General features: G+C 62.6%; 62 protein-coding genes and 1 pseudogene (2 of these 63 running past the window's edge). 31 read left to right on the top strand and 32 right to left on the bottom strand.

What is annotated here, in order from left to right; all coding sequences use genetic code 11:
- Positions 1–906, bottom strand: partial view of a sulfur carrier protein ThiS gene (thiS, locus tag ACZ5TB_RS00865; RefSeq protein WP_464791661.1) — the 5' portion only. The gene continues 96 nt to the left of window position 1, outside the view; the window shows 906 of its 1,002 coding nt (coding positions 1–906); its start codon is at positions 904–906; the stop codon falls past the left edge of the window.
- Between the two features lie 124 nt (positions 907–1,030).
- Between thiS and aroQ the strand changes: the two genes are divergently transcribed.
- From aroQ to arsC, 4 genes are all read left to right on the top strand, one after another.
- Positions 1,031–1,471, top strand: a complete 441-nt coding sequence (gene aroQ / locus ACZ5TB_RS00860; protein ID WP_464791660.1) for a type II 3-dehydroquinate dehydratase — start codon at positions 1,031–1,033, stop codon at positions 1,469–1,471.
- 84 nt (positions 1,472–1,555) lie between these two features.
- Complete coding sequence (gene accB, locus ACZ5TB_RS00855; protein WP_464791659.1) at positions 1,556–2,035, top strand: acetyl-CoA carboxylase biotin carboxyl carrier protein; 480 nt, start codon at positions 1,556–1,558, stop codon at positions 2,033–2,035.
- 9 nt (positions 2,036–2,044) lie between these two features.
- The gene (gene accC / locus ACZ5TB_RS00850) at positions 2,045–3,397 is read left to right on the top strand and encodes an acetyl-CoA carboxylase biotin carboxylase subunit (RefSeq protein WP_464791658.1); all 1,353 of its coding nucleotides are present in this window, start codon (positions 2,045–2,047) and stop codon (positions 3,395–3,397) included.
- A complete protein-coding gene (arsC, locus tag ACZ5TB_RS00845) occupies positions 3,394–3,738 on the top strand; it encodes an arsenate reductase (glutaredoxin) (protein ID WP_464791657.1) in 345 nt (114 codons plus the stop codon). Before accC ends, arsC begins: the two co-directional genes overlap by 4 nt.
- A 181-nt stretch (positions 3,739–3,919) precedes the next feature.
- Here arsC and ACZ5TB_RS00840 read toward each other — a convergent pair whose 3' ends face one another.
- Positions 3,920–4,171, bottom strand: coding sequence for a hypothetical protein (locus tag ACZ5TB_RS00840; protein WP_464791656.1), 252 nt, complete (start codon positions 4,169–4,171; stop codon positions 3,920–3,922).
- A gap of 842 nt (positions 4,172–5,013) precedes the next feature.
- Between ACZ5TB_RS00840 and polA the strand changes: the two genes are divergently transcribed.
- The gene (polA, locus tag ACZ5TB_RS00835; protein WP_464791655.1) at positions 5,014–7,800 is read left to right on the top strand and encodes a DNA polymerase I; all 2,787 of its coding nucleotides are present in this window, start codon (positions 5,014–5,016) and stop codon (positions 7,798–7,800) included.
- A gap of 14 nt (positions 7,801–7,814) precedes the next feature.
- Here the strand turns inward: polA and ACZ5TB_RS00830 are convergent, their stop codons facing one another.
- The 3 genes from ACZ5TB_RS00830 to ACZ5TB_RS00820 form a co-directional block, all read right to left on the bottom strand.
- Entirely contained in the window at positions 7,815–9,272 is a 1,458-nt protein-coding gene (locus ACZ5TB_RS00830; protein ID WP_464791654.1) for a mannose-1-phosphate guanylyltransferase/mannose-6-phosphate isomerase, read from the bottom strand.
- 94 nt (positions 9,273–9,366) lie between these two features.
- Positions 9,367–9,648 carry a TFIIB-type zinc ribbon-containing protein gene (locus ACZ5TB_RS00825; protein WP_464779926.1) on the bottom strand — a complete coding sequence of 94 codons (282 nt, stop codon included), beginning with the start codon at positions 9,646–9,648 and terminating at the stop codon, positions 9,367–9,369.
- Between the two features lie 2 nt (positions 9,649–9,650).
- Entirely contained in the window at positions 9,651–10,361 is a 711-nt protein-coding gene (locus ACZ5TB_RS00820) for a Bax inhibitor-1/YccA family protein (protein WP_464778961.1), read from the bottom strand.
- 283 nt (positions 10,362–10,644) lie between these two features.
- Here ACZ5TB_RS00820 and ACZ5TB_RS00815 point away from each other — a divergent pair, with 283 nt between their 5' ends.
- The 4 genes from ACZ5TB_RS00815 (at position 10,645) to ACZ5TB_RS00800 (ending at position 15,135) form a co-directional block, all read left to right on the top strand.
- Positions 10,645–12,243: a cysteine--tRNA ligase gene (locus ACZ5TB_RS00815; protein ID WP_464778960.1), complete on the top strand. Its 1,599-nt coding sequence runs from the start codon at positions 10,645–10,647 to the stop codon at positions 12,241–12,243.
- A gap of 152 nt (positions 12,244–12,395) precedes the next feature.
- Positions 12,396–12,707, top strand: a complete 312-nt coding sequence (locus ACZ5TB_RS00810) for a Rap1a/Tai family immunity protein (RefSeq protein ID WP_464778959.1) — start codon at positions 12,396–12,398, stop codon at positions 12,705–12,707.
- A 165-nt stretch (positions 12,708–12,872) separates the two neighbouring features.
- The gene (locus tag ACZ5TB_RS00805) at positions 12,873–14,243 is read left to right on the top strand and encodes a class II 3-deoxy-7-phosphoheptulonate synthase (RefSeq protein ID WP_464791653.1); all 1,371 of its coding nucleotides are present in this window, start codon (positions 12,873–12,875) and stop codon (positions 14,241–14,243) included.
- A 139-nt stretch (positions 14,244–14,382) separates the two neighbouring features.
- Positions 14,383–15,135 (top strand): ParA family protein, encoded by a 753-nt coding sequence (locus ACZ5TB_RS00800; protein ID WP_464778957.1) that lies wholly within the window; start codon positions 14,383–14,385, stop codon positions 15,133–15,135.
- 256 nt (positions 15,136–15,391) lie between these two features.
- On the opposite strand, the gene ACZ5TB_RS00795 is transcribed toward ACZ5TB_RS00800, so the two are convergent.
- Entirely contained in the window at positions 15,392–17,113 is a 1,722-nt protein-coding gene (locus ACZ5TB_RS00795; RefSeq protein WP_464792452.1) for a fatty acyl-AMP ligase, read from the bottom strand.
- 201 nt (positions 17,114–17,314) lie between these two features.
- Between ACZ5TB_RS00795 and ACZ5TB_RS00790 the strand changes: the two genes are divergently transcribed.
- The 4 genes and pseudogenes from ACZ5TB_RS00790 to ACZ5TB_RS00775 all read left to right on the top strand — a co-directional run.
- On the top strand, positions 17,315–17,839 hold the full coding sequence (locus tag ACZ5TB_RS00790) for a regulatory protein RecX (protein WP_464791652.1): 525 nt from the start codon (positions 17,315–17,317) through the stop codon (positions 17,837–17,839).
- Between the two features lie 55 nt (positions 17,840–17,894).
- Complete coding sequence (locus tag ACZ5TB_RS00785) at positions 17,895–18,422, top strand: DUF192 domain-containing protein (RefSeq protein ID WP_464791651.1); 528 nt, start codon at positions 17,895–17,897, stop codon at positions 18,420–18,422.
- A 51-nt stretch (positions 18,423–18,473) separates the two neighbouring features.
- Positions 18,474–18,872, top strand: coding sequence for an NADH:ubiquinone oxidoreductase subunit NDUFA12 (locus ACZ5TB_RS00780; RefSeq protein WP_464791650.1), 399 nt, complete (start codon positions 18,474–18,476; stop codon positions 18,870–18,872).
- A pseudogene (locus tag ACZ5TB_RS00775) lies at positions 18,869–19,276 on the top strand (DUF2155 domain-containing protein); the annotation flags it as partial. The gene ACZ5TB_RS00780 and the pseudogene ACZ5TB_RS00775, both read left to right, overlap by 4 nt.
- Before the next feature lie 35 nt (positions 19,277–19,311).
- On the opposite strand, the gene aat reads toward ACZ5TB_RS00775, so the two are convergent.
- Positions 19,312–20,067 (bottom strand): leucyl/phenylalanyl-tRNA--protein transferase, encoded by a 756-nt coding sequence (gene aat, locus ACZ5TB_RS00770; protein WP_464791649.1) that lies wholly within the window; start codon positions 20,065–20,067, stop codon positions 19,312–19,314.
- Between the two features lie 159 nt (positions 20,068–20,226).
- Here aat and ACZ5TB_RS00765 point away from each other — a divergent pair, with 159 nt between their 5' ends.
- A complete protein-coding gene (locus ACZ5TB_RS00765) occupies positions 20,227–20,916 on the top strand; it encodes an FMN-binding negative transcriptional regulator (RefSeq protein WP_464791648.1) in 690 nt (229 codons plus the stop codon).
- 27 nt (positions 20,917–20,943) lie between these two features.
- Here ACZ5TB_RS00765 and ACZ5TB_RS00760 read toward each other — a convergent pair whose 3' ends face one another.
- From ACZ5TB_RS00760 to sdhC, 5 genes are all read right to left on the bottom strand, one after another.
- Positions 20,944–21,351, bottom strand: coding sequence for a VOC family protein (locus ACZ5TB_RS00760; RefSeq protein WP_464792451.1), 408 nt, complete (start codon positions 21,349–21,351; stop codon positions 20,944–20,946).
- 43 nt (positions 21,352–21,394) lie between these two features.
- Entirely contained in the window at positions 21,395–21,817 is a 423-nt protein-coding gene (locus ACZ5TB_RS00755; protein ID WP_464791647.1) for a GFA family protein, read from the bottom strand.
- Positions 21,818–21,907: 90 nt separating this feature from the next.
- The gene (gene sdhA, locus ACZ5TB_RS00750; protein ID WP_464791646.1) at positions 21,908–23,722 is read right to left on the bottom strand and encodes a succinate dehydrogenase flavoprotein subunit; all 1,815 of its coding nucleotides are present in this window, start codon (positions 23,720–23,722) and stop codon (positions 21,908–21,910) included.
- Positions 23,722–24,111: a succinate dehydrogenase, hydrophobic membrane anchor protein gene (sdhD, locus tag ACZ5TB_RS00745; RefSeq protein WP_464791645.1), complete on the bottom strand. Its 390-nt coding sequence runs from the start codon at positions 24,109–24,111 to the stop codon at positions 23,722–23,724. Before sdhD ends, sdhA begins: the two co-directional genes overlap by 1 nt.
- A complete protein-coding gene (sdhC, locus tag ACZ5TB_RS00740; protein WP_464791644.1) occupies positions 24,111–24,506 on the bottom strand; it encodes a succinate dehydrogenase, cytochrome b556 subunit in 396 nt (131 codons plus the stop codon). The genes sdhD and sdhC overlap by 1 nt, the downstream gene beginning before the upstream one ends.
- Before the next feature lie 168 nt (positions 24,507–24,674).
- On the opposite strand from sdhC, the gene ACZ5TB_RS00735 reads away from it, so the two are divergent.
- From ACZ5TB_RS00735 to ACZ5TB_RS00720, 4 genes are all read left to right on the top strand, one after another.
- Positions 24,675–26,006 (top strand): methyl-accepting chemotaxis protein, encoded by a 1,332-nt coding sequence (locus tag ACZ5TB_RS00735; protein ID WP_464778947.1) that lies wholly within the window; start codon positions 24,675–24,677, stop codon positions 26,004–26,006.
- 80 nt (positions 26,007–26,086) lie between these two features.
- Positions 26,087–27,085: a 50S ribosomal protein L11 methyltransferase gene (locus tag ACZ5TB_RS00730; RefSeq protein WP_464791643.1), complete on the top strand. Its 999-nt coding sequence runs from the start codon at positions 26,087–26,089 to the stop codon at positions 27,083–27,085.
- A gap of 185 nt (positions 27,086–27,270) precedes the next feature.
- The gene (locus ACZ5TB_RS00725; protein WP_464791642.1) at positions 27,271–27,798 is read left to right on the top strand and encodes a porin family protein; all 528 of its coding nucleotides are present in this window, start codon (positions 27,271–27,273) and stop codon (positions 27,796–27,798) included.
- Positions 27,799–27,944: 146 nt separating this feature from the next.
- Positions 27,945–28,664: a dienelactone hydrolase family protein gene (locus ACZ5TB_RS00720; protein WP_464791641.1), complete on the top strand. Its 720-nt coding sequence runs from the start codon at positions 27,945–27,947 to the stop codon at positions 28,662–28,664.
- A 22-nt stretch (positions 28,665–28,686) separates the two neighbouring features.
- On the opposite strand, the gene ACZ5TB_RS00715 is transcribed toward ACZ5TB_RS00720, so the two are convergent.
- Both ACZ5TB_RS00715 and ACZ5TB_RS00710 read right to left on the bottom strand, forming a co-directional pair.
- Entirely contained in the window at positions 28,687–29,817 is a 1,131-nt protein-coding gene (locus ACZ5TB_RS00715; RefSeq protein ID WP_464791640.1) for a M14 family metallopeptidase, read from the bottom strand.
- A complete protein-coding gene (locus tag ACZ5TB_RS00710; RefSeq protein ID WP_464791639.1) occupies positions 29,814–30,410 on the bottom strand; it encodes a DUF4136 domain-containing protein in 597 nt (198 codons plus the stop codon). The genes ACZ5TB_RS00715 and ACZ5TB_RS00710 overlap by 4 nt, the downstream gene beginning before the upstream one ends.
- 200 nt (positions 30,411–30,610) lie before the next feature.
- Here ACZ5TB_RS00710 and ykgO point away from each other — a divergent pair, with 200 nt between their 5' ends.
- Both ykgO and ACZ5TB_RS00700 read left to right on the top strand, forming a co-directional pair.
- Positions 30,611–30,736 carry a type B 50S ribosomal protein L36 gene (gene ykgO / locus ACZ5TB_RS00705; RefSeq protein WP_004210176.1) on the top strand — a complete coding sequence of 42 codons (126 nt, stop codon included), beginning with the start codon at positions 30,611–30,613 and terminating at the stop codon, positions 30,734–30,736.
- Positions 30,737–31,369 carry an HAD family hydrolase gene (locus ACZ5TB_RS00700; RefSeq protein WP_464791638.1) on the top strand — a complete coding sequence of 211 codons (633 nt, stop codon included), beginning with the start codon at positions 30,737–30,739 and terminating at the stop codon, positions 31,367–31,369.
- Here the strand turns inward: ACZ5TB_RS00700 and pyk are convergent.
- Positions 31,353–32,804 carry a pyruvate kinase gene (gene pyk, locus ACZ5TB_RS00695; protein WP_464791637.1) on the bottom strand — a complete coding sequence of 484 codons (1,452 nt, stop codon included), beginning with the start codon at positions 32,802–32,804 and terminating at the stop codon, positions 31,353–31,355. The two genes, ACZ5TB_RS00700 and pyk, sit on opposite strands and share 17 nt — an antisense overlap.
- Positions 32,805–32,923: 119 nt before the next feature.
- Here pyk and ACZ5TB_RS00690 point away from each other — a divergent pair, with 119 nt between their 5' ends.
- The 5 genes from ACZ5TB_RS00690 (at position 32,924) to ruvC (ending at position 35,396) form a co-directional block, all read left to right on the top strand.
- On the top strand, positions 32,924–33,211 hold the full coding sequence (locus tag ACZ5TB_RS00690; RefSeq protein WP_464792450.1) for a DUF1244 domain-containing protein: 288 nt from the start codon (positions 32,924–32,926) through the stop codon (positions 33,209–33,211).
- A gap of 45 nt (positions 33,212–33,256) precedes the next feature.
- Complete coding sequence (locus tag ACZ5TB_RS00685) at positions 33,257–33,499, top strand: DUF2312 domain-containing protein (protein ID WP_449471166.1); 243 nt, start codon at positions 33,257–33,259, stop codon at positions 33,497–33,499.
- A gap of 89 nt (positions 33,500–33,588) precedes the next feature.
- Positions 33,589–33,915 carry a heavy metal-binding domain-containing protein gene (locus ACZ5TB_RS00680; protein ID WP_174525906.1) on the top strand — a complete coding sequence of 109 codons (327 nt, stop codon included), beginning with the start codon at positions 33,589–33,591 and terminating at the stop codon, positions 33,913–33,915.
- Positions 33,916–33,979: 64 nt separating this feature from the next.
- On the top strand, positions 33,980–34,723 hold the full coding sequence (locus ACZ5TB_RS00675; protein WP_464778939.1) for a YebC/PmpR family DNA-binding transcriptional regulator: 744 nt from the start codon (positions 33,980–33,982) through the stop codon (positions 34,721–34,723).
- Positions 34,724–34,904: 181 nt separating this feature from the next.
- Positions 34,905–35,396: a crossover junction endodeoxyribonuclease RuvC gene (ruvC, locus tag ACZ5TB_RS00670; RefSeq protein ID WP_464778938.1), complete on the top strand. Its 492-nt coding sequence runs from the start codon at positions 34,905–34,907 to the stop codon at positions 35,394–35,396.
- A gap of 88 nt (positions 35,397–35,484) precedes the next feature.
- Here the strand turns inward: ruvC and grpE are convergent, their stop codons facing one another.
- From grpE to ACZ5TB_RS00655, 3 genes are read right to left on the bottom strand one after another with little or no spacing between them, the layout of a single operon-like run.
- Positions 35,485–36,039 carry a nucleotide exchange factor GrpE gene (gene grpE, locus ACZ5TB_RS00665; RefSeq protein WP_464778937.1) on the bottom strand — a complete coding sequence of 185 codons (555 nt, stop codon included), beginning with the start codon at positions 36,037–36,039 and terminating at the stop codon, positions 35,485–35,487.
- On the bottom strand, positions 36,036–37,079 hold the full coding sequence (gene hrcA / locus ACZ5TB_RS00660) for a heat-inducible transcriptional repressor HrcA (protein WP_464791636.1): 1,044 nt from the start codon (positions 37,077–37,079) through the stop codon (positions 36,036–36,038). The genes grpE and hrcA overlap by 4 nt, the downstream gene beginning before the upstream one ends.
- A 42-nt stretch (positions 37,080–37,121) precedes the next feature.
- Positions 37,122–37,631 (bottom strand): DUF6438 domain-containing protein, encoded by a 510-nt coding sequence (locus ACZ5TB_RS00655; protein ID WP_464791635.1) that lies wholly within the window; start codon positions 37,629–37,631, stop codon positions 37,122–37,124.
- Positions 37,632–37,726: 95 nt separating this feature from the next.
- Here ACZ5TB_RS00655 and rph point away from each other — a divergent pair, with 95 nt between their 5' ends.
- Together rph and rdgB are read left to right on the top strand one after the other, a co-directional pair.
- Positions 37,727–38,443: a ribonuclease PH gene (gene rph, locus ACZ5TB_RS00650; protein ID WP_460987463.1), complete on the top strand. Its 717-nt coding sequence runs from the start codon at positions 37,727–37,729 to the stop codon at positions 38,441–38,443.
- 99 nt (positions 38,444–38,542) lie between these two features.
- The gene (rdgB, locus tag ACZ5TB_RS00645; protein ID WP_464791634.1) at positions 38,543–39,172 is read left to right on the top strand and encodes an RdgB/HAM1 family non-canonical purine NTP pyrophosphatase; all 630 of its coding nucleotides are present in this window, start codon (positions 38,543–38,545) and stop codon (positions 39,170–39,172) included.
- A gap of 15 nt (positions 39,173–39,187) precedes the next feature.
- Here rdgB and ACZ5TB_RS00640 read toward each other — a convergent pair whose 3' ends face one another.
- A complete protein-coding gene (locus ACZ5TB_RS00640) occupies positions 39,188–39,796 on the bottom strand; it encodes a CAP domain-containing protein (protein ID WP_464791633.1) in 609 nt (202 codons plus the stop codon).
- Between the two features lie 58 nt (positions 39,797–39,854).
- Between ACZ5TB_RS00640 and hemW the strand changes: the two genes are divergently transcribed.
- Complete coding sequence (hemW, locus tag ACZ5TB_RS00635; RefSeq protein ID WP_464791632.1) at positions 39,855–41,030, top strand: radical SAM family heme chaperone HemW; 1,176 nt, start codon at positions 39,855–39,857, stop codon at positions 41,028–41,030.
- 10 nt (positions 41,031–41,040) lie between these two features.
- On the opposite strand, the gene grxD is transcribed toward hemW, so the two are convergent.
- The 8 genes from grxD to ACZ5TB_RS00595 all read right to left on the bottom strand — a co-directional run bounded on the left by grxD (position 41,041) and on the right by ACZ5TB_RS00595 (position 46,920).
- On the bottom strand, positions 41,041–41,373 hold the full coding sequence (gene grxD / locus ACZ5TB_RS00630) for a Grx4 family monothiol glutaredoxin (RefSeq protein ID WP_196225323.1): 333 nt from the start codon (positions 41,371–41,373) through the stop codon (positions 41,041–41,043).
- A 62-nt stretch (positions 41,374–41,435) separates the two neighbouring features.
- A complete protein-coding gene (locus ACZ5TB_RS00625; protein WP_097090923.1) occupies positions 41,436–41,669 on the bottom strand; it encodes a BolA/IbaG family iron-sulfur metabolism protein in 234 nt (77 codons plus the stop codon).
- A gap of 18 nt (positions 41,670–41,687) precedes the next feature.
- Positions 41,688–42,011, bottom strand: a complete 324-nt coding sequence (locus tag ACZ5TB_RS00620; protein WP_464791631.1) for a DUF1476 domain-containing protein — start codon at positions 42,009–42,011, stop codon at positions 41,688–41,690.
- A 58-nt stretch (positions 42,012–42,069) separates the two neighbouring features.
- Positions 42,070–42,663: a 3-isopropylmalate dehydratase small subunit gene (gene leuD / locus ACZ5TB_RS00615; protein WP_460987457.1), complete on the bottom strand. Its 594-nt coding sequence runs from the start codon at positions 42,661–42,663 to the stop codon at positions 42,070–42,072.
- Between the two features lie 109 nt (positions 42,664–42,772).
- A complete protein-coding gene (leuC, locus tag ACZ5TB_RS00610) occupies positions 42,773–44,227 on the bottom strand; it encodes a 3-isopropylmalate dehydratase large subunit (RefSeq protein WP_464791630.1) in 1,455 nt (484 codons plus the stop codon).
- A gap of 95 nt (positions 44,228–44,322) precedes the next feature.
- On the bottom strand, positions 44,323–45,009 hold the full coding sequence (locus ACZ5TB_RS00605) for a glutathione S-transferase family protein (RefSeq protein WP_464791629.1): 687 nt from the start codon (positions 45,007–45,009) through the stop codon (positions 44,323–44,325).
- Positions 45,010–45,151: 142 nt separating this feature from the next.
- On the bottom strand, positions 45,152–45,304 hold the full coding sequence (locus ACZ5TB_RS00600) for a hypothetical protein (protein ID WP_196225318.1): 153 nt from the start codon (positions 45,302–45,304) through the stop codon (positions 45,152–45,154).
- A gap of 23 nt (positions 45,305–45,327) precedes the next feature.
- Positions 45,328–46,920, bottom strand: coding sequence for an isocitrate lyase (locus ACZ5TB_RS00595; protein WP_464791628.1), 1,593 nt, complete (start codon positions 46,918–46,920; stop codon positions 45,328–45,330).
- Between the two features lie 142 nt (positions 46,921–47,062).
- On the opposite strand from ACZ5TB_RS00595, the gene ACZ5TB_RS00590 reads away from it, so the two are divergent.
- Positions 47,063–48,463: a helix-turn-helix domain-containing protein gene (locus ACZ5TB_RS00590; protein WP_464778927.1), complete on the top strand. Its 1,401-nt coding sequence runs from the start codon at positions 47,063–47,065 to the stop codon at positions 48,461–48,463.
- A gap of 31 nt (positions 48,464–48,494) precedes the next feature.
- On the opposite strand, the gene ACZ5TB_RS00585 is transcribed toward ACZ5TB_RS00590, so the two are convergent.
- Genes ACZ5TB_RS00585 through ACZ5TB_RS00575 form a run of 3 tightly spaced genes read right to left on the bottom strand, consistent with a single transcriptional unit; the run spans position 48,495 to position 50,121 of the window.
- Positions 48,495–48,905, bottom strand: coding sequence for an STAS/SEC14 domain-containing protein (locus tag ACZ5TB_RS00585; protein ID WP_464778926.1), 411 nt, complete (start codon positions 48,903–48,905; stop codon positions 48,495–48,497).
- A gap of 28 nt (positions 48,906–48,933) precedes the next feature.
- Entirely contained in the window at positions 48,934–49,137 is a 204-nt protein-coding gene (locus ACZ5TB_RS00580) for a hypothetical protein (RefSeq protein WP_196225314.1), read from the bottom strand.
- A gap of 45 nt (positions 49,138–49,182) precedes the next feature.
- Positions 49,183–50,121, bottom strand: coding sequence for a right-handed parallel beta-helix repeat-containing protein (locus ACZ5TB_RS00575; protein WP_464791627.1), 939 nt, complete (start codon positions 50,119–50,121; stop codon positions 49,183–49,185).
- Positions 50,122–50,361: 240 nt separating this feature from the next.
- On the opposite strand from ACZ5TB_RS00575, the gene ACZ5TB_RS00570 reads away from it, so the two are divergent.
- Positions 50,362–51,813 (top strand): ABC transporter substrate-binding protein, encoded by a 1,452-nt coding sequence (locus tag ACZ5TB_RS00570; RefSeq protein ID WP_464791626.1) that lies wholly within the window; start codon positions 50,362–50,364, stop codon positions 51,811–51,813.
- A 17-nt stretch (positions 51,814–51,830) separates the two neighbouring features.
- The gene (locus ACZ5TB_RS00565; RefSeq protein WP_464791625.1) at positions 51,831–52,253 is read left to right on the top strand and encodes a DUF4112 domain-containing protein; all 423 of its coding nucleotides are present in this window, start codon (positions 51,831–51,833) and stop codon (positions 52,251–52,253) included.
- 3 nt (positions 52,254–52,256) lie between these two features.
- On the opposite strand, the gene ACZ5TB_RS00560 is transcribed toward ACZ5TB_RS00565, so the two are convergent.
- Positions 52,257–53,054, bottom strand: coding sequence for a ribonuclease T2 family protein (locus ACZ5TB_RS00560; RefSeq protein WP_464791624.1), 798 nt, complete (start codon positions 53,052–53,054; stop codon positions 52,257–52,259).
- Positions 53,047–53,547 carry the 3' portion of a carboxylating nicotinate-nucleotide diphosphorylase gene (gene nadC / locus ACZ5TB_RS00555; RefSeq protein ID WP_464792449.1) on the bottom strand. 348 nt of this gene lie beyond the right edge of the window, so only the last 501 of its 849 coding nucleotides appear in the window; the start codon falls outside the window, past its right edge — the gene reads right to left on this strand; its stop codon occupies positions 53,047–53,049. The genes ACZ5TB_RS00560 and nadC overlap by 8 nt, the downstream gene beginning before the upstream one ends.

The following is a 53,547-nucleotide window of genomic DNA, read 5'->3' as shown; positions in this document are numbered from 1 at the left end:
CTTCATAGCCGCCGCCATCAGCACCGGGTCCTTCGCCTCCGCGATAGCCGTGTTCATCAGCACGCCCGTGCAGCCCAACTCCATCGCTTCCGCCGCCTCCGACGCCGTGCCTACGCCCGCATCCACCAGCACCGGCAGCTTCGTGCCCTCCACGATCAGGCGGATCGTCACCCGGTTCTGGATACCGAGGCCAGACCCGATCGGCGCGCCCAGCGGCATGATCGCCACCGCGCCCGCATCCTCCAGCCGCTTGGCCGCGATCGGATCGTCAACGCAATAAACCATCGGCTTGAAACCTTCCTTGGCCAGCACCTCGGTCGCGCGCAAAGTCTCCACCATGTCGGGATACAGCGTCCGCGCCTCCCCCAGCACCTCCAGCTTGACGAGGTCCCATCCGCCCGCTTCCCGCGCCAGCCGCAGCGTGCGGATCGCCTCTTCGCCGGTAAAGCAGCCCGCCGTGTTGGGCAGATACGTGATCTTCTTGGGATCGATGAAGTCGGTCAGCATCGGCGCCTTGGGGTCCGACACATTGACGCGCCGCACTGCCACGGTGACGATCTCCGCACCCGAAGCCGCAACCGCCGCCGCATTCTGCTCGAAATTCTTATATTTCCCAGTGCCCACGATCAGCCGCGAGCGGAAAGTCTTGCCCGCGACCGTCCAGCTATCGTCATCCACCGCCGACACATCGCCGCCTCCGACAAAATGCACGATCTCCAGATCATCCCCATCCTCGACACCCACCTGCGCCAGCGTCGATCGCGGCACGACCTCCAGGTTGCGCTCCACCGCGACCTTTTCCGGCACGAAGCCCAACTCACTCGCCAGTTCGGCCAGCGTCAGCCCTGCGCGCACGCGGCGATGCTCGCCATTGATGGTGATCGAAACGGTGCCGTCGACGTGCAATGCTCTATCCTGTCTTCAATTACAAAGAACGTGTCTCGACTTGGCGCGACACGAAAGGCTAAGGATCAAGGGCAGCATATAGGGGCCGCGACGCCCCTGCCGCAACATGCTAAGGGGGATTGCCATGGCCGACGCGCGGAAAATCTTTGTGTTGAACGGCCCCAACCTCAACATGCTGGGCACGCGGGAGCCGGAAATCTACGGCTATGACACGCTGGATGACATTGCCGAGCGGATGGAGGATGCCGCCACCCGCGCTCATGTCGAAATCGATTTCCGCCAGTCCAATCATGAAGGCCATCTGATCGACTGGCTTCAGGAAGCGCATGAGGAAGGCGCGCATGCCGTCATCCTCAATCCCGGCGGCCTCACGCATACCTCCATCGCGCTGCACGACGCGATCAAGGGCATCGCCGTCCCGGTGATAGAGGTCCACCTGTCCAACCCGCACAAGCGCGAACCCTTCCGCCACAAAAGCTATGTCGGCATGGCGGCGAAGGGAACGATCGCGGGTTTCGGAGCCATGTCCTACATGCTGGCGCTGGAAGCCGCGCTGGAACTTTAACTCGTCGCTCAAAAGTTGCGCTTTGCCCCAAATGCGCATAGGCGCGGGCATCGCATAAGAGATTTTACGGTCCAGGGACTTCAAATGAACGATAAGGCTGAAAAGGGCGCAATGCAGGTCGACGTGCAGCTGGTGCGGGATCTCGCCGCCCTGCTCGACGACACCAACCTGACGGAAATCGAGGTGGAGGACGGCGACCGCAAGATCCGCGTCGCGCGCAAGGCCGCCAACGCCGTCGCCTATGCGCCCGCTCCTGTGGCAGCCCCGGCCGCTGCCGCGCCGGTGGCCGCGCCCGCAGCGGCCCCTGCCGAAGCAGCCGCACCCGTAGCCGCCAACGCCGTCCGCTCGCCCATCGTAGGCACCGCCTATCTCTCGGCTGAACCGGGCGCAGCGCCCTTCGCCGCCGTCGGTTCGACCGTGAAGGCAGGCGACACCGTGCTGATCGTCGAAGCGATGAAGGTCATGAACGCGATCACCGCGCCCAGCGCGGGCACGGTCAAGGCCGTGCTGGTCGATAACGGCCAGCCGGTCGAATATGACCAGCCGCTGATCGTCATCGAATAAGGCGCGCCCATGGCCATCGAAAAGCTGCTGATCGCGAACCGGGGCGAAATCGCGCTCCGCATCCACCGCGCCTGCCATGAAATGGGCATCAAGACGGTGGCGGTCCACTCCACCGCTGACGCCGATGCCATGCATGTGCGCCTTGCCGACGAAGCGATCTGCATCGGGCCGCCCGCGGCCAAGGACAGCTATCTGAACGTCGCAGCGATCATCTCCGCTGCTGAAATCTCCGGCGCGGACGCCATCCATCCGGGCTATGGCTTCCTGTCGGAAAACGCCCAGTTCGCGGAGATCGTGGAAGCGCATGGATTGGCCTTCGTCGGCCCCAAGCCTGAACATATCCGCATCATGGGCGACAAGGTCGAAGCCAAGCGCACCGCTGGCGCGCTCGGCCTGCCACTGGTCCCCGGTTCCGACGGCGCGCTTTCAAGCGTTGAGGAAGCCAAGGCAGTCGCCGCGAAGATCGGCTATCCGGTCCTCATCAAGGCGGCATCAGGCGGCGGCGGTCGCGGCATGAAGGTCGTGCCGTCCGAAGACCTGCTCGAAACCTCGATGAAGCAAGCTGGCAGCGAGGCCAAGGCCGCGTTCGGCGACGACACCGTCTACATGGAAAAATATCTGGGCAACCCCCGGCATATCGAATTCCAGGTCTTCGGCGACGGCAACGGCAACGCCATCCACTTGGGCGAGCGCGACTGCTCGCTCCAGCGCCGCCACCAGAAGGTGCTGGAAGAAGCCCCCTCCCCCGTCCTCTCCGCCGCCGAGCGCGACCGGATGGGCGAAGTGGTACGCAAGGCGATGGCCGACATGGGCTATCGCGGCGCGGGCACGATCGAATTCCTGTGGGAAGACGGCGAATTCTACTTCATCGAGATGAACACCCGGCTTCAGGTGGAACATCCCGTGACGGAAATGATCACCGGCCTCGACCTCGTCCGCGAACAGATCCGCGTCGCCGAAGGCAAGCCGCTCTCCGTCGAACAAGCGGACATTGAATTCCACGGCCACGCCATCGAATGCCGCATCAATGCCGAGGACCCTCGCACCTTCGCGCCCTCGCCCGGCACCGTCACCAGCTATCATGTTCCGGGCGGCATGCATGTCCGCGTCGATAGCGGCCTGTATCAGGGCTACCGCGTGCCGCCCTATTACGACTCCATGATCGGTAAGCTGATCGTCTACGGCCGCACCCGCGAAGGCTGCATCATGCGCCTGAAGCGCGCGCTGGAGGAATATGTGATCGAGGGCATGAAGACCACGATCCCGCTCCACCAGAAGCTGCTCAAGGACCCCGAGTTCCTGAGCGGCGACTACACGATCAAGTGGTTGGAAGAGTGGTTGGCAAAGGACGAGGCCCAGTGAAGGCGACCATCTGGCACAACCCCCGCTGCTCCAAATCGCGGGCCGCGCTCGCGATTCTTGAGGGTGCGCCGGGGGTTGAGGTCGAGGTCGTCGAATACCTGAAAAGCCCACCCAGCCGCGCCGAGATAGAAACGGTGCTGGCCAAGGCGGGCGTCCACCCCTCTGAAGCCCTCCGCAAGGGCGAAGGCGTTGTCAAAGAACTCGGCCTAGACGTCACGGATGACAAGGCGGTTCTCGACGCGATGGCCGCGCACCCGATCCTGATCGAACGCGCCATCGTGATCACGGACAAGGGCGCAGTAATCGCCCGCCCACCCGAACGGGCAAGCGAAGTCCTATAAACCTCTCCCCTCCCGCAAGCGTTCAAACGAGGCACGTGACTCGTTTGAAGGGCCGGGGGTGGGCCAGCGCAACGCCTGTGAAATCTTAGAACTCGCACAACTTCCAGCCCTGTCGTTCCTCATGACGAACGGCTTGGATGGGTGGTTTGCGGACTGGCGGGTTCCGATAGGCTGACGGCAGTTAGCCGCCGTCCGCTTTTAATACCGCTATGCGATCTCGCATCCAGTCACGCTTGAACATCGCATAAGTCGGGTCCTTTTTCCGAATGTCTGCGTCGTCTGCCCAGTGGCTCAATTGCTCCCAAGCATCTTTTTCCAGTGGATCGAGGGCCAGCGGGTTCGGCACGGCGGCGTCGAGTTCATCTTGCTCAATGTCGCCACCGTCCGCGACGCGCTGAAGTGTCTCTAGCAGGTAGGTGCGGATGACCGTCATCGGGCAATCATATGGGTCTTTTGGAAGACTGCAAATGGTCGCCTGCTGCGGGTCGGCTTTATTCTGAATGCCAGTGGATGAACGCTAACCCCGCTATAAAGATGCTGAACGAAAAGGTAGCGAGCGCCCACCACTCCAAGGTTTCAGGGGTGGCATGGAACGATAGCATCATCAAAGGAGCCTCCACTAACAGGAGGGCTGTAATGGTCGCCCACGCCGATAGATTGAGAGGCAGGTAGTTGTAGCCGAGCCAACGTCGGAAGCGGGGCTTATCCATCGGCATACAATAGCAGCTTGTCCAACGTCTGCAATTGGAGGGCTGAGCCGAGCAATCGAGCGGCAAATTCTGGTCGTTAGCTGACGCCTCTTTCCGTCATGTCGGCGGAAGGTGCCAATTCGGCCGACGGCATTCGATTTTTCCTATCAAGTCCCAGCTTTCGCTGGATCACAACCGAGCAATTTGCCAAGCCGACATACCCTCTCTCCCCCCCCCCCCCGAATTCACGCGTGCCCCGATTGCCACACCCCCATCAAAAACCATCCTATTTCTCCAACACCGCGCGATTTCAGCCTGTCCTATTCCGCATCGGCGCGCTTATCCTCGACCCCTCTTTGAAACGTCCGGCATATGACGCCCTCGCGCACACGCGCGCTCAGGCTCGCGCGCGCATATGGTGTGAACTTCGACAGAAAACCGCCATTTTTCGTCACTCCGTTGGCCAGTCCGCAAAAACAGCTCCTATTTTCATCTACCCCTCGGGACAGCGTGCCCAATCATGGGGACAGCCATCTCAACCAACCCCACTGGAGCCACCCAGCATTACCCGCTATCCCCTGCGCCCATGGCCCAGAATCATCTCTACCTCGTCGACGGCAGCGGCTACATCTTCCGCGCCTATCACCAGCTTCCGCCGCTCACCAACAAGCATGGCCAGCCGGTCGGCGCGGTCTATGGCTACACCACCATGCTGTGGAAGCTGGCCGAGGAATTGGGCAAGGCGGAAGGTCCGACCCATCTCGCGGTCGTGCTGGACAAGGGCAGCCACACTTTCCGCAACGACATGTATGACCAGTATAAGGCGAACCGCCCGCCCGCGCCGGAGGATCTGGTCCCGCAATTCCCGATGATCCGCGACGCCACCCGCGCCTTCTCGCTCCCCTGCATCGAGGAAGCGGGATTCGAGGCTGACGACATCATCGCCAGTTACACCAAGGCGGCCGTCGCGGCGGGCTGGCACGTCACCATCGTCAGCTCCGACAAGGACCTGATGCAGCTCATCCAGCCCGGCGTCGACATGTACGACACGATGAAGAATGAGCGGCGGGGCGCGGACTATGTGATGACCAAGTTTGGGGTTCAGCCCGAACAGTTGGGCGATGTCCTCGCGCTGATGGGCGACAGCGTGGATAACGTCCCCGGCATCCCCGGCATCGGCCCCAAGACCGCCGCCAAGCTGATCAGCGAATATGGCAGCCTGGAAGCCGCGCTCGACGCCGCCCCTTCGATGAAGAAGTCGAAGATGCAGGAGAATCTGATCGCCCATGCCGACATGGCGCGCCTGTCGCGCAGGCTGGTGGCGCTGCACGACGGCATGGACCTGCCCGAGCCGCTGGAAGAATTGACGCTCAAGGGCATTCCGCCCGAGCCGCTTCAGAATTTCCTCGAACATCATGGCTTCAAGTCGCTGCTCACCCGCCTCGGCGCGCCTGCCGCTGCTGTCGCTGTCGCAACCGCCGCGCTGGCCGTCACCGAAAGCACGCCCCCGTCCGCGCCGGTCCTCGAAGAAGAGCCGTCGATCGATCGCAGCCTTTATGAAACGGTGGTGACGGAAGACACGCTCGACCGCTGGATCGCGGCGGCCCATGCCGAGGGTTTCGTTGCCGTCGATACGGAAACGGACATGCTCGACTGCGTATCCTGCGCGCTGGTCGGCATCAGCCTGGCCGTCGGGCCGAACGCCGCCTGCTATATCCCGGTCGGCCATGGCGGGAAGGACATGTTCGCGGAAAAGCCGCAGCAGCTGCCCAAGGATCTTGTCCTCGCGAAGCTGAAGCCGCTGCTGGAAGACGACAGTGTCCTCAAGATCGGCCAAAACCTGAAATATGACCTGACGGTTATGCGTCGCCACGGCGTCGAAATCGCGCCCTATGACGACACCATCGTGATGAGCTTCGACCTCGACGCCGGGCAAAGTCTCGCCGGTCATGGCATGGACGAGGCGGCGAAGGTCCACCTCAATCACATATGCATCAGCTTCAAGGATGTGTGCGGCACCGGGAAGAGCCAGATCAGCTTCGCCGAAGTGCCGCTCGACAAGGCGACGGAATATGCCGCCGAGGACGCAGACGTCACCTTGCGGCTGTGGAAAATATACAAGAGCCGCATCGCCAATGAGGGCGCGAGCCGCGTTTATGAACTGGTGGACCGCCCGCTCGTTTCCGTGATCGCACGGATGGAGCATGAAGGGATCAAGGTCGATCGCGAGGCGCTCTCCCGCCTCTCCGCCGAATTCACTGGCGAAATCGCCAAGCTGGAGGGCGAGATACATGCTATCGCGGGCCAGCCCTTCGCGATCGGGTCGACCCAGCAACTGGGCGCGATCCTGTTCGACAAGATGGGTTACAAGGGCGGCAAGAAGGGCAAGTCCGGCGCCTATTCCACCGACGTCACCATATTGGAGCAGCTGAAAGCCCAAGGTGCAGAAATCGCCGGAAAGATCCTGGACTGGCGCCAACTGTCCAAGCTCAAGTCCACCTATACCGATGCGCTCCAGGCGCAGATCAACAGGGACAGCGCCCGCGTCCACACCAGCTATTCGCTGTCGGGCGCGCAGACTGGGCGACTATCCTCGACCGATCCCAACCTTCAGAACATACCGATCCGCACCGAGGTCGGCCGCCAGATACGCCACGCCTTCGTCGCCGAGCCGGGCAATGTCATCCTGGCGGCGGATTATAGCCAGATCGAATTGCGCCTGGCCGCGCATATCGCCGATGTGCCCGCGCTGCGCGAGGCCTTCCTTGCGGGCGAGGACATTCACGCCGCTACGGCCCAGCAATTGTTCGGTGAGGTCAACCGCGACACGCGCGGGAGGGCCAAGACGATCAACTTCGCCATCCTCTACGGCATCAGCCGCTGGGGCCTCGCCGGGCGGCTGGAGATCAGCGCCGACGAAGCGCAGGACATGATCAGCCGCTATTATGAACGCTTTCCGGGCATCAGCCTCTACATCACCGAAACGCTCGAAAAGGCGCGGGCGCGGGGCTATACCGAAACGCTATTCGGGCGGAAAACATGGTTTCCCCGCATCAAGGCCCCCATCCAGCATGAACGGCAGGGCGCCGAACGCGCCGCGATCAACGCGCCGATCCAGGGCACCAGCGCCGACATCATCAAGCGCGCTATGGCCCGCATGGGACCGGCGCTGGCGGCAGAGGGGTTGCATGACGTGAAAATGCTGCTCCAGGTGCATGACGAACTGGTGTTTGAGTTACCCGAGGGCGACGTGGAGCAGGCCAGCGCCGTCATCCGCCGCGTCATGGAAAGCGCGGCCGAGCCAATCGTGAAGCTCAGCGTGCCGTTAGGCGTCGAAATCGGCCACGGCCCGAGCTGGGGCGCGGCGCACTGACGGAATAGGCCGGATTAATTTCGGGCGTATCGGTCCTCATAGCGCACGATGTCATCCTCGCCCACATAGGACCCGGTCTGCACCTCGATGAACACCATCGGGATGCGCCCAGGGTTCTCGATCCGATGCACGGCGCCTACCGGCACATAGACGGACTGGTTTTCCGACAGCAGCTGGACGTCCTCGCCCACCGTCACCTTCGCCGTCCCTTCGACCACGATCCAATGTTCCGACCGATGAAAATGGCTTTGCAGGCTGAGCGAGGCGCCGGGGAGCACGGTGATGCGCTTCACCTGGAAACGCGAGCCCACCACCAGGCTTTCATACCAGCCCCAGGGGCGGTGATCCTTCGGGAAAGCCTCCGCCTGCGGTGCGCCCTTGCGCTGCAACGCCTCGACGACCAGCTTCACATCCTGCGTGCGTGACTTGTCCGCGATCAGCACTGCGTCGTTCATCGCCACCGCGACGATGTTGTCGAGACCGAGCCCGACCAACTCCAGCCCCTCGCTCTCTGACCGCAGCAGCGTGTCGCGGCAGTCGATCGCCGTCGCCGCCCCCGAAAGCGCAACGCCCTGCTCGTCCGGCTGCGAATGGCTCCACACCGCGTCCCAGCCGCCCAGATCGGACCATTCCGCATCGAACGGCACGACCGACAGATTGTCGGCCCGCTCCATGATCGCATAGTCGATGGCGACGCTTTCCGCCTGCGCCCAAGGCTCCGCCGCCAGCCGCAGGAAGCCAAGATCGCTCTCCGCCTGCTCCACGGCTCCGCGCACGGCCGAGAGGATCGCGGGCGCATGCTGCTCGAAAGCGGCGATCAGGTCCTTGGCGGCAAAGAGGAAGATACCCGCGTTCCACAGATAGTCACCCGTCGCCAGCATCTCTTCCGCCCGCGCCGCATTGGGCTTTTCAACGAAGCTGGCGAGCTTGATCGGCACACCCGATCCATCGGGCCTGCTCTGCGCCTGAAGATAGCCATAGCCCGTTTCAGGCCGGGTCGGGCTGATCCCGAAGGTGACGAGGTCGCCCGCCTGCGCCGCGCTCAGCCCCTGGCCCACAGCGGCATGAAATGCCGCCACGTCGGGGACGACATGGTCCGAAGGCGCGACAAGCATGATCGCGTCGGGCTTGCGCGCCGCCAGATGCAGCGCAGCGGCCAATATGGCAGGGGCGGTGTTGCGCCCTTCCGGCTCGATCAGGATCGCCTGCGGATCGATATTTTCCTTCGCCAACTGCTCGGCGATGATGAAGCGGAACAACGAATTGGTGAGGACCACCGGCCGGTCGAAGGAGAAGCGTTCGGCCTTCCCCGACAGCCGGCGCGCCACGGATTGAAACAAGGTCGTCTCGCCGAGCAACGGCACGAACTGTTTGGGATAGGATTTGCGCGACAGGGGCCAAAGCCGGGTGCCCGATCCCCCGGCGAGAATGACGGGGGTGACCTCTGCATGAGGGGTATTGCTTGTCGACATGAAATCCTGGCCGCAAAATGGAACTTAACCGAAGCTCTAAAGGATCAGCGGCGGGAGGCAAGCGCTTCAAAAAAAGGACGGCGCAATGGCCGTCCTAATCAAATAGCTCTTCCAGGAAGCTCTTTTTGCGCTTCTTCTGATAATAGCGGCCGTCGTCACGATAGTCGCGGTCGGGCCGGTAATGCGCCTGCTGGGGCGGCGGCGCGGCCGTTGCGGTCCCTGATCGCTCGATGATCTTGTCGAGTTCACCCCGGTCCAGCCACACGCCCCGGCATTGCGGGCAATAGTCGATCTCCACCCCCTGCCGATCCGTCATCGAAAGTCCGACATGACAGACCGGGCAGAGCATGGCCGACACGGCTTCAGGCGTGCGCATCATTATTCCCGTTCGCCGGTCAGATGCAGCAGCATCTGGAACAGGTTGACGAAGTTGAGGTACAGCGACAGCGCGCCCATCACCTGCATCTTCTGCGCAACCTCATGCCCGGCATAGGCGAAATATTCCGACTTGATGCGCTGCACGTCCCAGGCGGTCAGGCCGGTGAAGACCACGACGCCGATGATCGAAATTACCATCTGCATGGCCGACGAGCCAATGAAGATGTTGATCAGGCTGGCGACCAGGATGCCGATCAGGCCCATGATCAGGAACGAACCCATTTTCGACAGGTCACGCCCGGTGGTGTAGCCCCACAGCGCCATCGCAAGGAACATGACCGCCGCTGAGAAGAAGGCCTGCGCGATGCTGGCCCCGGTGAAGACCAGGAAGATGCTGGCCAGCGACACGCCCATGACGGCGGAAAAGGCCCAGAAGGCCATCCGCGCGCCAGCCGTCGTCATCTTTTCGATGCGGAAGCTGAAGAAGAACACGAACGCCAGCGGCGCGAAGATCGCGACCCATTTCAGCGGCGTGTTGAAAATCGCGGCGGCCAGCGCGGGCGTACTGCCTATCAAGGCAGCGACCAGGCCGGTAATGACCAGGCCGATCCCCATGTTACGGAAGACGCCCAGCATGTGACTGCGCAGCCCGGCGTCATGTTGCGCCGCCTGCGTCGCCCCATAATTGGGTGTACGAACGGGATTGTTCACGGCGTTAAAACTCCATCCTTCAACAACAAACATCATGTGGATCGAGTGGCCCGGCGCGGTCTTCGCAAGGCTAGAGGGGGGACAGCCCAACGAACCTGCACCGAGCGCACTCGATGCGGTCCGACATCACAGCTGGATCAATCCAGCCGCCAGAGGGGCCCGGCCCGCACGAGCAATATCGGTAAGGAAACGCTCCAGTGCAAGGCATCGGGCCGTCAGCAACAATTTGTTACAATGCACGCGATAGTTGATTCCTGCGGTGAACCACCCCATGGCTCTCACCATGAGCGACCAGTTCACCCCTGCCGAACAGCATGCCGACGCGCCTATGCGTCTCTTCAACAGCCTGACCCGCACGGTCGAACCCTTCGCTCCGATCGATGGAAATCACGCCCGCGTCTATAGTTGCGGCCCGACGGTCTACAACTACGCCCATCTCGGCAATCTGCGCGCCTATGTGTTCACGGACACGCTGCGCCGCACGCTGCTGTGGAAGGGGCTGGCCGTCACTCACATCATCAACATCACCGATGTCGGACACCTGACCAGTGATGCCGATGCGGGCGATGACAAAATGGAGGCGGCCGCCCGCGCCCAGGCTAAAAGCATCTGGGACATTGCGGCCCACTATACGGATGCCTTCAAGCGGAACATCGCCGACCTCAACATCATGGCCCCCAGCGAATGGACCGTCGCGACCGACTATGTCCCGCAGATGATCGAGTTTGCGAAGAAGATCGCGCCAGCGCACTGCTACGAGATCGATACGGGTCTCTACTTTGATGTCTCTACCGTCCCCTTTTATATGAAGGACGCAGATAGCGGAGAATTCATAGCAGCCTTTAACGCAGCGGCCAGTGGTGCCGATTGGACGGAAGTGAAGGGCGCCGCCGAACACGCTGCTGCGCGCGCGCAATTGTCGAGTCGGATTGGCCCTGTTGAGGGCAAACGCCGTCCACAGGACTTCGCCATCTGGCGCAAGTCACCGCCGGGCGAACAGCGCCAGATGGAATGGGACAGCCCGTGGGGGAAGGGCGCGCCGGGATGGCACCTTGAATGTTCAGTCATGAGCGAAGCCCGCCTTGGTCATCCGTTCGACATTCACACCGGCGGCATCGACCATCGGGAAATCCACCATCCCAACGAGATCGCGCAGAATCAGGCTTATTGCGGCTGCACCGATGCGCAGCCCGGCTTCACCGGCGCGCGCTGGTGGATGCACAATAATTTCCTCGTTGATCGCCAGGGCAAGATGAGCAAGTCGAAAGGCGGCTTTACGACGCTTTTCTCGCTGATCGATGCGGGCGTGCATCCGCTCGCCTACCGATTGCTGTGTCTGGGTGCCCATTATCGCAGCGAACTGGAGTTCAGCGCGGAGAGCGTCGGCGCGGCCCTCACTCGCCTCAAGCGCCTGATCATGGCCGTGGAGGGGCTGAAAAGCCGTGCCGAAGGCGTAACCTGGCAGTCGCCCCGCCTCGATTACCTTCGCGCCAACCTTCACCCCAAGCTCGCGCCGCTGCTCGAACAGTTCGACGCCGCGATCAGCGACGACCTGATGACCCCGCGCGCGTTGCCGCTGCTCGAAGAGGCGATTGCCATCAAAAAGGTGCCGGTCGATGAGAAGCTGTGCCTGATCGCAGCGTTCGATCAGGCGTTGGGGCTCAACCTTCTTCAGCTGAGCCGCGCCGACCTTCGCATCATGCCCAAGGACGCGCAGATCACGCCCGAGGAGGTGGAGGCGGAACTCGACCGCCGCCAGAAAGCCCGTGCGGAGAAGGATTTCGCCCTCTCCGACCAGATCAGGGATGCGCTCATCGAACGGGGCGTCGATGTCATGGACGGTGACCCGCTGCGCTGGGAGTGGCGGCCAAGCCTAGGGTAAATGCCTTATTTGCCATAATGTTACGGGTTCGTAATAATGCGCCAGGCCGTGCTGCGCGCGCGCCTGCCCGGCTGGACAGGTCCATGCGGGAAGCGCACCATCGGCGCATGAAATGGCACATTCTGACGGCGCTTGTCCTGCTTGGGAGTCCGATGGCCACTCCGCCCGCCGCCGCCCAGCATTTCATGTTTGAGACCGGCACGACGCTACGCGCAAAATGCCGCAACAAGGCGCCGGAATATGCGCTGGCCTGCACCGCTTATATCGTCGGCGCGGTGGACGGCATCAAGAAGGACGTGTTCATCGGCCGCGCCCAGCCCAATTGCTGGCCTGACCGGATGCAGGCGGACGAAGTGCGGCGCATCGTCATCGCCTATCTTGAACGCTATCCCGATCAGCGCAACGCGCCCGCTTCGGTGATCGTCAGCATCGCGCTGAACGAGCGTTATCCCTGCGAAAAGTGACGCGGCGGAAATTGGTCCGCGCGGCGCGTGGCACATGCTTCGCCGTCCGCTGCACTTAAAATCCGCCTTCTCCGACCCACATGGCGCGCGGGGATGGTATAAACTTGCTTTGATTCCTACATCGGCGTAGGGGCGGCCACTATTTTTAGCATTGGGAGACACGACGTGACGGCGAAGTGGACGCCGGAAAGCTGGCGGGAGCATAAGGGCATTCAGATGCCCGTCTATCGTGACGCGCAGGCGCTGGCCGCCGTGGAGGGTCAGCTCAGCCAGTTTCCCCCGCTCGTCTTTGCTGGCGAAGCGCGCAACCTGAAGGCGGAACTGGCCAAGGTCACCCATGGCGAGGCGTTCCTGCTGCAGGGCGGCGACTGCGCCGAGAGCTTCGCGGAGTTCCATCCCAACAACATCCGCGACACGTTCCGGGTGCTGTTGCAGATGGCCGTGGTGCTGACCTTTGCGTCCAAGCTGCCGGTGGTGAAGGTCGGCCGCATGGCGGGCCAGTTCGCCAAGCCGCGCTCGGCCGATACCGAGACGATCGGTGGCGTGGAACTGCCCAGCTATCGCGGCGACAATGTCAACGACATCGCGTTCACGGCGGAGTCGCGCGAGCCCGATGCCCAGCGCATGGTGCGCGCCTATAACCAATCGGCGGCTACGTTGAACCTACTGCGCGCCTTCTCGACCGGCGGCTATGCCAGCCTGGATCGCGTGCATGGCTGGATGCTGGATTTCATGGGCCGCAGCCCGCTTGCGGCGAAGTTCGATGCTGTGGCCGACCAGATCGGCGCGGCGCTCGACTTCATGCGCGCCTGTGGTCTGTCCCCGGAAACCGTGCCGCAGCTTGGCGGAACCAGCTTCTATACCAGCCATGAAGCGCTGCTGCTTCCCTATGAGCAGGCGCTGACCCGGCAGGATTCGCTGACCGGCGACTGGTACGATACGTCCGCGCACATGCTGTGGATCGGCGACCGCACGCGCTTTGAAGGTTCGGCGCATGTCGAATATCTGCGCGGCATCGGCAATCCGATCGGCATGAAGTGCGGCCCGAGCCTGGAGCCCGACGCGCTGATCCGCCTGCTCGACATCCTGAACCCGTCGCGCGAGGCGGGCCGGATCACGCTCATCACGCGTTACGGTCATGACAAGATCGAGGCGGGGCTGCCCAAGCTGGTTCGCGCGGTGCTGCGCGAAGGCCATCCGGTGGTCTGGTCCTGCGACCCGATGCATGGCAACGTCATCAAGGCGGCGAATGGCTACAAGACGCGGCCCTTCGACCGCATCCTGGCCGAAGTGCGCGGCTTCTTCGCCGTGCATCGTGCCGAGGGCAGCTTCGGCGGCGGCATCCATGCCGAGATGACCGGGCAGAATGTGACGGAATGCACCGGCGGCGCCATCGCCATCACGGACGAGGGCCTGGCCGACCGCTATCACACCCATTGCGACCCGCGCCTCAATGCGGCGCAGAGCCTCGAACTGGCATTCCTGCTTGCGGAAATGCTGAACGAGGAACTGAAGGAACGCCGCGCGGCGGCTTGATCCTTTCAGTGGCTAAAGGAAGATCCCGCCGGTTGATTCTGGCGGGATTTTTCGTTCCGCGTCATAGTCTGTCACGACAGCGTCATTAACTTATGATTGTCCGCTTGCTTTGGCGGGTCAAAGCCGTAGCTTTCACCCCATGGCAAAGGAACCGGCATTGGCGACCATCGCGGTCTACAGCCTCAAAGGCGGGGTGGGTAAGACCACCTTCGCGATCAATCTCGCCTGGGCTTCGGCCTCCATATCCCGGCGGCGGACTTTGCTGTGGGACCTTGATCCGCAGGCTGCGGCCAGCTGGCTTATCTCCACTGACAAGCAGAGCCGCGACGCGGCGCAGGCGATCTTCAGCAAGGATGTGGAGGTGCGCAAGCTCATCCAGCCTTCGACCGTGCCCGGCCTCGACCTGATCGCCGCCGACACTTCGCTGCGCAGCCTGGACCACCTCTTTCGAGAGATGGACAAGAAGAAGCGGCTCGCAAAGCTGATTGAAAATCTGGGCAAGGATTATGATCGCATCATCCTGGATTGCCCGCCCGGCCTCACCGAAACCAGCGAGCAGGTGCTGCGTGCCGCCGACATGATCGTGATCCCGGTCATCCCCTCGCCCCTGTCGCAACGCGCGATGGGCGAAGTGGCGCGCTACCTGGTCCAGCGCGGCGGATCGCATCCACCGATCCTGCCGGTCTATTCCATGGTGGACCGGCGCCGCGCGCTTCACCGCAAGGCGCTGGACGAACAGCCCGGCTGGCCTGCCGTCCCTATGGCGAGCATGGTCGAACAGATGACGGTGCGGAGGAAGCCGCTCGGGGCATTCGCGGCATCGTCGCCGCCCGCGCAGGCTTTCGCGAGCCTATGGACGACGATCGAACGGCAGGTGCTGAAGGGAAACTAAAAACGAACCAAAAACGCTACTGAACCGCCGTTCGCCCTGAGCTTGTCGAAGGGCTCTATTTCACTGAAGAAAGTGAAAGGCTTCGACAAGCTCAGCCCGAACGGAGGTTAGAGCATGATCCGATCAGACTGGATCGGATCATGCTCTATTTGTCTTTTGTTTCCGCATTTTCCGAGCCAGCAGATGATGCCATCTGCTTCGAAAATGCTCTAGTTATCCTATTATGCCTCAGTGCGTTCCAGAGCGGACGCACCAATCAGGCCGCGATATCGTATGGCCTGATCTCACCCGTCAGATACAGGTTACGTGCCTTCGACCGGCTCAATTTGCCCGAACTCGTTCGCGGCAAGGTGCGCGGCGGCACCAGCTCCACGACGCAGTTCATGCCAGTGATCGCCCGCACCCGCTCGCGAATCTGGTCGCGCAGGCGTGTGCGCTCGTCATTGTCGGACGTGCGGCAATGCACCAGCACCGCAGGGGCTTCCTCGCCGCCCGGCGTGGTGATCGCGAAGGCCGCGATGTCGCCCTGCTTGAAGCCGGGTAGCTGCTCAACCGCCCATTCGATATCCTGCGGCCAGTGGTTCTTGCCGTTGATGATGATCATGTCCTTGGCGCGGCCGACTATGTAGAGATAGCCGTCGCTCAGATAGCCCATGTCGCCCGTGTCGAGCCAACCGTCCGCCATGCAGGCGTCGGTCGCTTCCTGATCCCGGAAATAGCCGACCATCAGCGACGGGCCGGTCGTCCACACCTTGCCGATCTGCCGTTCGCCCAGCGGAGCGCCATCCTCGTCACGGATTTCCACGATCATGTCGCGTGCGGGCTTGCCGCAGTTGACGATCGAGCGGAAACGCTGCGGGCGGCCCTCGGTGGCGTCGCCGCCGGACAGGTCGGTTTCCTCGACCAGCTCGACGATGATGCCTTCACCGGGTGGCATGATGGTGACGGCGAGCGTCGCTTCGGCAAGGCCGTAGCTTGGCAGGAACGCCTTGGGGCTGAACCCTGCGTCGGCGAAGGCATCGACGAAGCTCTGCATCACGTCGGGGCGGATCATGTCCGCGCCATTGCCCGCGAGCCGCCAGCGCGACAGGTCGAAGCGATCCTGCGCCTTGGTCTGGCTGGACATGCGGCGCGCGCAAATGTCGTAGCCGAAGGTCGGCGAATAGCTGATCGACGTGCCTTCATTACGGCTGATGAGGTCCAGCCACGCCAGCGGACGGCGGGCAAAATCCTCGGTCTTCATGTAATCGGTCGATACCTGGTTGGCGACGACCGACAGGAAGCAGCCGACCAGGCCCATGTCATGATACCAGGGCAGCCAGCTGATGCAGCGATCGCTGTCCTGCACCTGCATGCCATGGCTGTGCGCGGCGAGATTGCTCAGCAGCGCATGATGCGTCACCGCGACGCCATGGGGGAAGCGGGTCGAGCCGCTGCTATATTGCAGATAGGCGATTTCCTCGCCCTTCGCCTGCGGCAGGTTGCCAGGCACCACATCACGCGCGATGAAATCTTCGAAAGCGATGCTCTCGACATTCTTCTGGCGGCCGGATTCGCCCGCCATCTCTTCCAGTTCCTTGGGGAAGAGGAACAGCATCGGGTCGCAGCTGTCGAGCTGGACATTCAGCTGATCGATATAGCTTTCCTTGCCGCCAAAGCTGGTCGGCAGCGGGAGCGGCACCGGCCAAGCGCCCGCATAGATGATGCCGAAGAAGAGCTGTGCGAAATCCGCGCCCGTTTCGGCCACCAGTGCCACGCGATCCTGCGGCTTCACGCCATGGGCGATCAGGCGATGGGCGCAGGCGATGGCATCGGCGCGCAATTCTGAAAAAGGATAGGGCCGCGCCAGATTGCCGCGCGCATCATGGAAATTGAGCCCGCGCTGCCCCTGCGCCGCATAGTCGAGGGCTTCGCCCAGCGTCTCGAAATCGGAGAAGCGCCGGGGAAGGGCGTCAATCGTCGGCGTCGGTGCCATCATGCTTTGCGAACCCGTCATATTGGCGTCACCCAATTTAAATCTTGTCATCCGGGCGGGCCGCTATCATCTTTGAAGCGGTAATGCACCGGATAGTTGCATTCCAGCTTGGCCTTCTACAGCATCAGGCGCGGTAAAATTCCGGCCCCACTGTGGCATAATCAAGGCGCCCGTTGCATAAGCTGTTGCCATGAAGGCGCTGACATGACCGGCAAACGCCCCCGTCCGCCGCTCGACGGCGACAGCTTGCGCGATCTCGCCCTGCGATATGTCGGCCGTTTCGCGACGAGCCGGGCGAAGCTGCTCGCCTATCTCAGCCGCAAATTGCAGGAACGCGGATGGGATGGCGAAGGTCCGCCCGCGCCGGAACAGCTTGTCGAAAGGCTGGCCGAACTGCGCTATGTCGATGATCGCAGCTTCGCCGTCATGAAAAGCGCGGCGCTTACCCGTCGCGGCTATGGCGCACGACGCGTTGCGCAGACCCTGCGTGCCGATGGCATAGCTGACGCCGATCGGGAAGAAGCCGACGTTCAGGTGGATAATGACAGTTGGGCCGCCGCCGATCGTTTCGCGCGCCGCAAACGGATCGGCCCCTATGCGGTAGCGGCAACCGATCAAAAGCAGCGTGAAAAGGCCATCGCCGCTTTCCTGCGCGCAGGCCATAGTTTCGAAACGGCCCGCCGCTGGACGGATGCGGCTCCAGGCGAACCGCCGGAAAATGACCAATAGTGATGCCGGGTGAAATCTATGGCGCACTTCCTCAACTATGGGCTAGCACCGAAGAATGAGGATCGCCTTTTCCCTTCTCATCGTCCTTCTGGCTGGCTGTTCGCCTACTCAGCCCAAGGCGGAGAAAACGACCAGCCCTACAAACCAGCAGACCAATCTGCTCCCCCTTGAAATCCGTACGGACGCAGGCAGGCACCGCTTTGCGGTGGAAACCGCCATCACCGCAAAGGAGCAGGAACGGGGCCTGATGTTCCGTAAGTCCCTGGATGCGAATGGCGGCATGCTCTTTCCCATGTCGCCGCCCCGCACCGCCAGTTTCTGGATGAAGGACACGCTGATCCCGCTGGACATGATCTTCATCCGCACCGACGGGGTGATCGCCTTCATCGCCGCCAATGCCGCACCCTATTCACGCGTGCCGGTTTCTGCTGGCGTTCCCGTGGCGGCGGTCCTTGAACTGCGCGGCGGGCGAGCGGCGGAACTGGGCATAGCGGAAGGCGACCGCGTATCCTGGGGAAGTTGCGTCGACCCCGCGGTCAAAAGCCCCGCGGACCTCGATTTCTGCCCACCGCGCACCCGCTGACGCCATATCCGCCTTGCCAATCCCCCACGGCAGGCGCTAAGCGCTTGGCGCATGGGAATCCTGGCCAAGATCTTCACCTGGTGGAATGGCGCGACCATCGGCACCGCACTTTATACCTCCCGCAAGGGCAAGAAAGTGGGCGAGGACCATCAGGGCAATATCTATTATGAAGGCGGCGCCGACGTGCATGGCCGCACCCGCCGCTGGGTGATCTACAACGGCAATAACGACGCCAGCCGTGTGCCCGCCGAATGGCATGGGTGGCTGCATCACACGATTGAAGGAACGCCGGAAAGCTTCCTCCCCCCGCCCCGTATCTGGGAACGGGACTTCACGCCCAACGCGACCGGCACCCCCAATGCCTACCGGCCCACGGGTGCGCTGGAAAAGGGTGCGCAGCGCCAGCGCGCGACCGGCGATTATGAAGCGTGGAGCCCCGACGCATCATGACCCTGCGTCCGGCGGGGGTGGTCCCGTCGATCCTGTCCCTCGCCCTGATGCTGTCGCTTGCGGCCTGTGGCGGCGATGAACTTCCCACTGCCAACCAGACCGGCCCGGTGAAGATCGCGGGGCAGAAGATTCGCAACGGCGATTCTTCGGCTCTGCCCGGTACGTCCATGGCCGAACGCGTTGCGGTGATCGGCCTGCTCAACAAGCGTAACGGCATCACCACCGACCTCACGATGAAGCCCGGCGACGCGCTGCGCGTAGGCGATGCGATCGTCCGCCTCCAGGCCTGCGAGACGACCGCCCCCTGGGAAAATGTGAAGGAAACCGGCGCCTTCGTTCAACTCGACGTGCGCAGCACCGCCGACAATAAATGGCGGCGCAACTTCTCCGGCTGGCTGTTCAAGGAACGGCCCGACCGCAATGTCGTCCAGCACCCGATTTACGACGTGTGGGTCAGAAGCTGCACGATGTCTTGGCCCGAAAGCGGCCCCGACACGGTGAAGCTTGGTAGCAAGGGCGAGCCACCCGCCGAAGCCTCGCCCGCCAGCGGCGCAAACGCCAGCTCGGCCCAGCCCCCCGAACCCCCGGCCAGTGCCGAAGAACGGCCTGCGCCTAGCGGGATGTCCCCCAGCGCGCCTGCCAGCAATCCCAGATAATCTTTCTGGCTGATTTCTATCGCGCCCAATGACCGAAGATGTTCGGTCATGAATTGGCAGTCGAGCAAGGTGAAGCCCGAAAAGAGCATGCGGGCAGTGAGCCAGGCCAGAGCGACTTTTGACGCATCGGGCCTTCGTGAGACCATGCTTTCGCCGAAAAAAGCCTGCCCCAGCGCGACCCCATAGAGCCCGCCCGCCAGCTCATCGCCATCCCAAACCTCGATCGAATGCGCAAAGCCGATCTCGTGCAGATGGCGGTATGTTTGCTCGATCTCCCTGTTGATCCAGGTCGATGGCCGATCCTCCGCAGCCTGCGCGCAGAGGGAAACAATGCCGCCAAAATCGCGGTTGGCGGTTACCCGAAACCGTTCCTGGCGGATCGTCTTGGCCAGCGAATGGGACATGTGAAAGCCATGGAGCGGCATGATGGCTCGCCGCTTGGGCTCGATCCAGTAAACCTCCTCCGCATGCCGGTCATCGGACATGGGAAATACGCCGATGGAATAGGCCTGCAAAAGGACCAGGGGATCGATCGTCATCAGTGAAAGACTTAGCGGGAGCCGCGACCCTGCGCCAGAGAAGCTTGATGGTTGGCGGATATTGAACCACATCCCGTCATCGCTCACAGCCACGGAAGCCGGGTCTCAAGGCGATCGTCGCTTGCGCCCCTTCACCGAAAAGTAGCCGAAGGATGAGATATGCTGGACGAGCCGCAGTCCGCCATGCATTCTGATGGAAGCGGTAAAGGCATTTCAGAAACGGCCATGTACAGACCACTCATCTTTCGGGAAGATCGTTTGGATCAATTGCACGGCACGATCCGCTCTCACCCGCTGGCCACCCTCGTGACCTACGTGGCGGGCGGACTTACCGCCAATTTCATCCCGTTCACGCTGGCCAATGAAAATGGTCGCGACATCCTGCGTGCACATATGGCTCGGGCGAATGGGCAAATAGCGGACCTCCTGACCAGTGCCGAGGCATTGGTCATTTTCCAAGGTCCGCAAGCCTATATCACCCCATCCTGGTACGCGACAAAGAAGGAACATGAGAAGGTAGTTCCGACTTGGAACTATATTGTTGTTCAGGTCCGTGGAAATCCTCGCATCGTCGAAGATGCCAATTGGCTGCGCGCACAGATTGATGCTCTGACCACGCTGCAAGAGGCCAATCGTTCAGCGCCATGGTCCGTCAATGACGCCCCGGCGGACTACATCGACGCGCTCCTGAAAAACATAGTCGGCTTTGAAATACCGATCGAGCGGATCGAAGGAAAATGGAAAGTCAGTCAGAATCAGCCCGCCATTAACAGGGCGGGCGTCGTCGCCGGATTGAGAGAGATCGATCCTGCTTTGCCTATGGCCACTATAATCGATCAGCAGGAATAAAGCGCGAAGTCCCCGCGCGCCGTGCCGTCAATGATCGAAAACCGTCACGCCTTTGTCCGACTCCATTCGGTAGTGCGACAGCCGCGTTTCAAGAGAGCCGACATGTATTTCTAGTTTGTGCCCGTCGGGATCGAGAAAGTAAGTGGATGCGCCTTCGCTACTATCGCTTTTCCAGATGATGCACTCTGCGGCTAGGCGTTCGCTCAAGCTGCTATAGTCTGCCTCGAGAACAGTGAAAGCCAGGTGCGTGTAGTCAGAGCGCGGCGACGTTCTCGCCTTGTCGTCCCAGGATAGGCACAGCCAAAGCGTCCCAGCTCCAAGATAAGCGCCATCGCTCCACGCTGCCCGGACGTGACAGCCAAGGACATCGCGATAAAATGCCAATGAGCGTTCAACGTTTGCGACTGCCAAGGTCACATGGTTTAGCCCAGTTATGCCCTTTTCCAACTTCGTGCTCCTTCGAAGACGGACCCGTGCCTCAACCCTCACGAATAAACCGCAACACCCCCGCCATCCGCGCCCGGCCCTCATTGTCGCTCGGATGATTTTCCCCGTCCAACACCGGCACCTCGACTAAGTCGAAGGGACTGGCCCCATCTAGGCATGCCACATTCACCCCATATTCGTTTGCATTGGAGCGGCGCTGGTGGTGCGTGTAGATGCCGCACCGCGAACAGAAGAAATGCTCCGCTGCTCCCGTATTGAAGCGGTAGCTCGTCAGCATATCGGCGCCCCGAACGACATGAAGCCCGTCCAACTTCGCCGTAACAGCTACGGCGCCCCGCATCCGGCAAAATGAGCAGGTGCATCGGCGGGCGCTGTCGAGGCCATTGCTCAGCTCAACCTCGAACCGGACGGCGCCGCAATGACACTGGCCGCCATGTCTGCTTGCATCCGCCATCGCCTGACTTCCCTCGACTTGAACTGAACCATAAACAAAAGGGCGAGCTTTGCAGCCCGCCCTCTTACCTATCCCACTGGACGGCGCGCCTTAATAAACGCGCGCCTTGGGCTTGATATACTCGGCCTCATCGGTGAGCGTGTAATCGTGCACCGGACGGTAATCGAGCGACACCTTGCCGCCCTTGCCGCCCCAGCCCTCGAACCAGCTGACGGTGTGCTTCATCCACGTCTCGTCATCGCGGTTCGGGAAGTCCTCATGCGCATGGGCGCCGCGGCTTTCCTTGCGGTTTTCCGCGCTGACCATGGTGCAGACCGCCTGGGACATCAGGTTGTCCAGCTCCAGCGTCTCGATGAGGTCGGTGTTCCAGATCAGCGAGCGATCGGACACGCCGACATCCTGCATGCTGGCATTGACCTGCGCCATCTTGGTGACGCCTTCGGCCAGCAGCGCGCTGTCGCGGAACACGGCCGCATGCTTCTGCATGGTGTGCTGCATTTCCAGACGAATCTTCGCCGTCGGCGAGCCGCCCTTGGCGTTGCGATAGTGATCCAGACGCGACAGCGCCAGATCGGCCGCATCGGTCGGCAGCGGACGATGCGAGCCATTGGGCTTGATCGTTTCCTTGAGGTGCAAGCCCGTCGCGCGGCCGAAAACGACAAGGTCGATCAGCGAGTTCGAGCCAAGGCGATTCGCGCCATGGACCGACACGCAAGCCGCTTCGCCGACCGCGTAGAGGCCCGGCACCACGACTTCCGGATCGTCGCCGACCTTCGTCACCACCTGCCCATGATAGTTACAGGGGATGCCGCCCATATTGTAGTGGACGGTCGGCGTCACCGGCAGCGGCTGACGGGTCAGATCGACGCCCGCGAAGATCTTGCCGCTCTCGGTGATGCCCGGCAGACGCTCGGCCAGCACCTTGGGATCGATATGGTCGAGGTGCAGGAAGATATGATCCTTGTTCGGACCCACGCCGCGCCCTTCGCGCATTTCCATCGCCATCGAGCGCGACACGACGTCACGCGACGCCAGGTCCTTCGCCGACGGAGCATAGCGCTCCATGAAGCGCTCGCCTTCGGAGTTGGTGAGGTAGCCGCCCTCGCCGCGCGCGCCCTCGGTGATCAGCACGCCCGCGCCGTAAATGCCGGTCGGGTGGAATTGCACGAACTCCAGATCCTGAAGCGGCAGGCCCGCGCGCAGCACCATGCCGCCGCCGTCGCCGGTGCAGCTATGCGCCGAAGTGGCGGAGAAGTAAGCGCGGCCGTAACCACCGGTCGCCAGCACCACCGCCTTGCTGCGGAAGCGATGGATCGATCCATCTTCCATGCAGATGGCGATGACGCCGCGGCATTCCTTGCCGTTCGGGCCGTCTTCCATGATCAGGTCGATGGCGAAATATTCGATGTAGAAGTCCGCGTCATACTTCAGGCTCTGCTGATACAGAGCGTGCAGCATGGCATGGCCGGTACGGTCGGCGGCGGCGCAGGTGCGCTGCACCGGCGGGCCTGCGCCCATATTCTGCATGTGGCCGCCGAAGGGACGCTGATAGATCGTCCCATTCTCGTTGCGGCTGAACGGCACGCCGGCATGTTCCAGCTCGATCACGGCGGCAGGCGCTTCACGCACCATATATTCGATCGCGTCCTGATCGCCCAGCCAGTCCGACCCCTTGACGGTGTCGTACATATGCCAGGTCCAGTGGTCGGGCGAGTTGTTGCCGAGCGACGCCGCAATGCCACCCTGCGCCGCCACGGTGTGCGAGCGAGTCGGAAACAGCTTGGTGATGCACGCGGTCTTCAGGCCCGCTTCCGCGCTGCCCATGGTCGCGCGCAGGCCCGAACCGCCAGCACCCACGACGACCGTGTCGTAGGTGTGGTCGATGATCTTATAGGCTTCGCTCATTACTTGACGATCCCCGTGAAGGCGATCTTGGCGATCGCGAAGATGCCAGCGGCAGCGCCGCCCAAGGCATAGAAGTTCAGCAGTAGCATGGACAGGAACGCCAGACCCTTGTCATGGACATAATCCTCCAGCATCACCTGCATGCCAAGGCGCAGGTGCCAGAAGATGCTGACGACCATCAGCATCAGCGGCACGGCGACCAGCGGATTGGCGATCCAGTTGTGGACGCTCTGATAATCGAGCCCCGGCAGCGCGATCAGGCTGAACAGCAGCCACAGCACCAGCAGCAGGTTGCCGATCGCGGTATAACGCTGCGCCAGCCAGTGATGCGCGCCATGACGGGCCGAGCCCAGGCCACGAACGCGGCCGATTCCGGTTCCGGTTCCCATCAGAATTTCCCCGTGCAGATAGCGCCCCAGAAGGCGATGGTGAGCAGCGTCGAGATGACGAAGGTCAGCACGGACCAGGTCCTGTTGTTCTTCAGCTCATAGCCCGCGCCCATGTCGAGCACGAAGTGGCGCAGGCCCGACGTCAGATGCTGAAAGAAGAACCAGCTGAGGCCCGCCATCACCAGATAGCCGATCGGCGAGGTCGCGCACGCCACGAACGTTGCATAGGCTTCCGGTCCCGACGCAGCGGCCATCAGCCACCAGACCAGACCCAAGGCGCCCGCAGTCGCCAGGCCATTGCCCGTCACGCGGTGCATGATGGAAACGGCCATCGCTGGCCCCCATTTCCAGATCGTCAAATGCGGCGAGAGCGGCCGGCTCGTGGTTCGCGCCATATCTACCTACGTCCCTGATGCTTGTCCCTGATTCCCGTCCCCTTAAGAGCGATCGGTCAAGAGGGCAAGCCGCGCCGAAAGAGCGGCCGGGCGATCACGGCTAAGAACTGATTAACCAGATCGCGCTATGACCCGACGGACAAACAAGAGAATTGAGGTTTGCCGCATATGACGTCCGTCGCACCAGCGAAGAGCGCAATGATCGCCAGCATGGCGGAAATAGATCCCACCGGCGAATTGGCGGCAGGGCTTCGCGAGATTCGTGACCTGATAGGCGACGGCGCGTCGGTCGTGGCCCGCATTTTCTTCGACAGCTATATGGACCAGTCGCATCTGCGCAGCGTCCTGGCCGCCTCCACGATCGCCAAGATCGAAACCGAGGCCCATGAATATGTGCGGCAGAAACTCAGCTTCTATGAGGCTGGCAGTTGGGCGGGCAGTTGCATTGCCTGCGTTCGTCTCGCACGCAAGCGCGACCTGCCGCTGGGCGTTGTGCTGACGGCGGTTTCAGAAGCCAACAAGCAGTTGATCGGCCTCGTGTGGCAAAAAGCGGCGGACGACGCCACCCGCCAGCGCCTTGTGAACGTCATCGCCATGGTCAGCATGGTCGATGCCAGCATGATGACCAACGCCTTCGCGGGTGACGAGGCAGAAGCGCAGCGCAACGAACGCCAGCGCATCGGCACCCTGTTCGAACAGCGGATCATGGGCGAGATCGACGGCGCCTCCCAGCTCGGCGAATCGCTGCGTGAACAGGCGAAGGATGCCTCCGCCGCCACACGCGGCATGTTGGGCAAGGCTTCGGAAGTCGCCGCTGCCGCTGAACAATCGGCAATCGCGATGCGTGAGGCAGCCCGCACCTCTGCCGGGCTCATCCGCGCAATCGAGGATGCCCGCACGGAAGTCGAAAGCGCCGCAGACGTCGCTCAGCGCGCCGCCCGACAGTCGGGCGATGCGGTGACCATGTCGGCAACTCTGACCGAGCATGCGAAATCGATCGAGTCGATCCTCGGCCTGATCCGCGACATTGCGGGCCAAACCAACCTGCTCGCCCTCAACGCCACCATCGAAGCGGCGCGCGCAGGCGACGCGGGACGCGGCTTTGCTGTCGTTGCGCAGGAAGTGAAGAGCCTCGCTAACCAGACGGCTCGTGCGACCGATGAGATTGCCGGCAAGATCGCGGACATTCAGGCTTCGACGCGGCAGTCGGTGGAAACCAATGAAAGAATCCGCGATACGGTTGGGGAAGTGCAATCGAGCGCCGATCGCATCCGTCATGCCATGGACGCTCAGGCCCAGACGGTCACCATGATCACCGCAGCAGTCGATGAGACTGCCCTTGCAGCCGACTCCATGTCGAGCACCATTTCCGCCATCCGTCAGGATACGGAAGTTGTCGCGTCCGAAATCGACCAGTTGGAACGCGGCTTCATGAGTGTCGAGGGCAAGCTGGCCAGCCTGCGTGCGGCATCCTCCGATTTTGGACGGCAGGTGGCCTGAGTTCGGGGACAAGGCAGCCGGAGGGCGATTGATGTCCTCGCGACTTCCCCTTCCCGCTTCAAGCTTCTAAAGGGCGCGGCATGACTGATGCCGCGCCCTCTTCCGTCCAAAGCTGGAAAGTGACCCTGCCCTGCACCCGCGTTGAAGCGGAGGCTTTGGACGGCGACATCGCGGCCTTCGCGCTCATGGACAAGCCTCCGGTGCTGATGACCAGCGAAGCGACGCCGGACGATGAAAATGCGTGGCAGCTTGATGCCTATTTCGAAGGCGAGCCCAGCCCCGCCGCGATCAAGCTGCTCCGTACCCTGATCCCCAGCGCCAGCGGCACCAAGCCGCTGATCGAACAATTGCCCGATGAGGATTGGGTAACCCTGAGCCAGCAAGGACTGGAGCCAGTCACGGCCGGACGCTTCCACATCCGCAATCTTGCCAGCGATGCGGAGCAGCCGGGCCACGTCAATTTCCTGATCGAGGCGAGCCGCGCCTTTGGCACCGGCCAGCATGAAACGACCGCAGGCTGCCTTCTGATGCTGGACCGCATGCGGCAGGTTGGCATGCGCTTTGGCAATGTGGCGGATATTGGCACGGGCACGGGATTGCTCGCCTTCGCAGCGCTCCATTTGTGGCCCCACGCCTATGCCACCGCTTCCGACATCGACCCGATCGCCGTGGACATCAGTGCGGAAAATGCCGCAGCCAACGATATCGCGGTCGGCAAGGGTCAAGGCCAACTGGCGCTGTATGTCGCGGCGGGCGTTGATCACCCCGCAATTGCAACCCGCGCGCCCTATGATCTGCTGATCGCGAACATACTCGCTTGCCCGTTGATCGAACTCGCCCCCTCGCTTTGCGCGCTCGTGGAGGAAGGCGGCACGATCCTGCTCGCCGGATTGCTGAAGGAACAGGCAGAGGGCGTCCTGTCAGCCTATCGGGCTCAGGGCATGCGGCTGGCCGAGCGCATGGATAATGGCGACTGGCCGACGCTGCGGCTGCGCAAGCGTCCCCGTATCGGCTGGAAACGCCCAACCCGGCTGGATAGGCAAGCGCGCGGCGAGGCGCCGGGGTTCGGCAGCCTCTAAAGCCATCCCTTGCCCGGTGATCCAGCTGACTAGGGCGCCAAGAATCCATTTCAAGACGTGATGCAACATTGCCACAGTCCGTTGTGCAATGCGGTATGTCGTTGTTTGTGATGCTTTACTCTTCACGCTCAGGCTCCCTAAAGCGCGCTCAGACAACATCCGGTACCCCAGAGAAGGAGCCCCCCATGAAAAAACTGATCGCTTCGGCGTTACTGCTTGCCAGCGTTTCCGCACCCGCCTTCGCTCAGGATGCCGTGCCCTTTTCCGGTCCCTATGTCGGCGCAGTCGTCGGTATGGATCATGTCGATTTCGACTCTGTCAACCATGACAGCGGCCTGCTGTATGGCGGCGTGATCGGCTATGACATCAACGTCAACGGCGCCGTGTTCGGCATTGAAGGCGAATATGCCGATTCCGACGTCAAGGAAGGCATCGTCCGCACTGACCGTGACCTCTACGCTGGCGTCCGCATCGGCGGCGAAGTGGTGCCGAACGTCCTCGCCTATGCCAAGGGCGGCTACACCAATACCCGCCTGGAAGACACGCTGGACAACAGCATCAAGCTGGACGGCTACCGTCTGGGCGCCGGTCTGGAAACGACGGTCCAGGGCTTCATCGTTCGCGCGGAATATCGCTATTCGCGTTACGAGCAGATCGGCGGCGTGAACCCTGAGCGTCACCAGGGCGCGCTGATCCTCGGCTACCGTTTCTAAGACACGGCTATAGCAGAAAAAGAAGGGCGTCCCTCATAAGGGGCGCCCTTTTCTTATGCCCTCGAGATTGGCAGGCACGGCAACGCTTGCCACGCACTACCAGCGGCCTAATGTCGCCTTGCCATTCTCATCCGCGAGGCAAGCCCATGACCATCACTCGCCGCGCCACGGTTCATGAAGGCCCTGGTGGAACCTTCGAGAGCATGGCCGTCTTCGACATAGCCGCAGGCGTAACCCGGCCCGGCATCCTGCTTTTCCCCAATGCATTGGGAACCAAGGAAGCGGACTTCGCCTACGCTCAAAAGGTCGTGGAACTGGGGTACACGGTCTTCGTCGCGGACATCTATGGTCAGGGCAAGCGAGCCAGCCGCGATGATCCCGACATGGCGCGCTACATGAACGAGGTGAATGCCGACCGCGGCCTGCTGCGTGACCGGCTCAATGCGGCTCATTCCGTCCTCAAATCACTTCCCGAAGCGGACGCGAGCCGGACGGCCGCGATCGGCTTCTGCTTCGGCGGCAAATGCGTGCTCGATCTGGCGCGCAGCGGCGCCGACATCGCGGGCGGCGTCAGCTTCCATGGAATTTATGACGCGCCACCTTTTCCCAACGCCGCCATCAGGGCGAAGCTGTTGGTGTGCCACGGTTGGGACGATCCCTTGGCTCCCCCAGCGGCTACGGTGGCCTTGGCCGACGAACTGACGAAAGCGGGATGCGATTGGCAAATCCATGCCTATGGCGATACCGGACACGCATTCACCGATCAGGCGGTGAACATGCCGGACAAGGGCCTCGCCTATAGCCCCGACGCGGACCACCGCAGCTTCCGGTCGATGAGGGACTTTCTCGCCGATCTTTTTGGCTAACGGAGCCGCGCGTCAGGAAAGCTCAGAGTTCTCCGATCATCTCAGCCAGCACCGCAAGGCAGTCCTTGGCAAGCTGCTTCGATCGTGCCGGGGACCAGCCAAATTCAGGATCGGGCAAATCGTCATTGTCCTTGAACGGCATTTCCAGCGTCATCGCGACCGCGCCGAAACGCTGGGCGACCTGATTGGTGGACATGGTCAGGTTGCCCTTCCCCGGCGCCGATGAAGGGTATCCGCGCGCCGTCTGGAAATCAGGCGTGCGGGCCGCGAGCGTATCCCGAAAACGATTGTAAAGGGCAAGTTGCCGCTCGGTCAGGGAGGGGATGCCTTCGAACCCCGCCAGGAACACTGCGGCGATGGCTTCATCGCCATGCACGTCCATCGCAAAGTCAACTCCTGTCCGGTCCATCTCCTGCCGGACAAGGAAGACCTCTGGGCTGCGCTCCATAGATGGTTCGTGCCATTCACGGTTGAGGTTCACGCCTGCCGCATTGGTGCGCAGATGCCCTCGGCGGCTGCCGTCGGGGTTCATGTTGGGCACGATGTGAAATGTCGCCTTGGCCCGGAGGAGCCTACCGACCGCATCCTCCTCATCGCAGAGCCGCTCCAGTGCGCCTTCCATCCACCACTGCGCCATCGTCTCGCCGGGATGCTGGCGAGCATAGAGCCAAACCTGCTTTGGTCCGTCGCCCAGCGTCAGAAGGTCGAGCGGCTGCTTGTCCAGCGTCAGGCCCAATTCCCGATGCTCAACCCCGGGCTGGCAGCCTGCCCAGGCGATCAGGTCGTGGTGCCGCTCCATCGAATAGGGCGCGAAATAGGCGACCCACAGCGCATTGCGATCCGGCGAAAGGCTGATGGTGAGGACGCCATCAGCATAGCTGGTATCCGCCTGCGTCCAAACTTCCCGATCCTCGCTGATCCGCGCCTTATAGCCCGGCCAACCGTCCGGATAGGCGGATGTCCCGCCATTGACGATCGCCAGTTCCACTTCGCGCCCCGCAACGCCCGCGATGCGGAAGTGGAACCATTGGTAGAAGTCGCTTTGCCTGTCCTTGACGATCTCCAGCTCGGCCCGGACCCTGTCGCCAGTATCGATGATGGAAAGAACGCGAATATTGCCGCTGTCGAAGGCATTGCTGATCGAGATGGTCATTTCACGGTTATAGTGCGCCCCGATTCCCCCGGATAGCCCCCGATCAACGCACTGGCGAGCTTTTGCGCGGCGATACCGGGCTGAGCGGCTGGAGTACCCTCGCGCGCCTGGCTGAGCGCCCGGCCTTCCCAGATCGTCGTCGAATCGGATCGCCTGCGGATCTGCACCTGCAACTCCGTCGTCACCATATCCTTCGGCCGCCCCGAGAGGTTGATGCCGATGCCCACGCCCAGCCCTGAATAACCGCCGCTGCCGACTGCTCCGCCAACGCCTACACTCACGGGCCTACCATCATTGCCGTAGCCGGTCGGACGGAAAGATCGGCGGAAGCCGACCGATGCGACATAGTCGCTGCGCGCTCCGGCAGGTGCGGCGCTGAAACCCACACGCTGCAACTCCTGCTCGACAGCAGCGGCATAGGTCCGGAATTCCAGCCCTGCATCGGGATTCGCAGCCATTTCTTCCACCGCCAACGTTCCGCTTTGTGCCGGATTTCCGACATGGAAGCGGGTTACCTCGACGGGCGGCACCGCCGTCGCGCATCCGGCGAGTGACAGGGCAAGAAATGAGGGAAGGAGTATCTGCTTGATCATGCTAATCTCCGACAAAGATGCGGCAGTCCATAGACGATGCCGAACCGGCTATCCCTTCAACTCTTGAAGCCATGTCTTTGCTGCATATGGCATGAACGGGGCAAAAGTACGGCCAGCCGCCCTTGACTTTCAGCCGCCCCACCCATAGGGGCTGCGCTTCGATTTTCCGATCACGCAAGATTCTTAGAAGGCTGACTTCCATGAAGATCCGCAACTCGCTCAAGTCGCTCAAGGGCCGTCACCGGGATAACCGCGTGATCCGCCGTCGCGGCCGCACCTATGTTATCAACAAGACCAATCGCCGCTTCAAGGCCCGCCAGGGCTAATTGAGCGAGCCGATCTCCGCCGTCATATTCGACGTCGGACAGGTTCTGTACCATTGGGAGCCCCGGCTCCTCTACGAGCGCCTGATCGATGATGATCGGGCGCTCGACGCGTTTCTGCGTGATGTCGTGTCGATGGAGTGGCATTGCCAGCACGACATGGGCCGCCCCTTCGCGGAAACCAGCGCCGAACTGATTGATCGCCACCCGGAACATGAAGCGCTGATTCGGATATGGGGCGATCGCTTCATCGATAGCGTCCAGCCTGCCGTTGCAGGCATGGCGCAATTGGTCGGCGAATTACGTGGGCGGGGCGTCGCTCTCTATGGCCTCACCAATTTCAGCGCGGAATTCTGGAAACCCTTTCACGCGCGGGAAGCGGATTTCTTCGCTAACTTTCGCGACATTCTGGTGTCTGGCGCCGAAGGGTTGGTGAAGCCCGACCCTGCCATCTACCGCCTGGCGCTCGGCCGCTTTGGCCTGCGCGCCGAGGAAACATTCTTCATCGATGATCGGGAAGAAAATGTCGCGGCGGCGGAAGCGCTGGGCATTCGCAGCCACCTCTTCCGGGACGCAGAGACCTTGCGCCGCGATCTTGCAGCGCAAGGCCTGCTGGATCTTAATCCCGCCCTGTAAGCTCATCACCGCGAATGGCGGTGACATGCAGCACGTTTGTCGACCCCGGAGTGCCGAAGGGGACGCCTGCCAGCACAACGATCTTGCTGCCCTTCTGCGTCATATTGTGCCGCAGCGCCATGCGCCGCGCCTTGCCGACCATTTCCTCGAACGTGTCGATATCCTTGGTGCGCACTGCATGCACGCCCCAGGTCAGGCCCAGCTTCCGGGCGGTGTCGAGCCGGGGGGTGAGCGCCAGGATCGGCGTCAGCGGCCGCTCGCGCGCCACACGGCGAACCGTGCTGCCTGACGAGGTGAAGCAGGTGATTGCGCTCGCCCCAACGACAGAGACGATGCCCGCCGCCCCTTCCGCCAGCGCGTCGGCGGTGGTCGCGTCGGGCTTGGTTTCGGTGAAATGGAGCCGGGCGAAATAGCCGGGATCACGCTCTACGCTGTGTGCGATGCTGTCCATCATCGCGACCGCCTCCTCGGGCCAGTCGCCCGCCGCCGTTTCCGCCGACAACATGATCGCGTCGGCGCCATCATAGACGGCAGTGGCGACGTCCGACACTTCGGCGCGGGTGGGCGTCGGTGCCTTGATCATCGATTCGAGCATCTGCGTCGCGACCACCACCGGGCGCCCCATGCGCCGCGCCGTCGCGACAATCTGTTTCTGAAGCGGCGGCACCGCCTGGGGCGGCAGTTCGACGCCCAGGTCGCCGCGCGCGACCATCACGCCGTCGGCCAGCTCCAATATCTCCTCCAGCCGCTGGACTGCGGCGGGCTTCTCGATCTTCGCCATCAGCGCGCCATGGCCGCCCATCAGCTTGCGCGCTTCTGCAAGGTCCTCCGGACGCTGCACGAAGCTGAGCGCAATCCAGTCGCAACCCTGCTCGACCGCAAAGCTCAGGTCGCGCCGGTCCTTCTCCGTCAGGGCGGGAACGGGAACGACCACATCGGGCACGTTTACGCCCTTGCGGTTCGAAAGGGTGCCGCCGACCTCGACCACCGTCTCGATCCGGTCATCGGACACATTCTTCACGCGCAGCACCAGCTTGCCATCGTCGAGCAAAAGCCGGGTTTCAGGCACCAACGCCGCGTAAATTTCCGGGTGCGGCAAGTTCACCCGCCGTGCGTCGCCCGGCGTTTCGTCGCGGTCGAGTATGAAGGATGCACCCACCTCCAGAACGGCAAGGCCGCTCTTGAACGTACCGACGCGCAGCTTGGGTCCTTGCAAGTCGCCCAATATGGTCGTCGGCCGCCCGAATTCCTTTTCCAGCGCCCGGATGATCGCGATGCGCGCCGCATGATCCTCATGCGCTCCATGGCTCATGTTGATGCGGAAAGCGTCCGCCCCGGCGATAAAAAGCGCGCGGATCACTTCCGGCGTGTCGCTCGCGGGGCCAAGGGTCGCCAAAATCCGGACCTTGCGCGAACGGGGCGGCAGTTTCGTCATTCTCAAAAAGCTCCTGGCCGTCATGGTCGCGCCCTGGCTTGCCAGAGCGCCGTTTTCGATTATCCCTACTGCACGACAGGATGATGTAGATCAGCGAAAGGATCGCCTTGGCCGACAATATGCTCAACGATGCCGTTGCCGCAACCGCCTTCCGCCGCCTGATTGCGCATTTGCAGCACAGGACCGACGTCCAGAACATCGATCTGATGGGAATAGCGGGCTTTTGCCGCAATTGCCTCGCCGATTGGATCGCGGAAGCCGACGGCAATTTGAGCAAGGATCAGGCGCGCGAAATCATCCACGGCATGCCCTTTTCGGAGTGGAAACAGCGCCATCAGAGCGAGGCGACGCCGGAACAGATCGCAAAGATGCAGGAGAGTGTGGCGAAGAACGCTGACAATCATTAGGAGCGTGCGCCAACCCGATTCACATTCTATCCGGAGATACATTATATGAGCGAGGGCAACGTCGCCGCCGATCAGCTACGCCTTCTTATCGAACGCATCGAGCGGCTCGAGGAAGAGAAGAAGGGCATCGGCGACGACATCAAGGACGTGTATCTGGAAGCCAAGGCGACCGGCTATGATCCGAAGATCATGCGCCAGATCGTCCGCCTGCGCAAAATGCCGCAGCATGACCGGCAGGAAATGGAGGCTATTCTCCAGACCTATCTGTCCGCCCTGGGCATGGAATAAGACCCCTTCTTCCTTTCGTCCTCAGCTTGTCGAAGGTCCCTTCTTTCTTCAAAAAGGACCTTCGGCCAGCAAGGCGCGGGAGACACATCATGTCCGAGATTATCGTCAGCACCACCAGCCGCCTCGAAGGGCGTCCGGCAAAAGAATATCTCGGCATCGTCACCGGCGAGGTGATTGTGGGCGCCAATCTCTTCCGTGACCTGTTCGCCAGCGTGCGCGACATCGTCGGCGGGCGTTCGGGCGCTTATGAGGATGTGCTCCAGCGGGCGCGTGAGCAGGCGATTGGCGAGATGCGCATGCGAGCGGCAACACTCGGCGCCAATGCCGTCGTCGGAGTCGACCTCGATTATGAAGTGCTGGGTTCCAACGGGTCGATGCTGATGGTGTCGGCATCCGGCACCGCGATCCTCGTCTAGTTGCGCTTGGGCAGGACCCCCGCTAGAGAGCGCCCTTCGGTTCAGACAAGTTTAGGAGCAGGCCGTGGCCGGCCATAGCAAATTCAAGAACATCATGCATCGCAAGGGCGCGCAGGACAAAAAGCGCTCCTCGATGTTCTCCAAATTGAGCCGCGAAATCACCGTGGCCGCGAAGATGGGCATGCCCGACCCGGACATGAACCCCCGCCTCCGCCTGGCAGTGAACGCGGCCAAGGCGCAATCCATGCCCAAGGACAATATCCAGCGCGCGATCGACAAGGCGATCGGCGGCGACACGGATAATTACGAGGAAATCCGCTACGAGGGCTATGGCCCCGGCGGCGTCGCCATCATCGTTGAAGCGCTGACCGACAATCGCAACCGCACTGCGACCAACGTCCGCACCGCCTTCTCGAAAAATGGCGGCAATCTGGGCGCATCCGGGGCGGTGAGCCATGGTTTCGACCGCATGGGCCTGATCACCTATCCCGCTAGCGCTGGCGATGCCGATGCGATCTTTGAAGCGGCTCTGGAAGCAGGCGCGGACGATGTGTCGTCGAACGAAGACGAACATGAGATCTGGACCGCCATGGACGCGCTGCACGAAGTCGCCAAGGCGCTGGAAGCCAAGCTCGGCCCGGCCGAAGGCGCCAAGCTCGCCTGGAAGCCGCAGACGACTGTCGAAGTCGATGAAAGCAACGCCGCCACGCTGATGAAGCTGGTCGATACGCTGGAAGATGATGACGACGTCCAGACCGTCTGGGGCAATTATGAAGTGTCCGACGAAGTCATGGAGAAGCTGGGTTGAGAAATACCCTCCCCTCTCCCCCACGGGGAGAGGGTTGCACGGCCTTGGCAGCGTGCTGCCTAGGCGAAGCTGGGAGAGGGGGGAGCCCCCTCACCTTCCGTACTTCCACTCTCCAAGTCCGGCTGACCGGCAAGCCGGTAAGCCTCCCTATCCTCTCCCCTGAAGGGGCGAGGATGTCCTCATGATCATCCTTGGACTCGACCCCGGCCTTGGCACCACTGGCTGGGGCTTGATCGCGGCTGACGGCAATCGCCTCACGCACATCGCCAACGGACAGATCAAGACCGACGCCGACATGGCGCTGGCAACGCGGCTGTTGGCGCTTGATCTCGCGCTCACTGACCTGATCCTTGAACATCAGCCCAATGGCGCGGCGGTCGAAGAAGTGTTCGTCAACGTAAACCCGCAATCGACGCTGAAGCTGGGTCAGGCCCGCGGCGTCGTGCTGCTAGCGGCATCGCGATCGGGCATGGAGGTTGGCGAATATGCGGCGCGGCTTGTGAAGAAATCCGTCGTCGGCGTTGGCAACGCGTCGAAGGATCAGGTCCACGCCATGGTTTCGCGGCTGTTGCCGGGAGCCAAGGTTGCGGGACCAGATGCTTCCGATGCGCTTGCCGTGGCGATAACGCATGCCCATCACCTCGCCAGTGCCCGCCGCATTCCGCTTCGTTGAAAGCAAGACTACGAAAAGATCGACCACATTCAAAAAGACCCGCCGGAACACGTCCCGGCGGGCGCCTTGAACTTCACTGTGAAGACTATCAGTCCGGCTTCTTGGCAACGCTCACCAAGGCCGGGCGCAGCAGGCGATCGCGGATGGTGTATCCCGCCTGCATTTCCACCAGCACGGTTCCCGGCTCGACATCATCCGACGGCACTTCCATCATGGCCTGATGCTTGTTGGGATCAAGCGGCTCTCCGACCGAAACGAGCTTTTCAATGCCATTGCGGCCAAAGACCCCTTCCAGTTCCCGGCCGGTCGCTTCAAGCCCGGCAACCAGCCCCTTGAACTTCTCATCGTCACGCAGTTCCGCCGGGATAGCCTGCAGGGCGCGTCCCAGATTGTCCGCGACCGATAGCATGTCCCGTGCGAAAGACGTCGCAGCATAGGCACGCGCGTCGGCCAGTTCCTTTTCCAGCCGCCGACGGACATTCTGCGTTTCGGCATGGGCGTAAAGCGCGTCCTGCTTCGCCGCCGCCAGTTCGCCCTCCAGGGCCGCCAGGCGTTCGGAGGCAGCGTCGCCCACAGGCGCCGCGTCCTCGGGCAGTTCGTCAACGACTTCAGTATTTTCGATATTCAGCTTGTCTTCGCTCATCTCATCAATCTCGATAACGTCTGCGCAGTGAAATCCACCATGGGGATCACCCGCGCATAGTTCAAGCGCGTCGGGCCAATGACGCCGACCACGCCGACAACACGGCCATCGCCGCCCCGGTAAGGCGCGGCTATGACCGAAGAACCGGAGAGGGAAAAGAGCTTGTTTTCCGACCCGATGAAGATTTTCGTCGCGCTGCCCGCCAACGCGCCTTCCAGCAGGCGCGAAATCTCCTGCTTGCCTTCCAGCTGTTCGAGCAGCTGGCGCACCCGTTCCAGATCCGCGGCGGTGCCGTCATCCAGCAGATGCGCCTGGCCGCGCACGATCAGTACCGGACGGTCATCCGCATCCTGCGACCAGACGGCGATGCCACGCGCCACCAGTTCGCGCGCCGCGCCCTGAAGCGCGGTTCGCTCGCCTTCCATCTCACGATGCAGGGCCTCGCCCGCTTCCCTGAGTGTCATGCCGGCAAAGCGTGCGGACATGAAATTCGCCGCTTCGTTCAACATGCCGGGCGTGACGCCCGCTGGCATATCGAGCACGCGGTTTTCCACAGAGCCATCCTGTCCCACCAGCACGGCCAGCGCCTGACGGCCGTTGAGCGGCACGAAACCGAACTGACGCATCACCGGCTCGCGCTTGGGCACCATGACGATGCCCGCGCAGGCGGAGAGGCCCGATAGCGCAGCGGTCGCGGCGGATAGTGCTTCCTCGATCGGGCCACCCTCGGCAATGCCTGCCTCGATCGCGCGGCGTTCCTCGACCGAAGGCTCGGCAGCCTGCATCATGCCATCGACAAAAAGGCGCAATCCGGTTTCGGTCGGCATGCGCCCTGCCGAAGTGTGCGGGGCGGCCAGCAGTCCCAGTTCCTCCAGATCCTGCATCACGTTGCGGATCGATGCAGGCGACAGGCTGAGCGAAGCGATCTTGCTGATGGTGCGCGAACCCACAGGCAGGCCGGTGCCGAGATAGCTTTCAACCACCACCCGGAAAACGTCGCGCGCCCGCTCATTCAGTTCGGTAACCGGTGTGACCGCCATGCGCCCTATCTAGGCGAGCAACGGGCCGCACTCAAGCCGGGGCTATCTTACGGCGGACGGCTTCACCATGGCGTCGATGTCCAGCATCCGGGGAACCGCCGCGATGGTGGCACGCAATTTGCCATAGCTGGCGTCCATGCATCCCGACTGAAACTCCAGCCGGGTGGTCGGCTGCTGATCCCTGGTCCATTCGATCGAGTAGCCCGGCATATCAGTCGCGAAACGGGTGCAATTTTCACCATGAGCGATGCGCCGGACTGTTCCCGCCGGTGGCCGGAATTGCGCCAGCGCGGCTCGAAAGCGGCGATATTGCGCAGGCGTGACCGTAAAGCGCGTCGCACCCGGAACGGCGGTGAACCGCTCAGGCTCCAGCAGGCCCGAACCATCAGGCGTCACCTGCAGGCTATAAGTTGGGCAAACGCCGAAACAGGGACCCGCCGAAAAACGGATCGTGTCACCGGCAGCTACGGGCTTTTCCAGCTCGGGTCTTTCCGCCGCGCAACCGACGGTCAGGACTACGCCCGCCAAAATCATCATCGAACGCAATTGCATGCGCGTTTCCTACCATCTTTCGTACGTATCGCCACTGGCAAGACGACGCTCCCGGCGCTAAGCCGCACCGACTAATCGCTTCGGAGAAAATATTTATGCGTCCTTCCGGCCGCGCGCCAGACCAGATGCGCGACATCACCATGGAGCCCGGCTTCACCATCCATGCCGAGGGCAGCTGCCTGGTCAGCTTCGGCGATACACGAGTGCTGTGCACCGCTTCGGTGGAGGAAAAGGTGCCGCCCTTCCTGCGCGGCAAGGGTTCAGGCTGGGTGACGGCGGAATATGGCATGCTGCCCCGCGCCACTCATACGCGCGGCAGCCGTGAGGCGGCCAAGGGCAAGCAGTCAGGTCGCACACAGGAAATTCAGCGCCTGATCGGCCGGTCGCTGCGCACCGTCGTCGATATGAAAAAGCTGGGCGAGCGGCAGATTGTTATCGATTGCGACGTGATCCAGGCCGATGGCGGCACCCGCACAGCGGCTATTTCCGGCAGCTGGGTGGCCTTACGCATTGCCATCGACAAGCTGATCGCTTCGGGCGCGCTGACCGAAGACCCGATCATCCAGAAGGTCGCGGCGATCAGCTGCGGCATCTATAATGGCACGCCGGTGCTCGACCTCGACTATGCCGAGGACAGCAATGCTGAAACGGACGCCAACCTGATCCTGACCGGCGACGGCAAGTTTGCCGAAGTGCAGGCGACGGCCGAGGGCGCCGCTTATGACGAGGAAGAACTGCTGCGTCTGCTGCGTCTGGCGCGCATCGGTTGCTCGCAAATCTTCGCCGCGCAGGACAAGGCGACGGGACGATAAGCGCATTCGTCCGTTCGTTTCGGGCGTTTCGAGAAATGCTATCTATGCACTGCGCGCTTCTCGACTATGCTCGAAGCGAACGGGGAGAATGACATAATCATGAGCGACGATTTCGGACAGGAACAGGCCATCCGCAAGCTGGGGCCGGGCAAGCTGGTGATCGCCAGCCACAACCCGGGCAAGGTTCGCGAAATCGGCGAACTGCTGGCGCCCTTCGGCATCGAAACGGTGTCGGCGGCCGCTCTGGACCTGCCCGAACCCGACGAAACCGGCACCACCTTCATCGCCAATGCCGAACTGAAGGCGATGCAGGCGGCCGACCTGTCGGGCCTTCCCGCGCTGGCCGATGATAGCGGGCTGTGCGTCGAGGCGCTGAACGGCGATCCTGGCATCTTTTCCGCTCGCTGGGCGGGTGAGACGAAGGATTTCAGCATCGCCATGCAGCGCGTATGGGATGCGATCGAAGCCAAGGGGCCTGACGCGGGGCACGGCGCGCATTTCATCTGTGCGCTGGCGCTTGCATGGCCTGATGGGCATGTCGAAGTGTTTGAGGGGCGGGTTGACGGCATCCTCTGCTGGCCGCCGCGCGGGGACAAGGGCTTTGGCTACGACCCCATGTTCCAGCCGTTGGGCCACACGATCAGCTTTGGCGAGATGGAGCCGGAAAAGAAGCATGCGATGAGCCACCGCGCGGATGCCTTCGCGCAGCTGGTGGCGACGGTTTTCTAGAGAGGCGACGCGGGCTTATTCGCCCCTGCTGGCCAGACGGGAGCCAAAGGGGCTGTCGTCGGCGTCCAGCGGACCTTTGCCAAAGGCGTTGCCTGCGGGAAAATAGCGGCAGACGAGATAATCGTAATTCTGCCCCTCGGCGAGGGCGCAGCCGACCTTTTTCGTGCCGCGCCAGATTATCTGCGTGTAATGGCCGACATCTTCCCAACGGCCCGACAGGCTGATGTCCGGCAATTTGCCTCCCCGCCGGAACAGGCGTTTTTCGTCGAGGAAGGCGCCGATCATCGTGTCATATCCATAGAGTCGTCGCGGACCCATCCAGAGATTCTCGCCGCTGGGAACAGCGCGGGATGCGCGCGGGGAATGCTGGAAGCGGTTGGTCTCGGCCATCTGCCGGGCATAGCGGGCAGCGTCCTGCGCAAGGGCGCTGTCCCAAACCAACGGCGTAAGACCCAGCGATTCGCGCTCGTCATTGTGCATGCCCAGAACCACGTCGCGCAGCAGTATGTTGCCGCGTTCCGCTTCCTCCATGCCGTAATAGGCGGCGGGCATGACCGCCTGGGTGGGCACCGCCCGGCTCAACGGGGAGGCTTTGGCTGGCTGAGCGGCAATGACCCCCGTCATCGCGAGCGCTGCCGTTGCTAGCCCGATGGCCCAAAGCCGTCTAAGGACAGCTCCACTCATGCCCCTGCCCCCTATCGATTCCCCGGCGCCCGCGCCTGAAGCCATGGCCTTATATGTCCATTGGCCATTTTGCGTTTCCAAATGTCCTTATTGCGATTTTAACAGCCATGTCCGTGCGGACATCGATACCGAAGCGTGGCGGGCGGCGCTGCTGGACGACTTGGCTCATGAAGCGGGGCTGACTGGCGGGCGCCCGCTCTCATCCATCTTTTTCGGCGGCGGCACGCCATCGCTGATGCCGCCGGAGATCGTCTCGAACATCATCGACGCTGCCGCCAGCTACTGGCGGCCAACGGCGGACATGGAAATCACGTTGGAGGCTAATCCGAGTTCGGTGGAAGCGGCGCGCTTTGCCGATCTGGCGCGTGCGGGGGTGAACCGGGTGTCACTGGGGGTGCAGGCGCTCGACAATCAGGCGCTGCATTTTCTCGGCCGTGCGCATGATGTGGGTGAGGCGCTGGCGGCGCTGGATGTCGCGCAGTCGGTGTTCGGTCGCGTGAACCTGGACCTCATCTATGCGCGGCCCGACCAAAGCGAGGCGGACTGGGAGGCGGAGCTGGCGCGCGGCCTTGCCTTTGGAACGGATCACCTGTCGCTTTATCAATTGACGATCGAGCCGGGCACGCGGTTCGCTACCCTTGTCGCTCAGGGGAAGCTGACGCCCGCTGATCCGGACCATGCCGCCACCCTGTATGAGCAGACACGTGACATGGCCGCTGCCGCCGGTTTGCCTGCTTATGAGATCAGCAACCATGCACGGTCGGGCCAGGAAAGCCGCCACAACCTCACCTATTGGCGATATGGCACCTATGCCGGGATCGGCCCCGGCGCGCATGGGCGGCGTGAGGGGATGGCAACGCTAAGACATAAAAAGCCCGAAAACTGGATGGGCGCCGTGCGGCGCAACGGCCACGGGCTGCAAAGCGAGGAAGTGCTGACGCCAGAAGATCGCGGGCGTGAAGCGCTGCTGATGGGATTGCGACTTGCGGAAGGCGTCGATCTTGATCGCATCTCGGCGCTATCCGGTATTCCCGTCGAGCAGCTGATCGACGAAGCGGCCATTGCGCGGCTCGCCCAATTGGACCTGATCGAACGTCAGGATCAGCGCCTAAGGATCACGCCAGCAGCCATGCTGCTGCTGGACGCCATTCTGCCAGAGATTGTTAAGGTCTGATTGCGGCGATTCAGTTTGCCGCTGCGACGCCTTCATCGGCCATCAGCTGCTGAAGCTCACCGGCTTCATACATTTCCATCATGATGTCGCTGCCGCCGACAAATTCGCCCTTCACATAGAGCTGCGGGATGGTCGGCCAATCCGAAAAAGCCTTGATACCTTGCCGCACCAACTGATCCTGCAACACGTCCACCGACTCATAGGCAACGCCCAGATGATCGAGGATGGCAATTGCACGACTGGAAAACCCACATTGCGGGAACAGGGGTGTTCCCTTCATGAAGAGCACGACGTCATTGCTGTTCACAATATCGGCGATCCGCTGATGCACGGCGTCGGTCATGGGTCGGTCCAGTCCTGTCGGGCGCCGCGATCACGGGCGGCGCGCATGAAAAATAATAGCGGTTAGTTGGGAACGGCAGTGGTCAGTTGCAAGGCGTGCAGCACGCCGCCCATCCGACCGCCGAGCGCGGCATAGACAGCGCGCTGCTGCGCGACCCGGCTCATGCCCCGGAAGCTTTCCGCTACGACACGCGCCGCATAATGATCGCCATCACCGGCGAGGTCGGTAATCTCCACCTCCGCGTCCGGAATGGCCGCCCGGATCATGTCCGCAATGTCTTCGGCAGCCATCGGCATGGGTCGTGTCCGTCCTGCTTACTGGGCTTCGATGAAGTGGCGGCGCGCGATCACCTGCTGCTCTTCCAGAGCCGCTCGTACGCCTGGCTCATCAATGTCTACGCCCGCCTGGGTCATGTCGCCCACCAGCTTGCGGATGACATCCTCGTCGCCAGCTTCCTCAAAATCGGCCTGCACTACAGATTTGGCGTAGGCGTCGGTCTCCTCCGGCGTCAGTCCCATTTTGACTGCGGCCCATTCGCCGAGCAGCCGGTTCCGCCGCGCCTGGATGCGAAACTGCATCTCCTGGTCATGGGCGAACATATTTTCAAAGGCCTTTTCGCGGTCGTCGAAAGTCGTCATGCCTGTGCCTTGTCAAAAAGAAGCTGAAGTCTGGGATGAGATAGGAAGATCGGGACGGTTACGCAACGGCGGGAACAAGCCACGGCCGCAGCCCCGCATCCTTTGCCTCGAACTGGCTGATCGTATCGGCCTGCCCCAGCGTCAATCCGATCTCGTCCAGCCCGCCAAGCAGGCAATGCTTGCGGAACGGGTCGATTTCGAACTGGAAGCGGTCCTGAAACTGCGTCGTAACGGTCTGATGCTCAAGATCGACATGGATCGGATCGCTCTTGGCGACTTCCATCAGCCGGTCGATCGCTTCCTGCGGCAGCACCACGGTAAGGATGCCGTTCTTGAACGCGTTGCCAGAGAAAATGTCGGAAAAGCTCGGCGCGATCACCACCTTGATGCCAAGGTCAGCGAGCGCCCAGGCAGCATGTTCGCGGCTCGACCCGCAGCCGAAATTGTCGCCCGCGATCAGGATCGGGCTGCCAGCATATTCCGGATCGTCAAAGACGTTGCCCGGTTCCTTGCGCAGCACCTCAAACGCGCCCTTGCCAAGGCCCGAGCGCGAAATGGTCTTCAGCCAATGCGCCGGAATGACGATGTCGGTATCGACATTCTTCATCCCGAACGGATAGGCCTTGCCCTCAACGATATTCAGCTTGTCCATCAATGCGCCCGCTTGGTCTCCAGGCGGCGGCTATCTTCCGCACGCCCGAGGGTCGCCGCCATGGCGGCACTGGCCAGCGCGCCGAGCGCCAACACCCAGAATACCTTCTTCATGCGACCACCTCTCCCTGTTTTTCGTTGAGCAATTCGCGCACGTCGGTCAGATGGCCGGTGATGGCCGCAGCAGCCGCCATCTCGGGCGAGACAAGATGCGTCCGTGAGCCCGGTCCCTGACGGCCCATGAAGTTGCGGTTGCTGGTGGACGCGCAGCGCTCGCCCGCCGGGACCTTATCCGGGTTCATACCCAGGCACGCCGAGCAACCGGGTTCGCGCCACTCAAAACCTGCCTCGGTGAAGACGCGGTCGAGCCCTTCGGCTTCGGCCTGTTGCTTTACGAGGCCAGAGCCGGGAACGACCAGCGCCTGCTTGATGCCATCCGCGACATGGCGGCCCTTCAGCAGCGCGGCGGCGGCGCGCAAATCTTCTATGCGGCTGTTGGTGCAGCTGCCGATGAAGATATGTTCGACGGCCACGTCCTCCATCCGCTGCCCGGCGGTGAGGCCCATATAGTCCAGGGACTTCTGCGCGGCGGCGCGCTTGGATGCGTCGGCAAAGCTCTCCGGATCGGGAACGACGCCGGTCACGGGCACGACGTCCTCGGGGCTGGTGCCCCAGGTGACGTTGGGCACGATGTCGGCGGCATCGATCACGATCGTCTTGTCGAACTGCGCGCCTTCATCGGTCGCCAGCGCCTTCCAATAGGCAACTGCGGCATCCCAATCAGTACCCTTGGGCGCCATGGGACGGCCCTTCAGATAAGCGACGGTTTTTTCATCCGGGGCGAACAGACCGGAACGAGCGCCCGCCTCGATCGACATGTTGGCGACGGTCAGGCGGCCTTCGATCGACATGTCGCGGAAGACAGAGCCACGATATTCCATGACATAGCCGGTGCCGCCCGCCGTGCCGATACGGCCACAGATGGCCAGCGCCACATCCTTGGGCGTAACGCCGAAGCCCAATTCGCCTTCGACGACCACTTCCATGGTCTTCGATTGCTTGAGCAACAGCGTCTGCGTGGCGAGCACATGCTCCACCTCCGACGTGCCAATGCCGAACGCCAGCGCGCCCAATGCGCCGTGCGAGCTAGTATGGCTGTCGCCGCAGACCAGCGTCGTGCCCGGCAGGGTAAAGCCCTGTTCCGGCCCGACTACGTGAACAATCCCCTGTTCCAGATCCGCGTCGCCGATAAGGCGGACACCGAATTCCGGCGCGTTTCTTTCCAGCGCGGCAAGCTGCTGCGCGCTTTCGGGATCCGCGATGGGGATGCGGTTGCCCTGTGCGTCGCGGCGGGGCGTCGTGGGCAGATTGTGATCCGGCACCGCAAGCGTAAGATCGGGGCGACGCACCGGGCGGCCCGCTATCCTTAGACCCTCGAAGGCCTGGGGACTCGTCACCTCATGAACAAGGTGGCGGTCGATATAGATGAGGCAGGTTCCATCGGGACGGCGTTCAACGACATGCGCGTCCCAAATCTTCTCGTACAGCGTGCGGGGCTTGACCATAACCCTCTCCCCCTAGACCCAGAGCGGGCGCGGCGAAAGGGGGCATGGCGGCAATATTTGCTGTCTACGCCGATAGCATGCTTGCCAAAGGCAGGTCAGGACGCGCGATAATCCGCAATAATGCGGCCAGCCGCGCCGACCTCCGCCTCATGGCTTTCCTCGCGCCAGGTTTCGGCGAGAGCGGCGGCTTCCCATTCCTGCATCGCGGGGTGGGCCAGCATGTGATCAACCCATCCGTGCGCCACTGGCCCGACATTCAGGTCATAGGTCCGCACCCGGAATGCGACGGGAGCGTAAAAGGCGTCGATCGCGGTGAAGGCTGGCCCGGCAAGGAAAGGACCGCCAAAGCGCTTCAGCCCCTCCCCCCACAATTCCGAAAGCCGCGCTATGTCGCGGTTCAACTGGGGCGAGGGCAGGTCGCGTTCGACTCGCACACCGACATTCATGGGGCATTCGTTGCGCAGGGTCGCAAAGCCGCTGTGCATTTCCGCAACGGCGCTTTGGGCGAAGGCGCGGGCGGATTCTTCCTGCGGCCATACGGCAGGGTGGCGATCGGCGAGATAGAGGGTGATGCCGAGCGAGTCCCACACCGTACGATCTCCGTCGATCAAGGCAGGCACCTGCCCGGTCGGTGAAAAGTTGCGGAAGGCAGAGTAATTTATGCTCTGCACAAAGGGCTCAAGCCTATCCGTGAACGGAATGCCGAGCGCCTTCATCAATACCCAGGGACGCAGTGACCAGCTGGAATAATTCCGGTTCGCGGTAATGAGCGTGTAGGGCATGGGGGCTCTCCCGTCGGGTCTGACACCTCCAGGATAAGCGTCTGGCCGTTCGGGCGAAAGCGCAAAGCTTGCTAAGGCGATCGACAAAAAGCCCGCCGCCGGGGGCCGTCGGCGGCGGACTTCCTGTCATCGGTGCGGGCAATCAGCGCAGGCGGCCGAGCCGGTGATAGAGGTTGGCGAACTTCACCGAATCCGGCGTATCCTTCACCTTCTGTAGATAATCGGCCACCGCCGTCCTGAGCAGCGAGAAATCCTCGGTCGAGAAAACCGCGCGGGACCTTGCAGGTTCAGTCATTTCGTCCTCCTTTCCTTGGTTCTTCAAGCTGCGAACTGGTTCATCGTATTGTGGCTGCCGCCAGCCTTCAGTGCTGCTTCCCCGGCGAAATATTCCTTGTGATCATCGCCAATGTCGCTGCCCGCCATATTCTGGTGCTTAACGCAGGCGATGCCTTCGCGGATTTCGCGGCGCTGGACGCCCTCGACATAGCCGAGCATCCCGGCGTCGCCGAAATATTCCCGCGCCAGATTGTCGGTCGACAGCGCAGCCGTGTGATAGGTCGGCAGCGTGATGAGGTGATGGAAGATACCCGCCCGCGCTGCGGCGTCCTTCTGGAAGGTGCGGATCTTCTCGTCAGCCTCGCGACCAAGATCGGTGGCGTCATAGTCCGCGCTCATCAACCGGGCGCGGTCATAGGCGGAGATGTCCCTGCCCTCTGCCTGCCAGTTGTCGAACACCTGTTGGCGGAAGTTCAGCGTCCAATTGAAGCTGGGCGAGTTATTGTAGACCAGCTTGGCGTTCGGGATGACCTCGCGGACGCGGTCCACCATGCCCGCAATCTGTTCGACATGCGGCTTTTCGGTTTCGATCCAGAGCAAGTCCGCTCCATTCTGAAGCGAGGTGATGCAGTCCAGGACGACCCGGTCCTCGCCGGTTCCGGAGCGGAATTGGAAGAGGTTGGACGCCAGGCGCTTGGGCCGCAGCAGCTTGCCGTCGCGGGCGATGACGACATCGCCGCGCAGGGTCGATGGATCGGCGACCTCTTCGACATCGAGGAAGCTGTTATACTGGTCGCCAAGGTCGCCGGGCTCGCGGCTGAAGGCGATCTGCTTGGTCAGGCCCGCACCCAGCGAATCGGTGCGCGCGACGATGATGCCGTCGTCGATGCCGAGTTCGAGGAAGGCGTAGCGGCAGGCGCGAATCTTCGCGAGGAAGTCCTCGTGCGGAACGGTGACCTTGCCGTCCTGATGGCCGCACTGCTTTTCGTCCGAAACCTGATTCTCGATCTGGAGCGCGCAGGCGCCAGCCTCGATCATCTTCTTGGCGAGCAGATAGGTTGCCTCGGCGTTACCGAAGCCTGCGTCGATGTCGGCGATGATCGGGACGATGTGGGTTTCATGATTGTCGATCGCGTTGGTGAGGCGATGGACCTCAACCTCGTTGCCCGTCTCGCGCGCTTTGTCGAGATCGCGGAACAGCATGCCGAGTTCCCGGGCGTCGGCCTGACGCAGGAAGGTGTAGAGTTCCTCGATCAGCGCGGGGACGCTGGTCTTTTCGTGCATCGACTGGTCGGGCAGCGGACCGAATTCAGAGCGCAGTGCCGCGACCATCCAGCCGGACAGGTACAGATATTTGCCCTTGGTCGTGCCGAAATGCTTCTTGATGCTGATCATCTTCTGCTGGCCGATGAAGCCGTGCCAGCAACCGAGCGACTGGGTGTAGTTCGCGGGGTCGGCGTCATAGGCGGCCATGTCGCGGCGCATGATCGCGGCGGTATAGCGGGCGATGTCGAGGCCGGTGGGGAAGCGGTTCTGGAGACGCATTCTGGCGACCGAATCGGCGGCGATGCCGTTCCAGTTGGGTTCTTCGCCCAACAGGGTGGAGGCGCGGGTGATTTGTTGGGCGTAGGTCATCTCGATTCCCTGAATGAATTGGCGAATTAAAAGCGTTTTGGGGGAGGATGATCCTTGGCGGGAGGGGGTGTGAGGTTCAGTTGTCGATCTTTACAAACTTTCTCTGTATAGTTGTAATGTCTGCACAGGAGCGCACGCGAACATGGCCAAGGATCGTCCCGTCTATATGGGGCCGCGCTTGCGGCGGTTGCGGCGGGAGTTGGGGCTGACGCAGTCGGATATGGCGGCGGACCTCGAAATCTCCGCTTCCTATGTCGCGCTGCTGGAGCGGAACCAGCGGCCTTTGACCGCCGACATGCTGCTGCGGCTGGCGCGCACTTACCGGATGGACATGAGCGAGCTGGCGGGCGACGGCGGCGCAGAGCAGACGGCGCGGTTGCAGGTGGCGCTGAAGGACCCGATGTTCGCCGATATCGACCTTCCCACGCTGGCGATGCAGGACGTCGCGATCAACTATCCGGGGTTCAGCGAAGCGCTGCTGCGGCTGCATACCGCCTATCGCGAGGAGCAGCTGGCGCTGGCCGACCGGAGCGGCGATCGCGCCGACGCACCCGACGAAGCGCCGGACCCGGCGGCCGAGGCGCGCCGGTTCCTGGGCGCGCGGCGCAACAGCTTTCCGCCGCTGGACGATGCGGGGGAAAGGATCGCCGCGCAGATCGAACAAGCAGGCGGCACGGCGGCATGGCTGAAAAGCAAGCACGGCCTGCGCATCCGGCGCCTGCCGCCTGATGTCATGGCGGGGTCGATGCGGCGGCTGGACCGGCATCGCGACGCGGTGCTGATTGACGATGCGCTGGACAGCGCGAGCACCGCCTTTCAGCTGGCGATTCAGATCGCCTATCTGGAAATGCGCGCAGACATGGAGTCGCTGCTGAAGGACGGGCAGTTTTCCAGCGCGAGCGGACGGCAACTGACCCGCCAGGGTCTCGCCAACTATGGCGCCGCCGCCATACTGATGCCCTATGGAGCCTTCGCCAAGGCGGTGGAGGCACGGCGCTATGACGTCGAAGCGTTGGCCCGGCAGTTCGGGACAAGCTTTGAACAGACGGCCCACCGGCTGACCACGCTACAGAAGCCGGCGCACGAACGCGTGCCCTTCTTCTTCCTGCGCGTCGACCGGGCTGGCAATGTCAGCAAGCGGCTGGACGGCGCGGGCTTCCCCTTTGCCCGCCACGGTGGATCATGCCCGCTCTGGTCGATCCATCATGTGTTCGAGCGGCCCGGCGAGGTAGTCACGCAATGGCTGGAACTGCCCGACGGACAGCGCTTCTTCTCCATCGCGCGGAGGGTGACGGCGGGCGGCGGCGGCTGGGGCGCGCCGCGTGTGGAGCGGGCGATCGCGCTTGCTTGCGCGGCGGAACATGCTCATCGGCTGATTTACACGCAGGGGCTGGGAGCGTCCGAGCCGACGCCGATCGGACTGACATGCCGCCTGTGTCATCGGAGCCAGTGCATGGCGCGATCCGCGCCGCCCATCGGCCGTGAAATGCTGCCGGAGGACTATCGCCGGGGCTATGCGCCCTTTGGCTTTGCGGACGGTTGAGCAGCGCCGCTGCGCGGGTAATTGGATGGGTTCAGCCTGCTGCCCGCGCTTGAGGCACCGCCAGGTCCACGGGCGTTGCAAGCCAGTCGAGAGCCTCCTGCTCAGTTTCGAAATAGCCGTAGGTTGTGTTCATATTTTGCAGCCGTCTCGTCTGCATGCGCAGGAGCACCGAAGGCGAAACTACGGCGATGCGGCCGGTATCCGAATCCTTGTGCCTGTAGGATAGGCGACCCAGCGCTTCGCTGACTTCGGGGGTATGGATTTCCGTGCGGCAGGTATTGACCAGGACGTCGCACGAGGGATCCGCCGCGCGGACTTCTTCCTCGAGCGCGCGGCCGAACTGATCGACCGCATCCAGATTCCAGAAGCCGTAAGTGGTGATACGTAGCAGCTTGCGATCGCGGTCATAGCCGACCTCGAAAAAGCCTTCCAACTTCTGCACAACCCCTCCTAATCCAGAAGGGCTTAGTTCAGTCCTCCTGCAAATCCAGCCAGGCAACCACGTCATTGTCCGTGGCGATGAACAGCCCATCCTGGATTTCCTGGGGCTGTTGCTGCGCTATATGCACAGCTTCGCTTAACGGGCCGTAAAAAAGGGTGGTCGCGGCACCGCCTTCTTCGCTGTCGCTTAGATGATAAAGGCGGACGGTGGCGGAATCATAGGTGCTGCGCATGGCGCCATTATCGGGCGGGGCAACCCGCCATGCAAGCGGGGGCCATCAGCGGCGATCGCTGACCTTGATACCGGCGCCCAGACGATTCGCGCCGATCTTAACCGCGTCGTCGGTGAAATTGGCGACGAAGCTGCTGCTGCGTTGCAAGCCGGGTACGAAGGATGCGCTGTTGCCAGCGATCGACAGGCCGCTGCTGTCATGTTCGCGCCCTTCCGGGGCGACGGTGATGAAGGCGCTGTAATTATCCTTGTCCCGGCCCTGCACCATTTCATTGCCGCTGATCTCACCACTCGCCCCGTTGGACAGGTCGATCATATAGTTGGTGAGGCGGCCGTGGCTGTCGTCGAAGCTGTTGCCGGTGATGGTGACGCGGGGCGTACGGGTTTTCAGATAATGGCCGCCATCGCCCTGATCGAATCGCGACCGCGTGATGATAAGTTTGCCATATCGACCGATATAGATGCCATGGGCACAGTCCAGATCGCGGTCGCACCGGCCAAGATGGCGGAAGGTGGATTTGTCGATCGTGACGCTGTTGCCCGGCGAGTCGCCGCTCAAAATCCCTTCCTCGCTGTTGCGGAAAAGGCTGTTGGTGACGGTGAGGTTGCCGCCCTCCAGCCGGATGCCCGCGCCATTGCCATCGGGCACGCGCAGATTCTGGAACACGATGCCGTCCACGCTGCTGGATCGGCCGCGCAAGACCAGTGCCGCCTTGCCTTCACATGGCATGCCGTCGAGGATGACACTGCCCGCCGTCTGGGCGCGGAAGGCGACGTCCCCGCCCTGCTGCACCGCGCATTGCGCATAGGTGCCGGACGCGATCAGGACCGTGCCTTTGCCATTGCCGATCGCGGCCACTGCATCTTTCAGCGAGGTGTAGCCGCGTCCGCTTTCGACCACCGTGAAAGGCGTCGGCATCCCCTGTGCCAGGGCAGCGGCGCCAGCGGCGGCGGAAACGAGCAGGATCGTCGAAAGGATACGCATATCTAAAGACATAGACGGTTGGGAAAGAGCGGCCAATGTGGAGTCGTGGTTAATGAAATCCTGTTCCGGGACAGAAATACCTTCTGCGGGTGAAGAAGAAGTAGAACCCTTCGACAGGCTCAGGGCGAACGGGGAAAAGTGATTCCGATTGAGCGATCACGCTCTAAAAGCTTCAACTTGAGCCTGATAAACCCTAAGCCTGTCATACGCATGACCGTGGCTGCCCCCCTGCTTCGATCGATGGCTGTCCTTCTGGGCGCGGCCGCGATGATCGCGGGCTGTTCGCAGGAGGCGAGCGGGCCGGTCGTGGTGAGCGTGATCGGATCACCCGCTGACTTCGCCAAGCCGATCGAAAACCTGCCCAATCCGGGCGCCAAGCTGATTCTGGAGGCGACGGCGCAGGGGTTGGTCGCCTTTGATGCGGGTGGTGAGATACTGCCCGCGCTCGCCCAGCGCTGGATCGTCGAGGAAGATGGGCGCAGCTATATCTTCCGCCTGCGACGCGCACAGTGGGCCGATGGGACGAAGGTGACGGCGAAAGATGTCGCCCGACTGTTGATGACGCGGATCGAGACATTGCGGCGGCTGGACCCGGACGGGCCGCTGGACGCGGTGGAGGCGGTCGTGCCGATGACCGGCGAGGTGATCGAGATCCGTCTATCCCATCCCCGCCCCTATTTGTTGCAGATGCTGGCGCAACCGCAAATGGCGCTGTTGTCGCGGCAGGGCGGCACCGGGCCTTACCGGCGCGAGCCATGGGGCAAGGCGCTGACGCTGACGCCGATCGACAAGGCGCCCAAGGATGACGATGGGGAAGAGGCGAAGGCGGCAGCGTGGGAGACACGCATCCTGCGCGCGGACAGGGCAGCGCTGGCCATCATTCGCTTTCGTGAAGGCAAGGCGGCGGCGGTGCTGGGCGGGCGGTTCGCCGACCTGCCGCTGCTGGTGCCGGCCGGGGTTGATCGCGATGCGGTGCGGATCGATCCGGTGCAGGGCCTGTTGGGATTTGCCGTGACCGGCAAGGGCAAGCTGCTGGACGATGACGGCGTCCGACGAGCGATCAACATGGCGATCGATCGCAATCAGTTACCCATCCTGTTTCCGCTAGGCGGATGGGCCATTACCGACAAGATCGTGCCCACGCAGATGGACCTGCCACGGCCGCCGACAGCGCCGGATTGGTCCGCCATGCCGCTGGAGGACCGGCGGGCGGCTGCCAGTGCGGTCATCACGCGGTGGCGCAGCGACAATGGCGAGGCTCCGCCGTTGCGGGTGGCGTTGCCGCAAGGGCCGGGTGCGACGAGCCTGTTCGCGCTGGTCCGCCATGACCTGGCGTTGATCGGATTGCGGGTCGAGCGGGTGGGCATGAAGGATGATGCCGACCTGCGGTTGATCGATGAAGTCGCCGCTTATGACAGCGTCCTGTGGTATCTCGGTCGCGCCGGGTGCGCGCGCAAGGTGCATTGCTCGGCAGAGGCCGATGCACAGTTGCGGGCGGCAAGCATGGCGGGCAGCGCGGCCGAGCGCATGGCGCGGGTGGCGCAGGCCGAGGCGCTGATGCAGGCGCATAACGGCTATATCGCGCTGGGCGCGCCGGTGCGCTGGTCGCTGGTGTCGCGGCGGCTGACCGGCTTCATGCCTTCGCCACGGGCGCGGCATCCATTGAACCATCTGTTCCGCAGCCCCAATTAGGGGGCAGGAGGAACAGCATGGCGTTATCGCAAGACCAGTTTGACCGTGTGGTACGTGACCTGCCGGGCTTTGGCCGCGACCCCGCTTCGGTGCGGCGGCGGATCGAAGCGATGGAGGCAATGCTGGAGGGGCTGTTCATCATTCCCGGTACGACCCGACGCGTGGGGCTGGACAGTCTGGTCGGCCTTATCCCGGTGGTGGGCGATCTCGCGACGGCCGCGATGGGCGCGTGGATCGTGTGGGAAGCGCGCAATCTGGGCATGCCGAAATGGCAGCTGGCGCGGATGGCGGCCAATGTGGGGTTCGACACGGTCGTGGGCGCGATTCCGTTCGCGGGTGACGTGTTCGACTTTCTGTTCAAGTCCAATACGAAGAACCTGCGCATCATCCGTCGGCATCTGGATAAGCATCATCCCTCGACGGTGACGATCGAGGGTTAGCTTTCAACCGGCCGGTATTTGCGCGTTGGGGTCGAGGTCGAGCTTCAACGCCGGGCGGCGTGCCGGAACGGCGCCGCTTTTCGGCGGCAGGATGTTGGGGCCGGGCTGGATGCGCAGCTTTGCCGCTGCGGGCGCGCCGCGCTGGCCGGTGGGGCAGCGGGCATAATCCATCGCACGATCCATGCAGAGCCAGATTTCGCTCAGCGCGCCGTCGCGCGTGGTCCTGATGCGGATCATGTCGGGGGTGAGCCCCTTGTTGGCGCGGGCGAACTCGGCGGCGAATTGCTTGACGGTCAGCGTCTCGCGGCGGGCGAGCAGGGTCATGTTGGGATAGCGGATGCCGTCGTAAAAGGCGCGGGCGAGGTTGAAATACAGCTCCGGCCGCGTCGTCATGCAGCTGCCATGCTTTGCCCATTCATGCTGGAGCAGTTGCGCGGACGGCGTGGCACAGAGGTTCTGGCGGATGACCTGCCGGGGCAGAAGATCGGCGGCGCGGCAATATTGCGGCCAGTCGCGCCCCCTGCCTTCGGGCCAGAGGCCATGCAGGACGAAGCCGAACTTGCCGTTGCGACCGCCGCATTGGAAGGCGCTGTCCGGCCCGCGTGCTGTGGCGCAATATTGCGGCGACCAGCTGAGCGCGAGCGTGTAGCCGGTGATGGGCGGCAAACGGCGCGGCTCGCTGGTGGGCGGGAGTTCGAGGCGGGGGCGCGGCACTTGCTGCGGGATGGAGCAATAGGCCGCCTGCGCCAGCGCAGGGGCGGGCGCCGCAAGGAGCAGCAGGGCCGCGAGCCCTTTACGCAAAGGCGAAGTCCAGGCCGATATCGGCGGCGGGGGCGGACTGGGTCAGGCGGCCGACACTGATATAGGTGACGCCGGTTTCCGCCTTGGCCCGGATGGTCTGGAGCGTGACGCCGCCTGACGCCTCGGTCGGCACCCGGCCGCCGACGAGGGTGACGGCCCCGCGCAGGGTGGGCGCGTCCATATTGTCGAGCAGCAGGTGGGTGGCTCCGGCGGCGAGTGCGGGTTCGATCTGGTCGATGCGGTCGACCTCGACGATGATGTTTGCGATCCCGGCGGCGGCGGCGCGGCGGACGGCTTCCTCTACCGAACCTGCGACCGCGACATGATTGTCCTTGATCATCGCGGCATCCCACAGACCCATGCGGTGGTTGGTCGCGCCGCCCTGACGCGTGGCGTATTTCTCCAGCACGCGCAGGCCCGGAATGGTCTTGCGTGTGTCGAGCAGGGTTGTGCCGGTGCCCGTGATCGCGTCCACATAGGCGCGGGTCATGGT

The sequence above is a fragment of the Sphingobium sp. TomTYG74 genome (assembly GCF_055393875.1).
Note: the sequence above shows the minus strand (reverse complement) of the source record. Positions and strands in the feature narration are given on the sequence as shown.

Bases quoted from the DNA above. Each gene is read 5' to 3' on its own strand.
- aroQ (WP_464791660.1), top strand. From the start codon at position 1,031: ATGGCCGACGCGCGGAAAATCTTTGTGTTGAACGGCCCCAACCTCAAC.
- accB (WP_464791659.1), top strand. From the start codon at position 1,556: ATGAACGATAAGGCTGAAAAGGGCGCAATGCAGGTCGACGTGCAGCTG.
- accC (WP_464791658.1), top strand. From the start codon at position 2,045: ATGGCCATCGAAAAGCTGCTGATCGCGAACCGGGGCGAAATCGCGCTC.
- ACZ5TB_RS00840 (WP_464791656.1), bottom strand. From the start codon at position 4,171: ATGACGGTCATCCGCACCTACCTGCTAGAGACACTTCAGCGCGTCGCG.
- polA (WP_464791655.1), top strand. From the start codon at position 5,014: ATGGCCCAGAATCATCTCTACCTCGTCGACGGCAGCGGCTACATCTTC.
- ACZ5TB_RS00830 (WP_464791654.1), bottom strand. From the start codon at position 9,272: ATGTCGACAAGCAATACCCCTCATGCAGAGGTCACCCCCGTCATTCTC.
- ACZ5TB_RS00825 (WP_464779926.1), bottom strand. From the start codon at position 9,648: ATGCGCACGCCTGAAGCCGTGTCGGCCATGCTCTGCCCGGTCTGTCAT.
- ACZ5TB_RS00815 (WP_464778960.1), top strand. From the start codon at position 10,645: ATGAGCGACCAGTTCACCCCTGCCGAACAGCATGCCGACGCGCCTATG.
- ACZ5TB_RS00810 (WP_464778959.1), top strand. From the start codon at position 12,396: ATGGCCACTCCGCCCGCCGCCGCCCAGCATTTCATGTTTGAGACCGGC.
- ACZ5TB_RS00800 (WP_464778957.1), top strand. From the start codon at position 14,383: ATGGCAAAGGAACCGGCATTGGCGACCATCGCGGTCTACAGCCTCAAA.
- ACZ5TB_RS00795 (WP_464792452.1), bottom strand. From the start codon at position 17,113: ATGATGGCACCGACGCCGACGATTGACGCCCTTCCCCGGCGCTTCTCC.
- ACZ5TB_RS00790 (WP_464791652.1), top strand. From the start codon at position 17,315: ATGACCGGCAAACGCCCCCGTCCGCCGCTCGACGGCGACAGCTTGCGC.
- ACZ5TB_RS00785 (WP_464791651.1), top strand. From the start codon at position 17,895: ATGAGGATCGCCTTTTCCCTTCTCATCGTCCTTCTGGCTGGCTGTTCG.
- ACZ5TB_RS00780 (WP_464791650.1), top strand. From the start codon at position 18,474: ATGGGAATCCTGGCCAAGATCTTCACCTGGTGGAATGGCGCGACCATC.
- aat (WP_464791649.1), bottom strand. From the start codon at position 20,067: ATGACGATCGATCCCCTGGTCCTTTTGCAGGCCTATTCCATCGGCGTA.
- ACZ5TB_RS00765 (WP_464791648.1), top strand. From the start codon at position 20,227: ATGCTGGACGAGCCGCAGTCCGCCATGCATTCTGATGGAAGCGGTAAA.
- ACZ5TB_RS00755 (WP_464791647.1), bottom strand. From the start codon at position 21,817: ATGGCGGATGCAAGCAGACATGGCGGCCAGTGTCATTGCGGCGCCGTC.
- sdhA (WP_464791646.1), bottom strand. From the start codon at position 23,722: ATGAGCGAAGCCTATAAGATCATCGACCACACCTACGACACGGTCGTC.
- sdhD (WP_464791645.1), bottom strand. From the start codon at position 24,111: ATGGGAACCGGAACCGGAATCGGCCGCGTTCGTGGCCTGGGCTCGGCC.
- sdhC (WP_464791644.1), bottom strand. From the start codon at position 24,506: ATGGCGCGAACCACGAGCCGGCCGCTCTCGCCGCATTTGACGATCTGG.
- ACZ5TB_RS00735 (WP_464778947.1), top strand. From the start codon at position 24,675: ATGACGTCCGTCGCACCAGCGAAGAGCGCAATGATCGCCAGCATGGCG.
- ACZ5TB_RS00730 (WP_464791643.1), top strand. From the start codon at position 26,087: ATGACTGATGCCGCGCCCTCTTCCGTCCAAAGCTGGAAAGTGACCCTG.
- ACZ5TB_RS00725 (WP_464791642.1), top strand. From the start codon at position 27,271: ATGAAAAAACTGATCGCTTCGGCGTTACTGCTTGCCAGCGTTTCCGCA.
- ACZ5TB_RS00720 (WP_464791641.1), top strand. From the start codon at position 27,945: ATGACCATCACTCGCCGCGCCACGGTTCATGAAGGCCCTGGTGGAACC.
- ACZ5TB_RS00715 (WP_464791640.1), bottom strand. From the start codon at position 29,817: ATGACCATCTCGATCAGCAATGCCTTCGACAGCGGCAATATTCGCGTT.
- ACZ5TB_RS00710 (WP_464791639.1), bottom strand. From the start codon at position 30,410: ATGATCAAGCAGATACTCCTTCCCTCATTTCTTGCCCTGTCACTCGCC.
- ykgO (WP_004210176.1), top strand. From the start codon at position 30,611: ATGAAGATCCGCAACTCGCTCAAGTCGCTCAAGGGCCGTCACCGGGAT.
- pyk (WP_464791637.1), bottom strand. From the start codon at position 32,804: ATGACGAAACTGCCGCCCCGTTCGCGCAAGGTCCGGATTTTGGCGACC.
- ACZ5TB_RS00690 (WP_464792450.1), top strand. From the start codon at position 32,924: ATGCTCAACGATGCCGTTGCCGCAACCGCCTTCCGCCGCCTGATTGCG.
- ACZ5TB_RS00685 (WP_449471166.1), top strand. From the start codon at position 33,257: ATGAGCGAGGGCAACGTCGCCGCCGATCAGCTACGCCTTCTTATCGAA.
- ACZ5TB_RS00680 (WP_174525906.1), top strand. From the start codon at position 33,589: ATGTCCGAGATTATCGTCAGCACCACCAGCCGCCTCGAAGGGCGTCCG.
- ruvC (WP_464778938.1), top strand. From the start codon at position 34,905: ATGATCATCCTTGGACTCGACCCCGGCCTTGGCACCACTGGCTGGGGC.
- grpE (WP_464778937.1), bottom strand. From the start codon at position 36,039: ATGAGCGAAGACAAGCTGAATATCGAAAATACTGAAGTCGTTGACGAA.
- hrcA (WP_464791636.1), bottom strand. From the start codon at position 37,079: ATGGCGGTCACACCGGTTACCGAACTGAATGAGCGGGCGCGCGACGTT.
- ACZ5TB_RS00655 (WP_464791635.1), bottom strand. From the start codon at position 37,631: ATGCAATTGCGTTCGATGATGATTTTGGCGGGCGTAGTCCTGACCGTC.
- rph (WP_460987463.1), top strand. From the start codon at position 37,727: ATGCGTCCTTCCGGCCGCGCGCCAGACCAGATGCGCGACATCACCATG.
- rdgB (WP_464791634.1), top strand. From the start codon at position 38,543: ATGAGCGACGATTTCGGACAGGAACAGGCCATCCGCAAGCTGGGGCCG.
- ACZ5TB_RS00640 (WP_464791633.1), bottom strand. From the start codon at position 39,796: ATGACGGGGGTCATTGCCGCTCAGCCAGCCAAAGCCTCCCCGTTGAGC.
- hemW (WP_464791632.1), top strand. From the start codon at position 39,855: ATGCCCCTGCCCCCTATCGATTCCCCGGCGCCCGCGCCTGAAGCCATG.
- grxD (WP_196225323.1), bottom strand. From the start codon at position 41,373: ATGACCGACGCCGTGCATCAGCGGATCGCCGATATTGTGAACAGCAAT.
- ACZ5TB_RS00625 (WP_097090923.1), bottom strand. From the start codon at position 41,669: ATGCCGATGGCTGCCGAAGACATTGCGGACATGATCCGGGCGGCCATT.
- ACZ5TB_RS00620 (WP_464791631.1), bottom strand. From the start codon at position 42,011: ATGACGACTTTCGACGACCGCGAAAAGGCCTTTGAAAATATGTTCGCC.
- leuD (WP_460987457.1), bottom strand. From the start codon at position 42,663: ATGGACAAGCTGAATATCGTTGAGGGCAAGGCCTATCCGTTCGGGATG.
- leuC (WP_464791630.1), bottom strand. From the start codon at position 44,227: ATGGTCAAGCCCCGCACGCTGTACGAGAAGATTTGGGACGCGCATGTC.
- ACZ5TB_RS00605 (WP_464791629.1), bottom strand. From the start codon at position 45,009: ATGCCCTACACGCTCATTACCGCGAACCGGAATTATTCCAGCTGGTCA.
- ACZ5TB_RS00600 (WP_196225318.1), bottom strand. From the start codon at position 45,304: ATGACTGAACCTGCAAGGTCCCGCGCGGTTTTCTCGACCGAGGATTTC.
- ACZ5TB_RS00595 (WP_464791628.1), bottom strand. From the start codon at position 46,920: ATGACCTACGCCCAACAAATCACCCGCGCCTCCACCCTGTTGGGCGAA.
- ACZ5TB_RS00590 (WP_464778927.1), top strand. From the start codon at position 47,063: ATGGCCAAGGATCGTCCCGTCTATATGGGGCCGCGCTTGCGGCGGTTG.
- ACZ5TB_RS00580 (WP_196225314.1), bottom strand. From the start codon at position 49,137: ATGCGCAGCACCTATGATTCCGCCACCGTCCGCCTTTATCATCTAAGC.
- ACZ5TB_RS00575 (WP_464791627.1), bottom strand. From the start codon at position 50,121: ATGCGTATCCTTTCGACGATCCTGCTCGTTTCCGCCGCCGCTGGCGCC.
- ACZ5TB_RS00570 (WP_464791626.1), top strand. From the start codon at position 50,362: ATGGCTGTCCTTCTGGGCGCGGCCGCGATGATCGCGGGCTGTTCGCAG.
- ACZ5TB_RS00565 (WP_464791625.1), top strand. From the start codon at position 51,831: ATGGCGTTATCGCAAGACCAGTTTGACCGTGTGGTACGTGACCTGCCG.